General features: G+C 44.2%; 53 protein-coding genes, 1 tRNA gene and 6 pseudogenes (1 of these 60 running past the window's edge). 25 read left to right on the top strand and 35 right to left on the bottom strand.

The window, feature by feature from the left end; all coding sequences use genetic code 11:
* The 5 genes from lon to N5P32_RS11515 all read right to left on the bottom strand — a co-directional run.
* On the bottom strand, window positions 1-700 hold the start of the coding sequence (lon, locus tag N5P32_RS11535; protein ID WP_265729209.1) for an endopeptidase La. Its footprint begins 1,694 nt before the window's first position; the window shows 700 of its 2,394 coding nt (coding positions 1-700); the start codon lies at window positions 698-700; the stop codon falls past the left edge of the window.
* Window positions 701-908: 208 nt separating this feature from the next.
* A complete protein-coding gene (gene clpX / locus N5P32_RS11530) occupies window positions 909-2,189 on the bottom strand; it encodes an ATP-dependent protease ATP-binding subunit ClpX (RefSeq protein ID WP_265729208.1) in 1,281 nt (426 codons plus the stop codon).
* A gap of 14 nt (window positions 2,190-2,203) precedes the next feature.
* Entirely contained in the window at window positions 2,204-2,836 is a 633-nt protein-coding gene (gene clpP, locus N5P32_RS11525; protein ID WP_265729207.1) for an ATP-dependent Clp endopeptidase proteolytic subunit ClpP, read from the bottom strand.
* A gap of 74 nt (window positions 2,837-2,910) precedes the next feature.
* On the bottom strand, window positions 2,911-4,236 hold the full coding sequence (tig, locus tag N5P32_RS11520; protein WP_265729206.1) for a trigger factor: 1,326 nt from the start codon (window positions 4,234-4,236) through the stop codon (window positions 2,911-2,913).
* 118 nt (window positions 4,237-4,354) lie between these two features.
* A tRNA-Arg gene (locus N5P32_RS11515) sits at window positions 4,355-4,431 on the bottom strand.
* A 331-nt stretch (window positions 4,432-4,762) separates the two neighbouring features.
* Between N5P32_RS11515 and N5P32_RS11510 the strand changes: the two genes are divergently transcribed.
* Complete coding sequence (locus N5P32_RS11510) at window positions 4,763-5,623, top strand: YihY family inner membrane protein (RefSeq protein ID WP_265729205.1); 861 nt, start codon at window positions 4,763-4,765, stop codon at window positions 5,621-5,623.
* A 36-nt stretch (window positions 5,624-5,659) separates the two neighbouring features.
* Entirely contained in the window at window positions 5,660-6,211 is a 552-nt protein-coding gene (locus N5P32_RS11505) for a hypoxanthine-guanine phosphoribosyltransferase (RefSeq protein ID WP_265729204.1), read from the top strand.
* A 66-nt stretch (window positions 6,212-6,277) separates the two neighbouring features.
* Here the strand turns inward: N5P32_RS11505 and sthA are convergent, their stop codons facing one another.
* The 9 genes from sthA to N5P32_RS11460 all read right to left on the bottom strand — a co-directional run bounded on the left by sthA (window position 6,278) and on the right by N5P32_RS11460 (window position 14,905).
* A complete protein-coding gene (sthA, locus tag N5P32_RS11500; protein ID WP_265729203.1) occupies window positions 6,278-7,672 on the bottom strand; it encodes a Si-specific NAD(P)(+) transhydrogenase in 1,395 nt (464 codons plus the stop codon).
* A gap of 21 nt (window positions 7,673-7,693) precedes the next feature.
* Window positions 7,694-7,927, bottom strand: coding sequence for a (Na+)-NQR maturation NqrM (nqrM, locus tag N5P32_RS11495; RefSeq protein WP_265729202.1), 234 nt, complete (start codon window positions 7,925-7,927; stop codon window positions 7,694-7,696).
* Between the two features lie 33 nt (window positions 7,928-7,960).
* On the bottom strand, window positions 7,961-8,974 hold the full coding sequence (locus N5P32_RS11490; protein WP_265729201.1) for an FAD:protein FMN transferase: 1,014 nt from the start codon (window positions 8,972-8,974) through the stop codon (window positions 7,961-7,963).
* A gap of 63 nt (window positions 8,975-9,037) precedes the next feature.
* A complete protein-coding gene (gene nqrF / locus N5P32_RS11485) occupies window positions 9,038-10,264 on the bottom strand; it encodes an NADH:ubiquinone reductase (Na(+)-transporting) subunit F (protein ID WP_265729200.1) in 1,227 nt (408 codons plus the stop codon).
* Between the two features lie 42 nt (window positions 10,265-10,306).
* Window positions 10,307-10,915, bottom strand: a complete 609-nt coding sequence (gene nqrE, locus N5P32_RS11480) for an NADH:ubiquinone reductase (Na(+)-transporting) subunit E (protein WP_255825250.1) — start codon at window positions 10,913-10,915, stop codon at window positions 10,307-10,309.
* Window positions 10,916-11,578 (bottom strand): NADH:ubiquinone reductase (Na(+)-transporting) subunit D, encoded by a 663-nt coding sequence (locus tag N5P32_RS11475; RefSeq protein WP_265729199.1) that lies wholly within the window; start codon window positions 11,576-11,578, stop codon window positions 10,916-10,918.
* A complete protein-coding gene (locus N5P32_RS11470) occupies window positions 11,578-12,375 on the bottom strand; it encodes a Na(+)-translocating NADH-quinone reductase subunit C (protein ID WP_265729198.1) in 798 nt (265 codons plus the stop codon). Before N5P32_RS11470 ends, N5P32_RS11475 begins: the two co-directional genes overlap by 1 nt.
* On the bottom strand, window positions 12,368-13,564 hold the full coding sequence (locus N5P32_RS11465) for an NADH:ubiquinone reductase (Na(+)-transporting) subunit B (protein ID WP_265729197.1): 1,197 nt from the start codon (window positions 13,562-13,564) through the stop codon (window positions 12,368-12,370). Before N5P32_RS11465 ends, N5P32_RS11470 begins: the two co-directional genes overlap by 8 nt.
* Before the next feature lie 3 nt (window positions 13,565-13,567).
* Window positions 13,568-14,905, bottom strand: a complete 1,338-nt coding sequence (locus N5P32_RS11460; protein WP_265729196.1) for a Na(+)-translocating NADH-quinone reductase subunit A — start codon at window positions 14,903-14,905, stop codon at window positions 13,568-13,570.
* Window positions 14,906-15,342: 437 nt separating this feature from the next.
* Between N5P32_RS11460 and folX the strand changes: the two genes are divergently transcribed.
* The 5 genes and pseudogenes from folX (at window position 15,343) to N5P32_RS11440 (ending at window position 19,762) form a co-directional block, all read left to right on the top strand.
* Window positions 15,343-15,717 (top strand): dihydroneopterin triphosphate 2'-epimerase, encoded by a 375-nt coding sequence (folX, locus tag N5P32_RS11455; protein ID WP_265729195.1) that lies wholly within the window; start codon window positions 15,343-15,345, stop codon window positions 15,715-15,717.
* A gap of 1 nt (window position 15,718) precedes the next feature.
* Complete coding sequence (locus N5P32_RS11450) at window positions 15,719-16,549, top strand: transcription-repair coupling factor family protein (RefSeq protein ID WP_265729194.1); 831 nt, start codon at window positions 15,719-15,721, stop codon at window positions 16,547-16,549.
* A 215-nt stretch (window positions 16,550-16,764) separates the two neighbouring features.
* Window positions 16,765-16,979, top strand: a pseudogene (locus tag N5P32_RS18250) (hypothetical protein); the annotation flags it as partial.
* A gap of 21 nt (window positions 16,980-17,000) precedes the next feature.
* Window positions 17,001-19,130 carry a transcription-repair coupling factor gene (gene mfd, locus N5P32_RS11445; protein WP_409371101.1) on the top strand — a complete coding sequence of 710 codons (2,130 nt, stop codon included), beginning with the start codon at window positions 17,001-17,003 and terminating at the stop codon, window positions 19,128-19,130.
* Window positions 19,127-19,762 carry a hypothetical protein gene (locus tag N5P32_RS11440; protein ID WP_265729193.1) on the top strand — a complete coding sequence of 212 codons (636 nt, stop codon included), beginning with the start codon at window positions 19,127-19,129 and terminating at the stop codon, window positions 19,760-19,762. The genes mfd and N5P32_RS11440 overlap by 4 nt, the downstream gene beginning before the upstream one ends.
* A gap of 261 nt (window positions 19,763-20,023) precedes the next feature.
* Here the strand turns inward: N5P32_RS11440 and sohB are convergent, their stop codons facing one another.
* On the bottom strand, window positions 20,024-20,857 hold the full coding sequence (gene sohB, locus N5P32_RS11435; RefSeq protein ID WP_265729192.1) for a protease SohB: 834 nt from the start codon (window positions 20,855-20,857) through the stop codon (window positions 20,024-20,026).
* Window positions 20,799-21,062 (bottom strand): hypothetical protein, encoded by a 264-nt coding sequence (locus N5P32_RS11430; protein WP_265729191.1) that lies wholly within the window; start codon window positions 21,060-21,062, stop codon window positions 20,799-20,801. Before N5P32_RS11430 ends, sohB begins: the two co-directional genes overlap by 59 nt.
* 252 nt (window positions 21,063-21,314) lie before the next feature.
* Between N5P32_RS11430 and nhaB the strand changes: the two genes are divergently transcribed.
* A complete protein-coding gene (gene nhaB / locus N5P32_RS11425) occupies window positions 21,315-22,817 on the top strand; it encodes a sodium/proton antiporter NhaB (RefSeq protein WP_265729190.1) in 1,503 nt (500 codons plus the stop codon).
* An 83-nt stretch (window positions 22,818-22,900) separates the two neighbouring features.
* On the opposite strand, the gene dnaQ is transcribed toward nhaB, so the two are convergent.
* From dnaQ to N5P32_RS11410, 3 genes and pseudogenes are all read right to left on the bottom strand, one after another.
* Complete coding sequence (gene dnaQ, locus N5P32_RS11420; protein WP_265729189.1) at window positions 22,901-23,614, bottom strand: DNA polymerase III subunit epsilon; 714 nt, start codon at window positions 23,612-23,614, stop codon at window positions 22,901-22,903.
* Window positions 23,611-24,038 (bottom strand): annotated as a pseudogene (rnhA, locus tag N5P32_RS11415) (ribonuclease HI). The gene dnaQ and the pseudogene rnhA overlap by 4 nt, the downstream one beginning before the upstream one ends.
* 319 nt (window positions 24,039-24,357) lie before the next feature.
* Window positions 24,358-24,789: a class I SAM-dependent methyltransferase gene (locus N5P32_RS11410; protein WP_265729188.1), complete on the bottom strand. Its 432-nt coding sequence runs from the start codon at window positions 24,787-24,789 to the stop codon at window positions 24,358-24,360.
* Between the two features lie 92 nt (window positions 24,790-24,881).
* Here N5P32_RS11410 and gloB point away from each other — a divergent pair, with 92 nt between their 5' ends.
* Both gloB and N5P32_RS11400 read left to right on the top strand, forming a co-directional pair.
* On the top strand, window positions 24,882-25,655 hold the full coding sequence (gene gloB, locus N5P32_RS11405) for a hydroxyacylglutathione hydrolase (protein WP_265729187.1): 774 nt from the start codon (window positions 24,882-24,884) through the stop codon (window positions 25,653-25,655).
* Between the two features lie 54 nt (window positions 25,656-25,709).
* A complete protein-coding gene (locus tag N5P32_RS11400) occupies window positions 25,710-27,356 on the top strand; it encodes a lytic transglycosylase (protein ID WP_265729186.1) in 1,647 nt (548 codons plus the stop codon).
* Window positions 27,357-27,439: 83 nt separating this feature from the next.
* On the opposite strand, the gene ppnP is transcribed toward N5P32_RS11400, so the two are convergent.
* The 4 genes from ppnP to N5P32_RS11380 all read right to left on the bottom strand — a co-directional run bounded on the left by ppnP (window position 27,440) and on the right by N5P32_RS11380 (window position 30,770).
* Window positions 27,440-27,730, bottom strand: a complete 291-nt coding sequence (gene ppnP / locus N5P32_RS11395; RefSeq protein ID WP_265729185.1) for a pyrimidine/purine nucleoside phosphorylase — start codon at window positions 27,728-27,730, stop codon at window positions 27,440-27,442.
* A 69-nt stretch (window positions 27,731-27,799) separates the two neighbouring features.
* Window positions 27,800-28,696, bottom strand: coding sequence for a transcriptional regulator GcvA (gene gcvA / locus N5P32_RS11390; protein WP_265729269.1), 897 nt, complete (start codon window positions 28,694-28,696; stop codon window positions 27,800-27,802).
* A 104-nt stretch (window positions 28,697-28,800) separates the two neighbouring features.
* Window positions 28,801-30,147 carry a DEAD/DEAH box helicase gene (locus N5P32_RS11385; protein ID WP_265729184.1) on the bottom strand — a complete coding sequence of 449 codons (1,347 nt, stop codon included), beginning with the start codon at window positions 30,145-30,147 and terminating at the stop codon, window positions 28,801-28,803.
* Between the two features lie 86 nt (window positions 30,148-30,233).
* Window positions 30,234-30,770, bottom strand: coding sequence for a DUF1285 domain-containing protein (locus N5P32_RS11380; protein ID WP_265729183.1), 537 nt, complete (start codon window positions 30,768-30,770; stop codon window positions 30,234-30,236).
* Window positions 30,771-30,978: 208 nt separating this feature from the next.
* On the opposite strand from N5P32_RS11380, the gene N5P32_RS11375 reads away from it, so the two are divergent.
* Window positions 30,979-31,938 (top strand): methylenetetrahydrofolate reductase, encoded by a 960-nt coding sequence (locus N5P32_RS11375; protein WP_265729182.1) that lies wholly within the window; start codon window positions 30,979-30,981, stop codon window positions 31,936-31,938.
* Here N5P32_RS11375 and N5P32_RS11370 read toward each other — a convergent pair.
* Complete coding sequence (locus N5P32_RS11370; protein WP_265729181.1) at window positions 31,931-32,941, bottom strand: glycosyltransferase family 9 protein; 1,011 nt, start codon at window positions 32,939-32,941, stop codon at window positions 31,931-31,933. The genes N5P32_RS11375 and N5P32_RS11370 overlap by 8 nt on opposite strands.
* A 57-nt stretch (window positions 32,942-32,998) precedes the next feature.
* Here N5P32_RS11370 and N5P32_RS11365 point away from each other — a divergent pair, with 57 nt between their 5' ends.
* Window positions 32,999-33,802 (top strand): 3-deoxy-D-manno-octulosonic acid kinase, encoded by an 804-nt coding sequence (locus N5P32_RS11365; RefSeq protein ID WP_265729180.1) that lies wholly within the window; start codon window positions 32,999-33,001, stop codon window positions 33,800-33,802.
* Window positions 33,795-34,721, top strand: a complete 927-nt coding sequence (locus tag N5P32_RS11360) for a lysophospholipid acyltransferase family protein (protein ID WP_265729179.1) — start codon at window positions 33,795-33,797, stop codon at window positions 34,719-34,721. The genes N5P32_RS11365 and N5P32_RS11360 overlap by 8 nt, the downstream gene beginning before the upstream one ends.
* Before the next feature lie 70 nt (window positions 34,722-34,791).
* Here N5P32_RS11360 and N5P32_RS11355 read toward each other — a convergent pair whose 3' ends face one another.
* The 7 genes from N5P32_RS11355 to N5P32_RS11325 all read right to left on the bottom strand — a co-directional run bounded on the left by N5P32_RS11355 (window position 34,792) and on the right by N5P32_RS11325 (window position 41,389).
* Complete coding sequence (locus N5P32_RS11355; protein ID WP_265729178.1) at window positions 34,792-35,778, bottom strand: LLM class flavin-dependent oxidoreductase; 987 nt, start codon at window positions 35,776-35,778, stop codon at window positions 34,792-34,794.
* A 120-nt stretch (window positions 35,779-35,898) separates the two neighbouring features.
* Window positions 35,899-37,956, bottom strand: a complete 2,058-nt coding sequence (locus N5P32_RS11350; RefSeq protein WP_265729177.1) for a fatty acid cis/trans isomerase — start codon at window positions 37,954-37,956, stop codon at window positions 35,899-35,901.
* A 65-nt stretch (window positions 37,957-38,021) separates the two neighbouring features.
* Window positions 38,022-38,243 carry a hypothetical protein gene (locus N5P32_RS11345; RefSeq protein WP_265729176.1) on the bottom strand — a complete coding sequence of 74 codons (222 nt, stop codon included), beginning with the start codon at window positions 38,241-38,243 and terminating at the stop codon, window positions 38,022-38,024.
* 186 nt (window positions 38,244-38,429) lie between these two features.
* Complete coding sequence (locus N5P32_RS11340) at window positions 38,430-39,029, bottom strand: hypothetical protein (protein WP_265729175.1); 600 nt, start codon at window positions 39,027-39,029, stop codon at window positions 38,430-38,432.
* 68 nt (window positions 39,030-39,097) lie between these two features.
* The gene (locus tag N5P32_RS11335) at window positions 39,098-39,478 is read right to left on the bottom strand and encodes a YacL family protein (protein WP_265729174.1); all 381 of its coding nucleotides are present in this window, start codon (window positions 39,476-39,478) and stop codon (window positions 39,098-39,100) included.
* Between the two features lie 11 nt (window positions 39,479-39,489).
* Window positions 39,490-40,506, bottom strand: coding sequence for a ribosome biogenesis GTPase YlqF (gene ylqF, locus N5P32_RS11330; RefSeq protein WP_265729173.1), 1,017 nt, complete (start codon window positions 40,504-40,506; stop codon window positions 39,490-39,492).
* Between the two features lie 283 nt (window positions 40,507-40,789).
* Window positions 40,790-41,389: an acyl carrier protein phosphodiesterase gene (locus N5P32_RS11325; RefSeq protein WP_265729172.1), complete on the bottom strand. Its 600-nt coding sequence runs from the start codon at window positions 41,387-41,389 to the stop codon at window positions 40,790-40,792.
* Between the two features lie 42 nt (window positions 41,390-41,431).
* On the opposite strand from N5P32_RS11325, the pseudogene N5P32_RS18245 reads away from it, so the two are divergent.
* The 6 genes and pseudogenes from N5P32_RS18245 (at window position 41,432) to N5P32_RS11295 (ending at window position 48,106) form a co-directional block, all read left to right on the top strand.
* A pseudogene (locus tag N5P32_RS18245) lies at window positions 41,432-43,148 on the top strand (ABC transporter substrate-binding protein).
* Window positions 43,149-43,223: 75 nt separating this feature from the next.
* Complete coding sequence (locus N5P32_RS11315; protein WP_265729171.1) at window positions 43,224-44,204, top strand: ABC transporter permease; 981 nt, start codon at window positions 43,224-43,226, stop codon at window positions 44,202-44,204.
* Window positions 44,201-45,139 (top strand): ABC transporter permease, encoded by a 939-nt coding sequence (locus N5P32_RS11310; protein WP_265729170.1) that lies wholly within the window; start codon window positions 44,201-44,203, stop codon window positions 45,137-45,139. The genes N5P32_RS11315 and N5P32_RS11310 overlap by 4 nt, the downstream gene beginning before the upstream one ends.
* A 1-nt stretch (window position 45,140) precedes the next feature.
* Window positions 45,141-46,124, top strand: a complete 984-nt coding sequence (locus tag N5P32_RS11305) for an ABC transporter ATP-binding protein (protein WP_265729169.1) — start codon at window positions 45,141-45,143, stop codon at window positions 46,122-46,124.
* On the top strand, window positions 46,124-47,134 hold the full coding sequence (locus tag N5P32_RS11300) for an ABC transporter ATP-binding protein (protein WP_265729168.1): 1,011 nt from the start codon (window positions 46,124-46,126) through the stop codon (window positions 47,132-47,134). The genes N5P32_RS11305 and N5P32_RS11300 overlap by 1 nt, the downstream gene beginning before the upstream one ends.
* A 36-nt stretch (window positions 47,135-47,170) precedes the next feature.
* Complete coding sequence (locus tag N5P32_RS11295; RefSeq protein WP_265729167.1) at window positions 47,171-48,106, top strand: LysR family transcriptional regulator; 936 nt, start codon at window positions 47,171-47,173, stop codon at window positions 48,104-48,106.
* A gap of 41 nt (window positions 48,107-48,147) precedes the next feature.
* Here N5P32_RS11295 and N5P32_RS11290 read toward each other — a convergent pair.
* Window positions 48,148-50,384 (bottom strand): annotated as a pseudogene (locus tag N5P32_RS11290) (EAL domain-containing protein).
* A 270-nt stretch (window positions 50,385-50,654) separates the two neighbouring features.
* On the opposite strand from N5P32_RS11290, the gene dbpA reads away from it, so the two are divergent.
* From dbpA to N5P32_RS11270, 4 genes are all read left to right on the top strand, one after another.
* A complete protein-coding gene (gene dbpA, locus N5P32_RS11285) occupies window positions 50,655-52,037 on the top strand; it encodes an ATP-dependent RNA helicase DbpA (RefSeq protein ID WP_265729166.1) in 1,383 nt (460 codons plus the stop codon).
* Window positions 52,037-52,435: a VanZ family protein gene (locus N5P32_RS11280; RefSeq protein WP_265729165.1), complete on the top strand. Its 399-nt coding sequence runs from the start codon at window positions 52,037-52,039 to the stop codon at window positions 52,433-52,435. The genes dbpA and N5P32_RS11280 overlap by 1 nt, the downstream gene beginning before the upstream one ends.
* Before the next feature lie 63 nt (window positions 52,436-52,498).
* Window positions 52,499-53,800, top strand: a complete 1,302-nt coding sequence (gene guaD, locus N5P32_RS11275) for a guanine deaminase (protein ID WP_265729164.1) — start codon at window positions 52,499-52,501, stop codon at window positions 53,798-53,800.
* Between the two features lie 110 nt (window positions 53,801-53,910).
* Entirely contained in the window at window positions 53,911-54,090 is a 180-nt protein-coding gene (locus N5P32_RS11270) for a hypothetical protein (RefSeq protein WP_265729163.1), read from the top strand.
* 7 nt (window positions 54,091-54,097) lie between these two features.
* On the opposite strand, the gene N5P32_RS11265 is transcribed toward N5P32_RS11270, so the two are convergent.
* Entirely contained in the window at window positions 54,098-54,601 is a 504-nt protein-coding gene (locus tag N5P32_RS11265) for a hypothetical protein (RefSeq protein ID WP_265729162.1), read from the bottom strand.
* A 215-nt stretch (window positions 54,602-54,816) separates the two neighbouring features.
* Here N5P32_RS11265 and N5P32_RS11260 point away from each other — a divergent pair, with 215 nt between their 5' ends.
* A complete protein-coding gene (locus tag N5P32_RS11260; protein WP_265729161.1) occupies window positions 54,817-56,046 on the top strand; it encodes a multidrug effflux MFS transporter in 1,230 nt (409 codons plus the stop codon).
* A gap of 185 nt (window positions 56,047-56,231) precedes the next feature.
* A pseudogene (locus N5P32_RS18240) lies at window positions 56,232-56,465 on the top strand (TRL domain-containing protein); the annotation flags it as partial.
* Window positions 56,466-56,580: 115 nt separating this feature from the next.
* Here the strand turns inward: N5P32_RS18240 and N5P32_RS11255 are convergent.
* Both N5P32_RS11255 and N5P32_RS11250 read right to left on the bottom strand, forming a co-directional pair.
* Window positions 56,581-57,138 (bottom strand): TetR/AcrR family transcriptional regulator, encoded by a 558-nt coding sequence (locus tag N5P32_RS11255; protein WP_265729160.1) that lies wholly within the window; start codon window positions 57,136-57,138, stop codon window positions 56,581-56,583.
* A gap of 54 nt (window positions 57,139-57,192) precedes the next feature.
* A pseudogene (locus tag N5P32_RS11250) lies at window positions 57,193-57,671 on the bottom strand (hypothetical protein); the annotation flags it as partial.

Raw genomic sequence — 57,671 nt, 5'->3', positions numbered from 1 at the left:
GAATGGCTTTCATTTGCTCATTCAAATAGTACTCACGCTGGCTCTTTTCCATCTGCTTTTTAACGCGGCTGCGAATGCTTTTCTCAAGGTGAGCAATATCTAGCTCTCCATCCATTAAGCCAATTAAATATTCACCACGACCAGTCAAAGAATCAATTTCTAATACCTTTTGCTTATCTTCAAGCTTTAGGCTCATATGACCCGTAATATTGTCTATCAGTTTAGAAAGATCATCGATGGATTTTAGTGAGGACACAACCTCGGCAGGAATACGCTTACTACCGGCAACATATTCATCTAACTGCTTCAAAAGGGCATTTCGAATGACATTATGTTCTGCGTCGTCTTCTTCTTGAATATCAAGTTCGGTAATGCGCCCCAGCACAAAACCATCAGACTCTTCCATCGCTTCCAAACGAGCACGCTTACCACCCTCCACTAAGACCTTCACTGTTCCATCAGGTAGGCGCAACAGCTGCATCACCTTAGCAGTGGTACCGATAGAATATAGGTCACCCAGTACTGGATCGTCTTTTGATGCATCTTGCTGGGCCACAAGAAATACATGCTTATCATTTTCCATTGCAGACTCTAACGCTGAAATGGACTTAGCGCGGCCAACGAATAGTGGCAACACCATATGGGGATAGACCACCACATCACGAAGTGGCAACATTGGAAGTAGCAAAGAATCTGTCATATTTTTTCCAATCCGGGCGCATAGAAAAAAGCGCACTTTTATATTTAAACATTGATTAGGAAAGAGATAGGGGCGAAGCCAGAAATTACAAGCGTCACAAGCATTTGAATTTAGTCTACACAGTGTTTTAAAACGAAACACCATAAAAAAAGCCGAAAATCAGCAACAATGCTTCATTTCGGCTTTATAGCTATCACTTTTTGAAAAATTAAGCGTTTTTAGCAAGCTCTTCTTTTTCAAGCACCATCAGAGGTGCAGAGTCACCACGAATAGATGCCGCATCCATCACCACCTTCGCCACATCGTTTCGCGTTGGAAGCTCATACATACAATCAAGTAATGATGACTCTAAAATGCTGCGCAAACCACGTGCACCCGTTTTACGCTCAAGCGCCAATTTGGCTGCTTCACGCAAAGATTCATGAGTAAACTCTAGTTCAACACCTTCAAGCTCAAACAAGTGCTGATACTGCTTAACCAAAGCATTTTTTGGCTGACTTAAGATAGTCATCAATGCTTCTTCATCCAATTCAGACAACGTTGCCACAACCGGCAATCGACCTACGAACTCTGGAATCAAACCAAATTTAACCAAGTCTTCAGTTTCTACACGGTGAACCGCCTCAGAAAAAGACCTACCCTCTTCTTTGCTTTTTACCGTTGCTGAGAAACCAATACTGCTTTTCTCCGTTCTGTCTGTGATAACACGTTCCAAACCGGCGAAAGCACCACCACAAATAAACAAGATGTTTGACGTATCAACTTGCAAAAATTCTTGCTGAGGATGTTTACGCCCACCCTGAGGTGGAACAGACGCAACAGTACCTTCAATCAATTTTAGCAAAGCCTGCTGAACACCCTCACCAGATACATCACGAGTAATAGATGGGTTATCCGATTTTCTAGAAATTTTATCTATTTCATCAATATAGACGATGCCACGCTGCGCTTTTTCTACGTCATAATCGCAGTTCTGCAGCAGCTTTTGAATGATGTTTTCAACATCTTCACCAACGTACCCAGCCTCTGTCAACGTGGTCGCATCCGCTATAGTAAAAGGCACATCCAAAACACGCGCTAACGTTTGTGCCAATAATGTTTTACCACTGCCTGTTGGACCAATGAGCAAAATATTACTCTTACCAAGTTCAATACTTGTGTCTGTCTTGCCTTGATGACGTAAACGTTTGTAGTGGTTATATACTGCCACCGCCAAAACACGCTTGGCTTTATCTTGACCAATAACATAGTCATCCAGAGCCGCACTTAACTTAGCCGGTGTTGGCAACTCATCGGTTGCCTCACCATCTTCATTAATTTGAGACAGCTCTTGCGTAATAATGTTATTGCACAGATCAACACATTCGTTACAAATATAAACCGAAGGACCAGCAATAAGCTTTTTTACTTCGTCCTGACTCTTTCCACAAAAAGAGCAATACAATAACCGATCGGAGTGGTCGCCACGGCTAAAATTATCATCCGACATTTATTCCACCCTTTTTAAACTTTTCGTTTTTGCAATATTTCATCAATCAAGCCGTACTCTTTTGCCGTCTCAGGATTCATGAAATTATCACGATCTGTATCCTGTGCAACCTGCTCAATTGGCTTGCCTGTATGAAAAGAAATAATTTCATTTAGCTTGTGTTTAATGCTTAAAATTTCACGCGTGTGAATCTCAATATCCGAGGCTTGCCCCTGATAACCACCCAATGGCTGGTGAATCATTACTCGTGAATTAGGCAAGCAATAACGCTTACCTGCGGCACCAGCCGTCAACAACAATGCCCCCATACTAGCAGCCTGCCCAATACACATTGTGCTTACATCTGGCTTAATAAATTGCATAGTATCATAAATAGACATCCCTGCGGTGACCGAGCCACCAGGAGAATTAATATACAAATGAATGTCTTTATCAGGGTTTTCAGACTCTAAAAATAGCAATTGAGCCACAACCAAGTTAGCCATGTGATCTTCAACCTGACCAACTAAAAAAATCACTCGCTCCTTAAGCAAGCGCGAGTAAATATCAAATGATCTTTCACCACGAGCAGTTTGCTCAATGACCATCGGAACAAGACCATTGCTTGTGATTGCTACAGGGCCAGTAGTTGGATTCATCAAATTCATATCGCATTCCTTAAAACAAAAAGGTCGACATAGCAAATGCTATGTCGACCTTATTAAAAAAGATAAGACTTGTCTTATGCTTCTTCCCCAGCCTCTTCAGCTTGGGCATTTGGCTTAATAGCGTCTTCATATCCCAAAGTTACTTCAGTAACTTGAGCAGATTCTAACAGTTTATCAACAACTTGCTCTTCAAGTACAGCAGATTGAACTTGCGCTAATTGTTCTTTGTTCTTTAAGTAAAAATCAATAACCTGTTGTGGCTCTTGGTAGGCTTGAGCCATGTCTTCTAAGAAAGCACGAACGCGGTCATCATCAACTTTCAAATCATCTTTCTTAATAACTTCAGAGATTAACAAACCAAGCTTAGCTCGTTTTTTCGCTTCGTCTTGGAATAACTCTGCAGGCAATTGAGAAGCATCAAAACCTTGACCACCAAACTGCTGAGCTGCTTGCTTACGAAGTGCATCAACTTCTTGATCAACAAGAGCAGAAGGCACTTCTACTTCGTTGATAGAAGACAGTCCTTCAAACAATGCATTCTTAAGCTTAGCTTTTACCGCTTGATTTAACTCACGTTCCATGTTCTTACGCACTTCAGCACGCAAACCTTCAATGGTCGCATTTTCTAAACCGAATTTTTCAACAAAAGCATCGTTCAATTCAGGCAAAATTTGCTCTGCAACGTCAGAAACTGTGATTTTGAAAGTAGCTTCTTTGCCTTTCAAGTTTTCAGCTTGGTAATCTTCTGGGAACGTTACAGTGATAGTGCGTTCTTCGCCAGCGCTAGCGCCTACGATGCCAGATTCAAAACCAGGAATCATTGTGTTAGAACCCAGCACTAACTTATGACCTTCAGCAGCACCGCCTTCGAAGGCTTCGTCACCTAAGTAACCAACAAAATCGATTGTTACTTGGTCGCCATCCGCAGATGCACGCTCAACAGCAGTCCATTCAGCGTTCTGTTTACGCAACGTTTCCAACATTGTGTCAACATCAGCATCTGTTACTTCAGACACTACACGCTCAACTTTAATAGCTGAGTTATCAGCCAAAGTTACTTCTGGGTAAACTTCTACTTTTACTACAAACTCAAGGTCAGCACCTTCAGTAAAGTTCTTAGGTTCGATAGATGGCATTCCAGCAGGTTGAATCGCTTCTTTTTGAATCGCTTCAACATAAGCATCACGCATAATCTGTTCAACAGCGTCAATACGAATACCTTGACCGTAACGTTTTTTAACAACACTTACAGGCACTTTTCCTTTACGGAAACCATCGATGCGAATTGTTTTCGCTGTTTTCGCCACTTCAGAATTTACTTTTTCGTCAACACGAGCAGCTGGAACACTAATAGTAAGAACGCGCTCGATTGGAGACGTTGTCTCTACAGAAACTTGCATAAAACTTCCTCTCGGGAACTTGCTTTAATTTGCTGGCAATTACGTCATTAACAATGACGCGCATTTAATTTAAACCAACAAAACCTAAATAATATTTAATTAAAGTAATGTACTGAAATGGTGCTCCGTACTGGATTCGAACCAGTGACCTACCGCTTAGAAGGCGGTTGCTCTATCCAACTGAGCTAACGGAACTAAGCTCATTACATTTCATGTGGTGGGCTATTATAGGGATGGAATAGCAATCGTCAACCAATAGACATAAAAAAGCCCAGCAAAACTGGGCTAAAATGATTATTTGCAACCAAGGAACCTAGAATAGCTTTGATCTACTACTCCGAAGTACAAATATCACAAAAGGAACGAGGCAAATAATACAATTAGATCCACATAAAAACAAGCTCAATGCGCCAAAACAAACCACGTTGCACTGTGTTTGTGCAATGTGCACAAACAAGAAGTCTCATATTTTTTTTAAAGCTGTGATATCGTAAGCAGACTCAAATCAGCCAGAGCAATAGACGAGATGTCGCAACGAATAAATCAGTTTTACCTCATATTTAAACGTTATAGTCACCTCACAATCAGCCGTTTCAAAAACAGCAATCTGTCTCAAAAAGCCGCACAACTCACGTTATCTAGTCTCCTTGCTGCTGTCCCAATTTTAACCATCATTGCTGGCATTCTGAGCTTCACCCCTGCGCTTGAAGCAATGCAATCTCAACTATTCGGACTTATCGAGCAACACTTAGCGCCCGGCTCTAGTGAGGTCATGCTCCCTTATCTCATTAAATTTGCAGCGCAGACCAAAAACCTCCCCATAGCAGGTTTAATTGCCTTATTTCTAACTGCATTACTACTGTTAAACAGTTTTGAAAGCAGCGTTCAATCCATTTGGGAGATTAAGAAGCCACGCAAGCTAAGAGAACGCCTTCTCACCTATTGGGCCATATTGACACTAGGACCCATTATTTTTGCAGCATCATTAAGCTTATACGGCACACTAATTTCCATGCAAATACACGACAGTCCAGTCAATGCATGGATAAACCACTTGCTAGAGCTTGCGACAATCGTGTTGTATTTTTTTATGCTATTAACGCTCAACTTCTTAACGCCAAACGCTGACGTATCGATAAAATGGGCGGCTATTTCCGCACTGGTTGGTAGCATTGGTCTATATTTGCTTAATACTATTTTTGGCTCGTTCGCGCAGTTCTTTACAAGCTACCAGGTTGTTTATGGTGCATTTGCTGCCATTCCTATTTTTCTGGTGTGGTTACAAAGCTCATGGCTGATCGTATTAACTTCCATTTGCTTGTGCGCCACCCTGCACAACATTAAAAGCACCTCTCAACAGAAAAACTTAGCATCTGGTCAGGATTAATGTAAAATCCCGAAAATTTTTAAGATAGGGCTCACCATGACGAATACAATCAACGAACTAAACAAAATTTTAGAAGAGGCGGATTGCTTAGTCGACGAAGCACAACTTAATGACGCTCTAGACAAAATGGCTGCACAAATAACAACCGATTTATCAGATAAGCTCCCTCTTGTTCTGTGCGTCATGAACGGTGGATTGATACCAACCGCTGCCCTAATAGAACGACTAAACTTCCCACTTGAAGTCGATTACATTCATGCCACTCGCTATGGAATGGAAACAGAAGGCGCAACACTTAACTGGTTAAGCTACCCGCAAACCAACCTAAAAAACAGACACGTACTTGTAGTCGATGATATTTTTGACCAAGGGCACACACTTCAAGCAATTACTAAATGGCTGGAAGCTCAAGAAACAACCGCTGTATACACAGCAACGGTCATAAACAAGCTACACGACAGAAAAACAGACATGACACCCGATTATGTAGGTGAAGATGTAGCCGACAGATTTTTATTCGGTTACGGCATGGACTACAAAGGCTTCTTTAGAAATCTAAAAGGAATTTACGCAATTAAAGGCAGCTAAACACCGAGCACTTACAAAAAAGCCCCATTACAAAATGGGGCTTTTTTTATGCGCTATTCAAAAGGACTAAAATACCCGATTGAAACCGTTCAAGGCAGCAACACGATAAGCTTCCGCCATCGTCGGATAGTTAAATGTCGTATTCAGGAAATACTTTAACGTGTTCTGCTCACCAGGTTGCTTCATGATCGCCTGCCCGATATGGACAATTTCAGAGGCTTGGTCACCAAAACAGTGAATACCCAACAGCTCCAAAGATTCACGATGGAACAAAATTTTCAACATTCCAACCGCTTCACCTGTAATTTGAGCTCGAGCTGTATTCTTAAAGAATGCACGCCCAACTTCGTAAGGCACTTTCTCAGCCGTCAATTCCGCTTCTGTTTTACCTACTGAGCTAATTTCAGGAATCGTGTAAATCCCTGTTGGCACTTCGCTGATGAATTCACCGCCAACAGCACCAAACATATTCGCTGCCGCTGCGCGCCCTTGATCGTAGGCGGCACTTGCCAAACTTGGCCAACCAATCACATCTCCCGCTGCGTAGACATTTTCAACTTGCGTTTGGTAAGTATCGTTTACCGCCAGTTGACCACGTCCGTTCGCTTCAAGATTGATGGACTCTAATCCCAAATTATCAGTATTACCGGAACGCCCATTACAGAATAGCAATGCATCCGCGCGTAACTTCTTACCTGACGCCATGTGCATAACAACACCACGCTCGGTCGTTTCGACAGATTCATATGTCTCATTATGGCGAATCAAAACACCGCCATCGCGTAGGTGATAACTTAAAGCATCGGTGATTTCATCATCCAAGAAGCTCAATAGTTTTTTAGCGGGGTTGATTAGCTCAACGCGCACACCCAAACCACAAAAGATAGATGCGTATTCACAACCGATAACACCAGCACCATAAATAATCAAAGAGCGAGGCGTATGACTCAAACTCAGAATTGTATCTGAACAATAAATTCGTGGATGAGAAAAATCGATATTTGCAGGTCTATATGGGCGTGAGCCCGTCGCGATTACCACTTTTTTGGCAACCAACAACTCTGGACCCTTTTCATAAGTATTCACTTCGATTGTGTTCGCATCTTTGAACTTGCCGCGACCAAAATAAATGTCAATACGGTTGCGTGCGTAATACTCAGTACGACCCATTACTTGCTTATCAATAACACGATTAGCACGATCCAACACTTTAGGAAATGAAAACCAGCGTGGCTCACCGATATCACGAAACATTGGGTTTGTATTAAAGGCAATAATCTCTTTAACAGCGTGACGCAACGCTTTTGATGGAATGGTTCCTAAATGCGTACAACTTCCGCCCACTTGCGAACTCGCTTCAATAACAGCCACTCGTTTACCTGCTTTTGCTGCACTCATTGCAGCACCTTCTCCAGCAGGTCCTGTGCCTAACACCACAACATCATAATGTCTCGTCGTCATAATACCCTCTTCTTTGTTCAATTATTTGGATGCGTCGTAGAACGTGTCATCAGAAACCGTAGCCGCCATACCTTTCTTTGTTTCTTTTTCACACTTGCCTTTATCGCCACCACAAATATCACAAGCCACCTCCATTCCTAGGGCACTCATGCCACCACAAGAACCAGAAATAGGCTTTCTCCCCATTAACACACCAACAGACATTGCTGTAACCAACAACAGCATTAAAACAAACGCCATAACTATCGTTAACATAAGGTCACCCCCAAAATAAATGAATAGCCTTCTTTAGTTTAAATAAGGCTTAAAAGCGTCCGAGGAACGCTCCTCAAAACCAAAATCCGTTTTCACTAATAAATAAGCTGCAATGCCATTTTTTTGCGCAAACTCAAGCCCTTTATCAGGCCCTAATACGGTAATTGCTGTCGCAAGGCCATCTGCCATAGTAGTGGTCTTTTCGACAACCGTTACAGAAACCAATTTATGTGTAATCGGCTTCCCAGTTACAGGGCTAATCGTATGAGAATATCTCACACCATTTTTTTCAAAATAATTGCGATAATCCCCTGACGTTGCAACCGCTACGTTTGTTATCGCAATAACACGCTCAGCAATATCGTGGCCGCCTGCAGGACTTTCGATCGCGATCCTCCAAGGAGAACCATCCGCTTTCATGCCTTTTGAAACGATCTCACCGCCGACCTCTACCAAATAGCTGTCAACACCTTGTGCTTCTAATACTTTTGCGACGACATCGACGCCATACCCTTTCGCAATAGACGACAAGTCCACGTATATGTCTTTATCTTTTGACAAACGACGACCGTCAAGAGACAAAAGTCGGTAACCAACAAGAGACTTAGCCTCATCAATTTGAGCTTGGCTAGGCACTTTATCTTCCCGCTTACCTGGCCCAAATCCCCACAAATTCACCAGCGGGCCTATAGTAACATCGTACTCACCACCACTCATTTCACTTATTAATAACGCCTTATCAATAACGTACGCCATATCTTCACTAATCGTAGCAGATTGGCCCGCAGGCAATTTATTAAACAAAGACAGCTCAGAGTTCGGATCGTAGGTAGACATCAATTTATTCACCTTAACCAAGGCAGCATCAACATCATCTTTTAGACCGGAAGAACCGTCTACCTCTTCCGTCGAAAAAAACTTCACTGTGTAGGTAGTACCCATGGTCGGGCCAGAAAAACTCACCAGTTCAGGGCTGAACACAGACATGCGGTAAACAACCGCAACCATTACAAATAGAACAGCAAAAAATAGTATTTTTTTACGCATACATCGTCTTTTTAGTTGCCAATAAAACAAAGACCCACCAATTGGTGGGCCTTTATTTGGGTGCTAGCCACCGAAATCATCAAGTAAGATGTTTTCTTTTTCAACACCAAGATCTTCCAACATTTTGATCACAGAAGCGTTCATCATTGGAGGTCCACACATGTAGAACTCACAATCTTCTGGAGCTGGGTGATCTTTCAGGTAGCTTTCATACAACACATTGTGAATGAAGCCAGTCTTCCCTTCCCAATTATCTTCAGGCTGAGGATCAGACAGTGCTAAATGCCATTCAAAGTTTTCGTTTTCTTCCTGAAGCTTATCGTACTCTTCAGTATAGAATGCTTCTCGCACACTACGAGCACCGTACCAGAAAGAAATCTTACGTTTCGAATTCAGGCGTTTCAATTGGTCAAAGATGTGCGAGCGCATTGGAGCCATACCAGCACCACCACCAACGAATACCATCTCGGCATCAGTATCTTTGGCAAAGAACTCACCAAATGGACCGTACACTTTGATTTTATCGCCTGGCTTCAAGCTAAACACATAAGACGACATTTGACCCGGCGGTAAATCGTCTTTCCCTGGAGGCGGAGAAGCAATACGAATATTAAACTTCACAATACCTTTTTCTTCTGGGTAGTTAGCCATTGAATAAGCACGGATAACGGTTTCATCTACCTTAGAAACAAACTTCCAAAGGTTAAATTTATCCCAATCACCACGGTACTCTTCTTCGATATCAAAATCTTTGTAATGTACAGTGTGGGCAGGCGCTTCAAGCTGCACATAACCACCAGCACGGAAATCTACGTTTTCACCTTCTGGCAATTTTAACGTTAATTCCTTGATGAAAGTGGCCAAGTTAGGGTTGGACTGAACGGTACACTCCCAAGCTTTAACACCGAACACCTCTTCAGGCACCTCTACATCCATGTCTTGCTTCACAGAAACCTGACAGGATAAGCGATAACCTTCTTTTTCATCACGGCGAGTAAAGTGCGACTGCTCTGTAGATAGCATAGAGCCACCACCACTAGTCACTTTACATTTACACTGAGCACAAGTACCACCACCACCACAAGCTGATGACAGGAAAATGCCGCTGTTCGCCAAAGTTTGAAGCAACTTACCACCAGCTGGAGCCGTTACTTCTTTTTCACCATTGATGCGGATTGTTACGTCCCCAGTACTTACCAAGCGCGCACGAGCAGCAAGGATAATTGCCACTAATGCAAGCACGATAGCTGTGAACATCACCACACCTAGAATAATCTCTAAGTTGACCATGTTAGTTAAACCTTATTCTTGGTTGCCTGTATGCGCAGCCAATTAAAGCTGCACACCAGAAAATGACATAAAACCTAAACTCATTAGACCAACAGTGATGAACGTGATACCAAGACCACGTAGACCTGCAGGAACATCTGAATATTTAAGTTTCTCCCGAATACCAGCTAGCGCAGCAATTGCCAACGCCCAACCAACACCAGCACCCACACCGTAAACAACACTTTCACCGAAGTTGTAATCACGCTCAACCATGAACAGTGACGCACCCATGATGGCGCAGTTTACTGTGATAAGTGGTAAAAACACACCAAGCGCGTTGTACAGCGCTGGCATGTATTTATCCAAAGTCATTTCCAAAATTTGAACCACAGCGGCAATAACACCAATGTAGCTCAATAGACCTAGAAAACTAAGATCAACACCTGGTAAACCAGCCCACTCAAGCGCGCCATCTACCAATAGATTTTGGTACAACAAGTTGTTCAGAGGAACCGTGATTGCCAAAACAACAACAACCGCTATGCCCAAACCTATCGCCGTTTCTACTTTTTTGGACAATGCCAAAAAGGTACACATACCAAGGAAGAAAGCTAACGCCATGTTTTCAACAAAAACAGCCTTAACAAATAGACTTATTAAATGTTCCATTTATAGCGCCTCCTGAGAACGAGAATTCGCTGCAATCTTGAATTCAGGCTCTTCAACTTGCTCTTTCTTGTAAGAACGCAAAGCCCAAATAACCAAACCAATAACGAAGAATGCGCTAGGTGGAAGCAACATCAAACCGTTTGGCTGATACCAACCACCATTCTGAACAGTAGCAAATATTTCCACGCCAAAAAGTTTGCCAGCACCCAACAATTCACGGAAGAAAGCAACTATGATCAACATAGCGCTATAACCCAAACCATTACCAATGCCATCAACAAAACTCATGACAGGACCATTCTTCATCGCAAACGCTTCTGCGCGCCCCATTACGATACAGTTCGTAATGATAAGACCAACGAATACAGAAAGCTGTTTACTGATTTCGTAAGCAAATGCTTTCAAAACCTGATCTACCACAATTACCAAAGAAGCAATGATGATCATCTGAACAATGATACGAATACTGTTTGGAATATGGCTACGAATAATCGCAATAAAAAAGCTTGAGAAAGCCGTTACCAGAGTTAAGGCGATTGCCATAACCAAACTGACACTCAAACTACTTGTCACCGCCAATGCAGAACAAATACCTAATATTTGCAATGCAATAGGATTATTGGCAAGAATCGGCCCAAAAAGGACTTTTTTCACATCAGACATTATTGAACTCCTTCGCTACGCAGCTGAGACAAGAAAGGTCCAAAACCTTCTTGACCTAACCAGTACTGAACAAGATGAGTCACCCCACGGCTTGTCAATGTCGCACCTGATAGACCATCTACTTTGTACATGGCTTTAGGATCAGAGCTATCTACACCACCTTTGGCAAGCTGAATAACAGCCTCACCTTGGTCATCATAGACTTTCTTGCCTTTCCACAGGGCTTTCCAGTTAGGATTATCAACCTCACCACCCAATCCAGGTGTTTCGGCTTGGTCATAAAAACCAAAACCTATCACGGTATTGAAGTCATTCTTTAACGCCATAAAGCCATACATAGTGGACCATAAGCCGTAGCCATGCACTGGCAGAATGATGCGATCAATATTATCGCCAGACTTCACAAGGTAAACCGCAGAAAAGTTTGAACGGCGCTTAATACCTGCCGGATCATTACCTTTCAATGAAACCGATAAACTTGGATCTTTGGCCGCTGCTTGCTGATCAAATGTTGCTACATTGATCCCTGCAGTCTGAAGCTCTTCTTGTGTCGCAAACTGACCTGTTTGCAAGTTCACAATACGAGTTTCAACCGATTTGAAAATCTCATCAACTGACTTGCCTGGTTCAAGCATGCTAGCAGCCGATAAAATATTGCGTTTACGGTCTAAATCTTTATTGGTGTTCTGAATAGGCTTAAGACCTACTGCTGCAGCAGCAACAAAAATAGAACAAACCAAACACAAAGATAAAGCAACTATAATGGTCTTTTTAATACTATCGTTACTGCTAGCCATTGCGTGCAATCCTCCGTTTAATGTTTGCCTGAACAACAAAGTGGTCAATAAATGGCGCAAACAAATTCGCGAAAAGAATTGCCAACATCATACCTTCTGGGTATGCAGGGTTAACAACACGAATCAGCACAACCATCAAACCAATCAACGCACCATAGAACCACTTACCACGGTTCGTCATTGACGCAGATACTGGATCCGTAGCCATGTACATCATACCAAAGGCAAAACCACCCAAAACAAGGTGCCAATACCAAGGCGTTGCAAACATTGGGTTGCTGTCAGAACCAATAACATTAAACAATGCAGAGGTCAGAATCATGCCCAACATAACACCAGCAACAATACGCCATGCAGCGATTCTCATCACAAGCAATGCGCCGCCACCGATCAAGATAGCCAAAGTCGATGTTTCACCCATTGAGCCCTGAATAAAGCCAAAGAATGCATCAGACCAAGCAACGGTAAGACCTGCCACACCATCGGCAGCAAGTTGACTTAGCGCTGTCGCACCAGAGAACCCGTCTACAGCTGTCCAAACCGCATCACCAGACATAGATGCTGGGTACGCAAAGAATAGGAAAGCACGACCCGCTAGTGCTGGGTTAAGGAAGTTTTTACCTGTTCCACCAAACACCTCTTTCGCCAAGACAACACCAAAGGTGATACCAAGAGCGACCTGCCATAAAGGCACAGTTGCAGGCAAAGAAAGAGAGAATAAGATAGAGGTTACAAAGAAACCTTCGTTAACTTCATGCTTACGCACAGAAGCAAACAACACTTCCCAGAAGCCACCAACCACAAAAGTAACAAGATACACAGGCAAGAAGTACATTGCGCCGTAAATCATGTTGTCCCAAATACTTGACGCACTGTAGCTGGTCAAGCCACCGATAATGGCATGACGCCAAGAGTCGGCAGGTGCCACTCCCATCGCTTCCATTGCAGTATTCGCTTGGAAGCCAATGTTATACATACCAAAGAACATCGCAGGGAAGGTACACATCCACACCAAAATCATAATGCGCTTCATATCAACCGCATCACGAACATGTGAACCATTTTTAGTAACAGAACTTGGACGATAAAAAATCGTATCTACTGCTTCGAACAGTGCATACCATTTTTCATATTTACCACCTGAGTGAAACTCAGGTTCTATTTTATCGAGTACTTTTCTAAGCCCCATGAATTAACCCTCTTTCTCTATTAGAGTTAGGCAATCACGAAGGATCGGACCATATTCGAACTTACCTGAGCAACTGTAAGTACACAAAGCCAAATCTTCATCGTCCAACTCAAGCGCACCAAGCTTTTGAGCCTGCTCTGTATCATTCACAACCAACGCTCGTAGCAGTTGAGTTGGCAGAATATCAAGCGGCATAACGCGCTCAAAATTACCCAACGGCAACATAGTACGATCACTACCATTGGTAGTGGTTGTCATATCGAATGATTTTTTACCAGTGAGTTTTGACAAGAACACATTCATAATAGAATGTTTTTCTACACCGGCACGAAGGTAATGCATCATTTGACGCTCACGACCTTCTAGCAATACAGACACCTGGCTATGGTAACGACCCAAGAAAGCGTAAGGCCCTTTAGCGTTACGACCAGAAAGCACAGACCCAGAAATAACTCGGTTATCTCCCTCTGCTAACTCGCCAGCCAAAAGACCGTCTAAATTGGCACCAACTTGAGTACGAAGCAAACGCGGCTTTTTAACTTGAGGACCAGCAACAGCCACAACACGCTCGACACTCAATTCACCCGTAACAAACAGTTTGCCGATCGCTACAACATCTTGGTAGTTAATTGACCATACTGTTTTTTTATCGCTTACTGGATCAAGGAAATGAATGTGTGTACCAGCAAGACCCGCTGGGTGAACACCCGCAAATTCTTCTACCGTCACATCTGACGTAGTGGGAATTTTTGCTCCAGGTGCTTTACATAGAAACACCTTACCTTCCGTCAAACGCGTCAATACAGTCAGGCCGTCAGCAAATGCTTCGGCTTGATCTGCAAGCACAACTTCAGGGGAAGCAGCAAGAGGGTTAGTGTCAATAGCGGTAACAAAAATAGAACGTGGCGCGGACGCTATTTCAGGCACTTTAGAGAATGGGCGAGTGCGAAATGCGGTCCATAATCCAGAGTCAACCAGATTATCTACGACTTTGCTGCGCTCTAGAGATTTCAACTCTGAACCAGAATAAGAAGCGAAGGTTTCAGACTCGTTGCCTTCTACATTAATGACAATCGATTGAAAAACACGTCTTTCGCCACGGTTGATCGCCGTTATCGTACCAGAAGCAGGAGCCGTGTATTTCACGCCTTCCGTTTTCTTATCTGTAAAGATAACTTGACCTTTTTTAACCTTATCCCCTTCCTTAACTAACATGGTGGGTTTCATTCCATGATAGTCAGGACCGATAACAGCAACCGTTTTAGCAACAGCAGCCGCCTCAATCACTTGATTGGGAGCACCTGAGATCGGTAGATCTAGGCCTTTTGTAATTTTATACATATGTTCTGCCCAACAATAAATTGAACACAAAAAGCGTAATGCGAATTGCTCACACCCCCTCCGGGAAATCATGCATGAACGAACAACGACATTAAAGACATTGTAAAACGCAAACTCACTTCACCAAAAAACCGACGTATTATAAAGATCATTCCTGCCATTGACCAGCTCATGACGCCGTCTTTAAGCACCAACTTTTATTTAAAAGTACTACTTTGTCCTTATTACCGTACTTGCAGGCCCAAAAAAAACCATTTGTTTGTTGTTTTATTACGAAAAACACCCCGAAAATAGATTTAGATCGAGCATGAATACATAAAATTCAAGCAAATCAATCCAAACAACGCTTCACCTCGTACTATAGTGAGTTGCCATCCCCAATCTAAAACGACACAATATCGCCTCAATACTTGTAGGCCAGAACACGGAAGAAAGTGATGATCAAACCTGAAGCTCAAATCCACATTAAAAACTTACGTTTACGAACCTATATAGGATTCAATGAATCAGAAAAAGAGAATAAACAAGACGTCATCATCAATGCATGGATTCATTACCCTGCAACCCAAGCGTACGACACCGACAACGTGGAAAAAGCCGTAAACTATCGAACCATCTGCAAAGAAATGATAGCGCACACTGAAAACAACCGCTTTCTTTTACTCGAAAAGCTAACCGCCGACCTACTCGCACTTTGTATGTCTGCCGATCACGTCACTTTTGCAAAGGTCGAAGTAGCTAAGCCACACGCTTTGCGCTTTGCTGACTCTGTATCCTTAACCTTGTCCGCCACAAGAGAACCACAAGCCTAACATGTCAGAATCTGTCTCAATCACTCAAAAGCCCGGCTTCAAAAATCTAATCCATGGCATAGATGGCAGTCGTTCAGCGCTGCAAATATTAGCCATTGCGGCGCAGCACAAACAACCTATTCTATTCATGGCAAACACCGTTGCTGAACTCAACGAGCTTGAAGACGAAATACAGTTTTTAAATCAAAAAAACAGCGAGATTTTACGATTTAGTGATTGGGAAACACTCCCCTATGATGCTTTCTCCCCTCATCAAGACATCATTTCGCAGCGCCTCGAAACACTGGCAAAACTGACAGAAACGAAAAACCCGATTGTATTAACCACTGTTGCGTCATGTCTGACTCGCCTTTGCCCAAAGCAACACCTTGACGCCCAACGTTTTCACTTAAGTGAAGGACAAGAATTACCCTTAGAGCAACTTTCCAGAAAGCTCACCAACGCAGGCTACTTAAATGTAGACAACGTACACGAACATGGCGAATATGCGATCCGCGGCGCACTGATGGACGTTTTCCCAATGGGAGCAGAAAGCCCCATACGAATTGACTGGTTTGACAACGAAATAGAGTCCATTCGCTGGTTCGATCCTGAAACCCAACGCAGCATCAGCAAAGTCACTGAAATAAAAATGCTGCCAGCCAAAGAGTTTCCGACCACACCTCAGGGCATCCAACACTTTAGACAGGCTTTCCGAGAACGCTTTGACGCAGACCCACTGTCTAGCCCCCTTTACCAAGACATCTCCAGCGGGATAATCCCGGCAGGCATTGAATATTACCTGCCTCTTTCTTTGAAAAACCGCCAGTGTCTTCGACTATCTGCCAGATAACACCCTGATTATTCGATCCAATAATTTCAACGATCAATTTGCCAGCATTCAGCTAGATTACCGCAGTCGACACGAATCGTTGAACTACAACATTGAGCGCCCCATTCTCAAACCGGACGAAATCTGCCTAAAAGAAGACGAGCTTTTCGGGCTGCTAAATCAATATACCTAATGCCATTTTCTCAAACGAAGGCGAGCACACGATTTATAAGGCTTTGGAAAACGTCAAAATAGACTCCAAAGCCGCTCAACCACTCAGCAAACTTCAAACCTTCTTAGCACAAACCACGGCCAGAGTATTGATTGTTGCCGAATCAGCCGGTCGCCGAGAAGCACTATTAGAATTGCTAAAAAGCACAACATCAAACCCAAACACGTTGAAAACTGGGCCGCATTTACAAAGTCAACCAAAGGCCTCGCTATTACTGAAGGCAACATAGGTCGTGGGTTTGTGATCGGTGACGAGGTCGTTCTCATTCCGGAAAGTGAGATATTGGGCGAGCGTGTTTCTCAGCATCGCCGACGGAATAAACACAACAACATCAGCGAGGACGCGATTATTCGCAACCTCACCGAACTGAGACTTAACGCCCCGGTTGTGCACATTGATCATGGCGTAGGTCGCTATTTAGGGCTCACCAACCTCGAAATAGACGGACAAGAAACCGAATTACTGACTCTCGGTTACGCGAATGACGCAAAACTGTATGTGCCCGTTTCGTCTTTGCAGCTTATTTCTCGCTACACAGGCGCAGATGAAGACACCGCTCCACTACACAAACTGGGTACCGACAAGTGGAGTGTCGCAAAACAAAAAGCCGCTGAAAAAGCCCGTGATACCGCCGCGGAACTATTAGAAATTTACGCTCAGCGAGAAGCCCGTGTGGGTTACGCTTTCGCCAAACCCGATGACCAATACGAATTGTTTGCTGCGGGCTTTCCATTTGAAGAAACCCCAGACCAGCAAATGGCCATTGATGCCGTAATGAAAGACATGTCTTCGAAAAAACCAATGGACCGCTTGGTGTGTGGTGACGTGGGGTTTGGTAAAACGGAAGTCGCCATGCGCGCCGCCTTCCTCGCCGTACAAGATGGCAAGCAAGTGGCAGTATTAGTGCCAACCACACTGCTGGCTCAGCAACATTATGAAAATTTTTGCGACAGATTTGCTGATTGGCCAGTTGAAGTCGAACTCTTGTCACGCTTTCGCTCCGGCAAACAATCTAACGCAGCAATTGACCGACTAGAATCTGGCAAAGCAGACATTGTTGTTGGCACTCACAAACTCATCCAAAGTGACGTCAAGTTCGCTAATTTAGGGCTGGTCATCATCGACGAAGAGCATCGCTTTGGCGTCAAACAAAAAGAGCAATTTAAAGCACTGAGAGCAGAAGTAGACATTCTCACCTTGACCGCCACCCCCATCCCAAGAACACTTAACATGTCACTGTCTGGCATTCGGGATTTGTCGATTATTGCCACACCGCCAGCGAAACGCCTGTCTGTAAAAACGTTCGTTAAGCAAAAAGACGAACACCAAATAAAAGAAGCCATTTTGCGGGAGCTGCATCGTGGAGGACAGGTTTACTACTTACACAATGAAGTTCAAACCATCCAAAAAGCGGCTGAAGAACTAGAAGAGTTGATCCCCGAAGCACGGGTCATTGTTGGCCATGGTCAGATGCGTGAGCGAGAGCTAGAGCAAGTCATGTCCGACTTTTACCACAAAAGAGCCAACGTGCTGGTCTGCTCTACTATTATAGAAACAGGCATCGACATACCAAATGCCAACACCATCATTATCGAACGTGCTGATAAGTTTGGCTTAGCCCAGCTGCATCAATTGCGGGGTCGAGTCGGCCGATCTCATCATCAAGCATACGCTTATCTGCTCACCCCAAACGACCGCAAAGTCACGGGAGATGCTGAGAAACGCCTAGAGGCCATTACATTAGCAGATACACTGGGCGCTGGTTTCACACTGGCCACTCACGATTTGGAGATTCGGGGAACAGGTGAGTTACTCGGTGACGGCCAAAGTGGGCACATTGAACACGTAGGCTTTTCACTGTTTATGGACATGTTAGACAGAGCCGTTAAATCGCTTAAAAATGGTGAGTCGCCCGACATCGACATCACTTCTCCAGCACAAACAGACATCAACCTGCGTGTCCCAGCATTGATCCCTGAAGACTACCTAGGCGATGTGCATTCACGATTGATCCTGTATAAACGCATAGCCAGCGCAAAGAGCAGCGAAGAATTAAAAGATCTTCAAGTCGAAATGATCGACCGCTTTGGCCTATTGCCTGATGCGACGAAAAACCTTTTCCGACAAACCGAGCTCAAGTTGAAAGCCGAAAGCTTAGGTATTAACAAAATTGAAGCCAACTCAAAAGAAGGTAAAATATTCTTTAGCGCGAAAACACCCGTTGATCCAATGAAACTCATAAAACTGATCCAAACCAAACCGGATCGTTATAAGTTAGTCGGATCAGACACATTGAAATTCCTAACACCAATGAACAGTGCCGAAGAGCGCTTCCAACAAACCACCATGACATTGGAACTATTACATTGAAATCTTTACTCACGATCGCCTTATCACTCTCCCTGATAAGTACCACACTTTTCGCAGAAGAAGAGCAAATAAACCCAGACACAGCCAGAGCCTACCAAGCTTATCTTGTGACATTCACCTGGCCTGAAAACCAATCGACTGAACAGGTCGATTACAAAAACGTCTTATCAACGAAGCAGTTGCTCAGACTGACAGACGAAGACGTGGCGGCAAACGACGCTTCTCAAGAGACTGACAACGCGGCACCATTTGGCAACATAGAGGAAAAGATTGGCAGACATGTGAACATCTTAGTAAACAAAAGCTGGACGTTGATTTTCAAATACCCCGGCGATCGAATTGAAAAAGAATTTTACAGCCAACAAACAAAAGACAACTACCCAGAGCTAACAGGCCATATCGCCATCAAATTGGGCCGTTATTTGGAATCAGACATACATTATCAACATTATTTATTTGATAGCTTCACCATTCCAGATTATGTACAAGCAGACTCACACAACACACTGTCAGAAATGAGTGCCTCACCATTTCAAGTAGCCAACACAAACACAGCACCTGAATTTAAAGAGTTTGAACCAGCGTTGGTACTAACCCTGAACCAAAGCAACAAAACCGCCAGCAAAAAGTAAATTATCTTGATCATCCAACCATTGGCACATTGCTGTATTTTGAGCCGATCGAACTGGAAGACGCGATCGAAAAAATCGCCCTACAAACAGTCGCCCCCGAAACGGGTGCAAGCTTGAATTACACAGAGTTAGAAAGCACCAACGAGCTATCTAACTAAACAGCCGTAGAGCTGGCCAGCTAAGAAATAAAAAATGGGAGATGCAAAGTACCTCCCATTTTTGTTGTATTCGACACTCTCATCTCATGGGAACTCGGATGAATTAATAGCCTCGAGTCTGAGTCAATCGACCAATCCACGACACGGCTTTTTGCTCCAATGCTGAGAAAAATGACAAGCCCAATCGCTCAGCCACTCCTTTCGGCTGCTGATAAACCACCTGTATGACTTCCGCAGCATCGTAATGCGAAACCAAATACGCATCACTTGTCATAACTTGATCTATCAGTTTATTTTCTAACGCTTCAGAGCCATACCATGTATCACCTGTTGCAATACCTTCAATATCAAGTTGCGGGCGCTGAGTGGACACAAAACGCTTAAACAACCCATGAGTGTCTTCCAAATCCTGCTTGAACTTCTCACGCCCTTCATCGGTATTCTCACCCAGCATCGTTAAGGTTCGCTTGTATTTACCTGCCGTATGCAACTCAACATCAATCAAACTTTTATCAAGCAATCGATGCACATTGGGGATTTGAGCAACCACACCAATAGAACCAAGAATTGCAAAAGGGGCTGCAATGATTTTATCGGCAACACTGGCCATCATATAACCACCACTGGCCGCCACTTTATCGACACAAATCGTCAACGGGATATTGGCCTCACGAATACGTTGCAACTGAGAAGCCGCCAAACCGTAACCATGCACTACACCGCCACCACTTTCTAATCGCACCACCACTTCATCTTGCGGCTTAGCAACACTCAAAACAGCGGTAATTTCTTCTCGCATTGACTCAACCGCAGAGGCTTTGATATCACCGTCAAAATCCAGAACATACAGTCGCTTCTTTGACTCTTCTTCAGGGTTGTTAGACGACTTTTCTGCGATTTTTTTCTGCTTTTTCCTTTTTCTTCTTTTCTTTCTCAATATTTTTAAGCGTCTTTTTGTCCAGTAACTGGCGATCAAGCTCCTCTTTCATGGCGTCATAACGCTCATTTAACTTAACCACCGACAAACTTCCTGGCTGGGATTTACGCTTCCCACTGGATAACATCACCAAAAGAAAACCAATCACCAAAGCCACACTCAAAAGCTTTAATAAAAAACCCGCGTAATCCGCTAAAAATTCCAATTTTTATTTCCCCTAAATAGTCATAAGCTCTAGGTATACTGGGGGTATTTTTGTAAATAACAATCTCTTTCAATGATATAACGCTATAGATACTGTTTTGTATTTGCCTTATTATCTGCACACTTTGAAAAGCCTTCCTAGTAAAAATAATTATAAGAAAGCTAACAAGATTTTTTTGATTGCCTCAATAAAGTAGAAAAATCCTGTTAATTTTTTTGCACATTTAAGTGCCTTTCTATAAAGGAGCAATCAATGACGCCGTCACTGTCCCAATCATTTGGAAGAAACTTCCTCGGTGCTTCGCCACTTTGGTACAAACAAATAATCCTAGCTTTTTTGATCATCAATCCTATCGTTTTGGTCGTATTAGGGCCATTCGTCGCAGGATGGCTATTAATTATTGAGTTTATTTTCACGCTGGCCATGGCTCTAAAGTGCTACCCCTTACAACCTGGCGGCTTGTTAGCTATTGAAGCCGTTGTACTTGGGCTTACCTCTCCAGAAGGGGTGTACAATGAAGTTTCTCATAACATTGAAGTTATTTTGCTTTTGATGTTCATGGTGGCCGGCATCTACTTTATGAAAGACATGCTGCTATTTATCTTTAATAAACTGCTTGTAAAAATTAAATCGAAAATCGTTATTTCGTTGATATTTAGCTTTTCTGCCGCCCTGCTCTCTGCCTTTCTAGACGCATTAACCGTCACAGCCGTACTTATTAGTGTTGGCGTCGGCTTTTATTCGGTGTATCACAAGGCCGCTTCCGGCCAAAGCTCCAATAAAAACCACGACCACGGAAAAGACGACTCCATCTTGCCGGTGAACACTGAGGACTTAAATGAGTTTCGTTCTTTTTTACGTGATCTTCTTATGCACGGAGCCGTTGGCACAGCACTTGGCGGTGTCGCAACCTTAGTTGGCGAACCACAAAACTTGCTCATTGCTAAAGTCGCAGGCTGGAACTTCGGTGAATTTTTTCTTCATGTAGCGCCTGTTTCGATACCGGTCCTAATTTGTGGACTACTAACCGTTATCGTTTTAGAGAAAACAGCTTGGTTTGACTACGGTGCACAGTTACCAGATACCGTTCGAGACATTCTAAATAATTTTGAAAAAGAGGAAAGCCAAAAACACACCAACAAAACAAAAGCACAGCTTATTGTTCAAGGTGTTGTCGCTATCGTCTTGATACTGTCCCTTGCTTTCCATGTTGCTGAAGTTGGTTTAGTCGGTTTGATGGTTATCGTCCTATTAACCTCATTCAATGGCATCATTGAAGAACATCGTATCGGTCACGCATTTGAAGAATCACTGCCTTTCACAGCGCTATTAGTGGTATTTTTCACTGTTGTATCCGTCATTCATTCTCAACATTTATTTCAACCAGTCATTGATGTTGTGCTGAATATGCCAACAGATAGCCAACCCCTTATGCTGTTTATCGCAAACGGACTGCTCTCTGCGATCAGTGATAATGTCTTCGTTGCAACGGTCTATATTAATGAAATCAAAGCCGCACTGGATTCAGGCGCCATAACTCGCGAGCATTTTGATACCTTAGCGGTCGCAGTGAATACCGGCACCAATCTACCAAGCGTAGCCACACCGAATGGACAGGCCGCGTTCCTATTTTTACTGACATCTGCCATCGCACCTTTATTGCGATTGTCTTATGGCAAAATGGTATGGATGGCTCTGCCTTACACAATAGTACTCAGTATTGTTGGTGGCCTTTGTGTGACGTACTTACTGTAGCCTCTTCCATAGGCACAAAAAAAGCCTTCATGTTATTTGAAGGCTTTTTAAATTTGGGTTACTCAACTTGTAAAATTGAGTACCTAATGTTTTATCCGCCACAACGATTGACCAGACTTTTTATCAATCAAATCCAAGCGTTCTTCATGGACTTTTAACTCTTCTTCGCTGGCTCTAATTACCTTTAAAGCAGGTCTGCTTGCAGCAAGACGACGTATTTTTTCCACATCACCTTCTTCTTTTGACTCAGACTCAGAACTGCTGGCCAAACCCAAGCTGGTTTGACCGCCCGTCATCAGCAAATACACATCCGCAAGGATTTCAGAGTCCAATAAAGCGCCGTGCAGCTCGCGGTGGGAGTTATCAATACCATAACGCTTACAAAGAATATCTAGGTTATTCTTTTGACCGGGGTGTTTTTTACGTGCGTACACCAAACTATCAAAGACCCCACAAACCTCGGCGGTTTTTGGGAAGCCACCAATACGAGCAAACTCGTGATCCATAAAGCCAATATCAAACGGGGCGTTATGAATGATCAGTTCAGCCCCTTTGATAAAATCAAAGAACTCTTGCGCAATTTCATGAAAACGCGGTTTATCCGCCAAAAATTCATTACTGATTCCGTGTACTCGGAATGCTTCTTCTTCGACTTCTCGGTCTGGGTTGATGTAAACATGAAAGTGACGCTTCGTTAATTTACGTCCGATCATCTCCACACAACCTATCTCGATTATACGATGACCTTGCTTCGGATCGATGCCCGTTGTTTCCGTATCAAGAACAACCTGTCTCATGATGCCGCCCTTAATTGATCAATGCCTTGGTTTGCCAATTGGTCGGCAATTTCATTGCCCTCTATCCCAGCATGACCTTTTACCCACTTCCAAGTAACGTCATGATATTGGCATTGCTCATCCAAGGCTTGCCAAAGGTCTTTATTCTTAACCGGCTGCTTAGAAGCCGTCATCCAGCCCTTTCGCTTCCAACCCGCCAGCCATTCGGTAATGCCTTTTTGAACATAGGAGGAGTCCGTGTAAAGTGTGACGGAGCACTTTTCTTTCAATGCACGCAACCCTTCAATGGCCCCCATCAACTCCATACGATTATTGGTTGTGTCTTGCTCACCACCACACAATCGTTTCTCATGCTCACCAAAGGTCAGCCAAGCGCCCCAACCACCAATGCCAGGGTTTCCTTGCACGCACCGTCTGTGTACATTACAACCTTTTTCACTCTTTCATCTCTTTTACTGTTGGCTTCGATAATGGCGGCACTCGAACTCGAGCCCCAGACCAACGAGGTTTCAATGGAATAAAACGCCTTACCTGTTTAGTCGCGGTCATTACATATACCCCACTAAATGGCAGCTTCAACGGCCTTAGCATTTTATCAATCCAATTAAATCGAGACCGCCACTTACCACTTTGCAATGGCGGCTCGTAATAAATAAAGCGTTTTGTATCTAACGTCAGTCCGGCTACTTTTAACCAGTCCTCAAGTCGTTGATGCGCAATAAACTGACCGCACCAAGGCGCTTTTACTTTTTTCTAAACAGGCGGCACAGCCCCCACAAACTCCAAGGGTTAAAACCAATAATAATGAGTTTACCGCTTGGCAATAACGTTCTTGTTGCTTCTCTCAAGTCATCATGAGGTGTAGCAGAAATATCAAGGGTGTGATGAAAAATATGCACATCCACGCCATCCGCTTCGAAAGGCAGCTCACTCGCCCTAGCAACCACAGTATGGCTAGGCGCACCAAATTCCAGTACTGGCGCAATGATAATACTTTCTCTAAGGCGATGATTTTGTAATGGAAGATCCTTGAGTGGCGACTGTGTGACTAAGTAATATCCCACGGCTGAGTCAAGCTCAGCAACAAGCTCTTTTCGCTCCTGCTCTAAGACACTCTCACCCAAGTCTGTTTTATACCAATTTTGAAAAAATTGTCTTGATTGATCATCCAACATACAATGAATTCTCTATTTATAACGGCATGACGATGTATTTATTTTTAAGCACGCCATACGAAATATAACAACCTATACAAAGTTGACAACCTATGACCATCTTTCCGCTTCCTGCTTTTCAAGACAATTATATCTGGATAGTCCAAGATAAAGATAGTTCAGACATCTGGGCAGTAGACCCAGGCGATGCCAATGTCGTTTTGGATTTTTGCACCCAGCACAGCGCAACACTAACAGGCATTTTGATTACACATCACCACAAAGATCATACTGGTGGCGTTGCGGTATTAAAACACCATACAAACTGCCCAGTTTACGGCCCCAGCCACCTGAAAGAGCTGGTGACACATCCCGTGATAGATGGAGACAAAATCACCGTATTTTCAAATGACTTTCAAGTCATCGCAACCCCCGGGCACACGCTAGACCATTTATGTTATTTTTCAGAAGGCGATCAGCCTGTATTATTTAGTGGTGATACCTTATTCAAAGGGGGTTGCGGAAGGATAATGGAAGGCACGCCAGAGCAGATGCTCAACGCCATGCAAAAGATAGCTAATCTTCCCGATCACACCTACATTTACGCAACTCACGAGTACACTTTAGCCAATTATCGTTTTGCCCTTTCTCTAGAACCAGAAAACAAACCTTTAATTCAAAGTAACCTGACTAGCCATACACAGCGCACGAATAACGAACCAACACTGCCTACCACACTGCATCTCGAGAAAAAAACCAACCCGTTTTTAAGAACCCACATCGAGTCACTTAAAAACCATGCAGCACAACAACTTAACGAGATTCCAGCCAATGATTACGTCGCGGCATTCAGTCAGGTAAGGCGTGCCAAAGATAGTTTTAGTTGACCTCTCTCGTCACACCTTTAAAATGTCCAAACTTTACTCAAATTTGTGGCCTACATGATATATAAAATTTTCTGGATTTGTCTTGCCAGCCTAGCCCTAAGCGCATGTCAAACCACCTCAAAATTAGAAAAAAACGACGCTCCTATTGAATCTATAGAATCGGCTGACGACACAGACATCGTTGAGGCTGACACAGAACAACTTGGCTTTATTGATACCGTTCCTCCTGTAAACAGCGCAGAAGAAGAAATACTTCCAGAAGAAGAACCTGTCGTTGCTGTCACCAAGCCTAAAGCGCCAGCAGACATTTGGGAAAGAATTCGTGCCGGATATCAACTTAACCTAGATATTGACCGTCCACGTCTGTCATCACAACTTCGCTGGTTCAGCTCCCATCCATCGTATTTGGATCGAGTGTCTAAACGAGGGGAACGTTACCTTTACTATATTGTAGATGAACTAGAAAAAGCCGGTATTCCTACCGAAATAGCCTTGTTACCTATCGTAGAAAGTGGTTTTGATCCATTTGGCTACAGTCACGGGCGCGCTTCGGGTCCGTGGCAGTTCATTCCGTCAACCGGTCAAATGTATGGCCTCGACCAAACATGGTGGTATGACGGACGCAGAGACATCATTGGCTCAACTCAAGCGGCTATTGCCTACTTAACGCGACTTAATAAAATGTTTGATGGTAACTGGCTGCACGCCCTTGCCTCGTACAATTCCGGCGAAGGCACCGTTTTAAGAGCCATCAGAAAGAATAAAAAAGCAGGTAAACCAACCGATTTCTGGTCATTGGATCTACCAAAAGAAACGCGTGCTTATGTACCCAAGCTGATTGCGTTAGCTAAAATCATCAAGAACCCAGAGAAGTACAACTATTCGACCTATTTCATTCCTAATAAGCCGTATTTTGATGTCGTCAATATTGGCGGGCAGCTCGATTTAGCGCAAGCAGCAGACATGGCTGAAATAAGCATCGATGAAGTGTACTTGTTGAACCCTGGGTTTAACCAATGGGCGACATCACCAGATGGCCCTCATCGCTTATTAATGCCAATTTCTAAAGCCAAGCAATTTAGAACAAAATTGGCTGAGATTCCAAGTAATGAGCGCGTCACCTGGGTTCGATACACCGTTAAAGCCGGCGACAACTTATTGCTAGTGGCAAAGCAGCACAATACAACCGTCAACGTTCTTCAGGATGTAAATAAGATTTCCTCCACCATGATACGAGTTGGCCAAGAACTTATGATTCCTGTGGCGGGCAATAAAATTGAAAGCTACACGCTAAGCTCGCATCAACGATTGCTCGCGAAACAGTCTCGCGCACCAAATCGCAATCGAATAAAAATCAACTACACCGTGAATGCGGGAGACAGTTTATGGTTGATCTCCAATAAATACGGCACGGACAGCAAAACGCTGGCTCGCTGGAACAATATGGGATTAGCCGACCCATTGATGCCAGGCAAAAAATTAGTTGTGTGGTTAGAGCCAAAACCTTCTGAAAGCAGCACTCGCAGCGTCATGAAAAAAGTGGTCTATACCATTCGTTCAGGCGAATCCCTTGCGGTGGTGGCCAATAAATTCAAAGTATCCATCAATGACATTAAAGATTGGAACCCTAAAGTTGGCAGTCAAAAATATGTTCAACCAGGCGATAAAGTCACACTCTTAGTCAACGTGGTTGGTGGTTAACAATCACCTTCACAGACACAATCGCACACAAAAAAGGGCTGATCAATCAGCCCTTTTTTTACAATTATATTTGACCTAATCAATCATTCGTATCGGCAAAGATACGCCGTGGTTTCTTCCACTTTTAACTGAAAAGATTGATTGGCTTCCACAATAAACGTATCGCCTTTCACAAATGTCTTCCATTCACTTTGATCTGGCAGTTTAACCGTCAGCGCACCCGACACGACCGTCATGTACTCTCTCTGACTTGTGCCAAACTCATAGTCGCCAATAGACATGACACCAACAGTCGATGTGCCTTCAGCATTGTCTAGCGCAATGGATTTTACTTTTTCATCAAAATAGCTGTTTACGGTTAACGCTGCACTCATATATAAACTCTCATTTTCGTTATAAATTTCGGTACAATATCAAGTTTGATCAATCCGTTATTACGTATTCTACTGAGTCTTATTACCTGCCATTTGTTCGATGATCCACTCTTTAAAAGCCAACATGGCGGAGGTCACAGAGCGGCGTTTTTCGTAAACAAGGTAAAAAGATCGGTTGGTGATTAAATGCTGATCAAAAAGCACTTTTAACGTTCCGGCTTCAATTTCCGGCATAATCAATTCTGGGTCGGTAAGCGATATGCCCAAGCCTTGGGCCGCAGCTCCTGCCGTTAACGAGCCGCTTGAAAACATCAGTCCTCGACGAAACAGTTTCGGATCAAGATCATGCTGCTGAAGCCAATCATGCCACTCATCCTTTCGTTTGGTGACATGAAGCAATGGATAAAAGCGCATGTCTTCTGGCTTAACAATAGGCTGTTCAGGCTTAATCAATCTAGGATTACAAACAGGAGCAAGACGTGCAGGTCGTAAATAATGCGCCTCAACATCCTCCCAATCGCCACTACCAAAGTAAACGGCCATATCAATATCATTGGCCGAAAAGTCGATCAAACCAGTAGACGAGCTAATCTCAATTTGAATGTCAGGATAGCGATCTTGGAAACTCTCCATTCTCGGCATCAACCAACGCGTTAGGAATGCAGGCGCCACAGCCAATCGCAAAGAACCGCTTTTTTGTTTGCTCTTTAACTCCGATGTGGCGCTTTCTAATTGCTCGAAAATGCTTTTAATTGGCTTTAAGTATGACTCCCCTGCGTCCGTTAATATCACTTTTCGCTTAGTGCGTCGAAACAACTCAAGGCCAAGAAAACTTTCCAAGCCTTTGATTTGATGACTGATTGCGGAAGGTGTTACAGACAATTCTTTGGCTGCTTTGTTGAAACTGCCATGTCGAGCAGCAGATTCGAAACACTTCAATGAATTTAACGGGGGCAAACGATTAATAAGCTCATCTCCAATAGATAAGAAAGATTAACCAATAACGTGAATATGACTTATCTGTCAATTAATAAATCATATCTTCTAAAAAATCGTCCAATATTAACCTGCTACTCGTCTTCATCGCCCAAGTCGACGGCAGATGTATTACGCTTAGCAGGCAACTTGAAGGCGTCAAAACCGTCTTGCTGATTATCATGGAAACGTGCTTTAGCAGCCGATTTTTTCGGTGATTTCTTCTGTGACTTCGGCGCTGTTTTTGCCTTAGGTTTATTGTTAATGGCGCGAGCAGGCTTTGGCGGCACCAGCCCTTTAAATTTCGCCTCAAAACCGTCTATCACCTCAATCGAAAACGTTTTTTGCAAGTACGCTTCAATGGCTTTAAAGTTTACCCAGTCCTTTGGACCAACCAATGAATAAGCATCACCTTTAAACCCGGCACGACCAGTTCGCCCAGTTCTATGGACAAACTCTTCCGCTTGCTTAGGCAGATCGAAGTTAAACACATGCGAAACACTAGCAATGTCCAAACCGCGTGATGCCACATCGGTACTGACCAAAACATCAAACTGACCTTTTGCAAAACTCTCCATCGTTTTATTACGCGCGCTTTGCGATAGATTACCGTTTAATGCCTGAGTACTCAGCCCCCAGCTTGCAATGATTTCAGACAAACGTACCGTGTCACTTTTCGTTGCAGTAAACACAATCGCCTGCTTGATCGTTTGCCCTACTAACAAATGCTTCAAAAGCGCTTCTTTATGATCTAAATGGTCACATAAAAACACATGTTGGGAAATATCAGTGTGCTCGTCAAAGCCTTGACCAACCGCCACACGAGAAGGCTCTCTTAGCAGTTCATTGGCAATCGCGCTCACATCGGTATTGTCTAATGTCGCAGAAAAGAACAGCGTCTGACGTTGGCGGTGATTAGCGGCATCATTGATGGCTCGCATCGCATCCGCAAAGCCTAGATCCAACATGCGATCAGCTTCGTCCAAAATAAGCAACTCAAGCCCCTCTAAGAACACATGACGTTGCTTTAGATGGTCAACTAAACGTCCTGGTGTCGCGACGATAAAATGAGGGTCTTTTTGCAGCGACTTATGTTGGTCGTTAAAATTTTCCCCACCCTGAATAAGGATGGAAGTAAAACGACTGGACGCCAGCAAAAGTCGCAACTGACCATAGACTTGTTTTGCCAACTCGCGAGTTGGTACTAAAATCACCACACGAGGATCACGTTTAGACAACGCTTTTTTCTTGTAAACGCGGTGCAGAGCAGGCAAAAGATAAGCGAGTGTTTTTCCAGATCCAGTTTTTGACGACGCCAATAAATCACGCCCGGCCATCGCTTCAGGAATAGCGCGAGCTTGAATTTCCGTCGCCACATCAAACCCTAAATGACCGATAGACGTTAAAATACGATTATCAAAACCAAATTCTTTGAATAACAAACAAATACCCCTTTAAAACAAAAATACGGCACAAACAAAACGTTGCGTTTAATCTACTTATTATAACCTAGGAGCGTGAAAATTCGTTATTCATCTTTCATTAAAAGGTAGCTTTTACCGGCACTAATAAGGCCAATACCCTCGCCCTCTGATGTTTTTACCGGTTCAAGATACTCAGCAAGATCATAAAAGACATTTCTACCCACCAACGCCTTCATTCCGTAACGCATTGAGACATAGGGACGCTCTTCATTCTGAAAAAACGCCATCCACAAATCACAACCAACACCCAACACCAGGCGGTCGTCTGTATGAGTAACAAATTCAATAGCCTTACCCAGCTCACTGTCGACCCACTGCCAACCAACCACCAAAAAAGGCGCATCTTCAACCTGAACTCGAACCTTTTCAACCGGCGTTACTAAAAAGTACTCGCCCTTTTCAAACCACAAAATACGGCTAAACATAGTTACCATCGCCGGGCGTTTTATTTTGCCACCTTCATGAATCCATTCACCATTTGCCTTTATGACAAGATCCATGTCACCACAAAATGGCGGCGTCCATGTATGCACAGGAGGCAAACTGGCCGTCGTTTCTGGTAAACCTTTTAAATCCATCATGATTATTTCCTCCTCTTTATGATGAGTCCGAGCTCGCAGGCCACCGCGTTGATACCTAACAGAATTAACTTACCTCACACCAACTACAATATTATTCAATTTGAGGGCAAAGCCTTGAATGCATTTCACTGTTAGAATAGCCACAACAAACAATGTGACAGAGCCAACAATTCTCTGTCCTCTTTACCTTATTCAGAAGTGTGACATTATGAAATCGGAATTAGCAACTAAGTTTCAAGACCCAAGCCGTGGCGTCTACTTCATCGGCACAACACCGCCAAAATCTTCTTTAGAAGAAGAACAATTAAGCCTAGTAAGCCAGAAGCTGATTGAACGTCTTAATAACATCGAAGTAGACGGTTTAATTGTCTACGACATACAAGACGAAACAAGCCGTATTGACAAGCCTCGCCCGTTTCCATTCATGGAAACTCACGACCCACGCGCATGGTCAAAACGCCTTCATCAGCAATCAGATAAGCCGGTCATTACATACAAATCCGTCTCATCACGCAGCTCTGAGGAGTTTTCTGGCTGGTTAACCGAAGCGTGGGAACAGTATGGCATTCGTGATTTGGTGTTGGTTGGCTCACCCTCTTCAAATGGTGATATTAAACTGCCGTTACCACAAGCTTATGAAACGCTAAAAGCATCACCGCACGACTTCAACCTTGGTGGCGTTACCATTGCTGAGCGTCATGCCAAAAAAGGCGACGAACATGTACGCCTATTGAAAAAATCTGAGTCAGGATGCGAATTTTTTATTTCTCAGGCTGTTTACAACCATCAAGCCACGGCGGATCTAATCAGCCGCTACGCAAGAACATGCAAAGAAAAAGGCGAAGCACCAAAACGTATTATTTTGACGTTCACCCCATGTGGAAGTGCAAAAACACTTGAATTCATGGAATGGTTAGGAATTTCAGTACCAGACGCAACCAAACACCGTATTTTAGATGCTTCTGCACCATTGGAAGAATCTATTAAAATCTGTCGAAACGCGCTAGAACAAATTATCGAAACAGCGTTACCACTTGGCGTTCCTCTTGGCTTGAATATCGAAAGCTTAACCAATAGAAAAGAAGAAATTGACGCCTCAATTCAGCTATACAAACTGCTCAAGGCGACATTAGACCTTAAATTAGCAGAACAATCCCTGGCTAAATAAGCTCATCTAACTTTGATAACACTGAATCAATCTGAATGTGTTGCATGGCCTTAGGGTCATGCACTCTGGTTGACCAAGGCAATTCTGAGACTGGCTTTTGGTATTCCTCTTCTGCCAATACTCCGTAAACACTGACCACCTTATCCAAGTCTCGGTACGGACCTGTGCGCTGCGGATTTGAATGTGCATACAAACCAACCACAGGCGTTCCAACCAAAGTGGCCATATGCGCCGGCCCTGTATCTGGCGAAACCACTAATTCCGCCCCTTTTAGCACCGATAGCATACTGTTTAACGGCGTTTTGCCAACCAAATTAATCACTTCGTCGCCTCTATCGCCGATAACCACCTCAGCAAAGTGTTGCTCGTCGCGCGATGGCCCTCCTGTTATGACAGGACAAATCTCTTTGTTTAAAAACCAGTCTAATACGGCCTGATAACCTTCAACCGTCCAATTTCGCTCCGCTTTAGAAGCCGACGGGTTGATCACCACATAACGGTTGGGTAGACCCAAATCTTGTTTAGGAAGCACCAACTCACAGGGTAAAGACGGCTCATGGACATCAAGCACACTTCCGATAGACAAAAAGGAGTCCAATACATGATCACCTTTTGGCTCTGGAGCAAATTCATTCACAAACCAATGCTGCTTTTCACGCGAATGCGACAGCGCAAAGCCTACTCGCCTCTTCGCCCGGATCATACGGGTTACTAGACTTGCCCTAATAGACCATTGCATGTGCAACAACACATCAAATACGCGTCCTTTTAGCTGAGAACGCAACGCCAACAAACCTGTAAAACCGGTTTTTTTATCGTATTCAACAACCTCAACACCATCAAGCAGACGGACTAGGTTCGCCTCCAAAGGCGATGTTACCCAAGTAACACACATGGCAGGGTGCCGTTTCATTATAGATTGAACCACAGCCATGGCATGACACACATCCCCCAGCGCAGATAAGCGAACGACGGCCAAATGTTGAATATTCTCTTGCTGCATATCTTCCTCTAGGGCTGCTTAAACTCGGCAAGTATTATAGAATAGTCGCTCTAGAATGTGTCCAAATTTATAGGCACACCCCAAATTGGCATTAGAGAGCAAACACGTCGCAAACTATGCCGAATTAAAGACTACGACAAAGCGAGCAACATGCCACAAACCATCAACATATCGCCAAGCACCGTATTACTAACAAGCGATCCCGCCTTACAGATCTCAGAAAGTTGGTTTGATCCTACATTTTGGCAGTCTAAGAATGCGCTTGCAGGCACCGGAAATGGACGTGGTGAAGTATGGTTCATCAACAGTGAATTTGGTCGCTTTGTGCTCCGTCGATACCGAAGAGGCGGACTGATCGCCAAATTCAATAAAAGTCGCTTTTTATTTACTGGGAAAAGCAACTCCCGCCCGTGGTTAGAGCTCAGCTTATTAGAAAAGATGAATGCGCTGAACCTGCCTGTGCCTCGGCCAATTGGAGGGCTATACTCTGTATCAACCGGTTTCTATCAGGCTCAGCTTTTAACAGAAACCATCGACGATGCAAAAGATCTCTTCGACATAATAAAGAGCGATCAACAAGAACACGTTAATTGGCAAGCCATTGGAAGCGTCATCAAACGCTTTCATGAGAATGGCATTTACCATTCCGACCTAAACTGCCATAACATCATGATAGACAAACAAAATAAAATTTGGGTAATCGATTTTGACAAATGTGAGCAGAGAACCCAGCAAGATGAATGGATGCAATCCAATATAGACCGTTTAAAACGCTCACTCGACAAAGAATCCAATAAACATTCAAATTTTCGCGTATCAGAAAAGCAATGGCTGGCTTTTTTGGAGGGATACCATGGCTAAACAAAGCACTCTCGATAAAAATATTTCTCACTTTTTGGGCCCAAAGCATTGGCCTACATGGATCGGCATAGGTATCGCCTATTTACTCAGCTTCCTTCCTTGGTTTGGTCAAAAATGGCTTGGCAACCTTTTAGGCAGCGTGCACTACGCACTCAGTTCAAACCGCAAAAATATCTGCCATGTAAATTTAAAGATTTGCTTTCCAGACATGACCGATAAAGAAAGAACCAAACTGGCTAAGGCGCATTTCAAAAGCATGGGCATTGGCGTATTTGAAATGTTTGCAACTTGGTTTCAAGACAGAAACAACACCGCCTCAAAAGTCGCGTTTAACGACCAAGATGTCATTGAAAAAGCCCTCAGCAAAGGAAAAGGCTGCATCATTATTGGCGCGCACTTTTCTTCAATAGATCTTTGCGGTACACACATGGCGCAATACATTGACGTCCACCCTATTTATAAGCTCCAACGAAACCCTGTTATAAACTGGGTCATGGAGCGCCAGCGCCAAGCTATTTTTTCGAAAACGATTGAACGCAGCAACGTTCGAGAAGTCATGAAATCACTAAAACAAAATAAAGCTGTGTGGTACGCCGTTGACCAAGATTACGGCCGCAAAAACTCAGTTTTCGCCCCATTTTATGGGCGTGACTGCGCAACTATTTCACACATCAGCCGGTTAGCCAAAACAACCCAAGCGGCAATATTGCTGTATGACTATGGTCGAACTGAAAAAGGCTATTTTCTTTCTCTAACTGAATTAGAAGATTATCCATCCGGCGACGAAGTCACTGACGCTACCACTATTAATGCACTGATTGAGTCTCAAATTAATAGCAAAAAAGAGCAATATTTTTGGTCTCACCGACGCTTCAAAACCCAAGTGGTCCCCGGCACACCAAGCCCTTATTCAAAATAAAGAAAAGCCACTGAAAGACAAACTTTCAGTGGCTTAATCTCCGCCATCCTAGCCTATACTAAGTCATCCCCTAAGAGACACTGTCTCGAACTTCAGCCATCAATCGCAATGATGTCAGCCGAGCATCCGCATTATGAACCGGCATAGAAATGATTAGCTCATCGACTTTTGTTGATTCAATGAAGCTAGACAACTGAAACGCCACAGACTCTTTAGATCCAACCATAGCGTATTGCAGCATGTGTTCAACCATGTGCTTTTCACTGGGCGTCCAAATGCCGTCCATCGTATCCACGGGTTTGGCAAATGGGCGGTTTCGATTACGTCGCAAATTCACAAACTGCTGTTGAGCGGAAGTAAATAAATAACGTGCTTCCTCATCCGTATCCGCCACAACGGCCATTACGCCAGCCATGGTGTGAGGCTGAGGACATTGATCAGAAGGCTTGAAGTTTCGACGATACAGGGTAAGCGCTTGAATCAATTGATCTGGCGCAAAATGGGAAGCAAATGAATAAGGCAAACCAAATTCAGCCGCGACTTGGGCGCTGTATAAGCTAGAGCCCAACATCCATAGCGGAACGTGCGTGCCTCGACCAGGAACAGCCAAGACACCTCGCTCCTCATCGCCCAATAAGCGCTGAAGCTCTAAAACATCATCAGGATAACTGTCAACGGAGGCATCCATATTGCGACGCAACGCTCTTGCCGTTTGCATATCCGTACCGGGCGCTCGACCCAACCCTAAATCAATACGATTTGGGTATAATTCGGCCAAAGTGCCAAACTGCTCAGCAATGACCAAAGGCGAATGATTTGGCAGCATAACACCACCCGAACCAATACGTATCTTTGATGTTGCGGCACCAAGATGAGACAACACAACGGACGTGGCAGAACTTGCCACACCGGCCATACCATGATGTTCAGCAAGCCAAAAACGAGCGTAATTATGCTCTTCTGCAGCCATCACCATTCTACGGCTCATTGCCAAAGATTCAGCAACCGAATGACCATCAGCCACCGGCGCTAAATCGAGAATCGAAAGTGGGATCATAAATTTACCTATCTATAAATACTATGCCTACTATTTGGGACTTCTCTCTATCACTGCAAGCCCGCAATCATGCAGAAAATGCAGAAGCGCTCACCCGCCTTTAAAAGACGAGAGTAGTTTTTATCTGTTTTCCAAACGGTTGTAGTCCAAAATCCCACTTTCTCTTGGCCGATCTAGTTTATTCAGGTTAGCAATAGCATCACTGACAAACCAAAAATTAGGATGCGTTCTGCGAATCCCAAAGCTATCAAGTAACGCTGAATAATCGGCTCGTGTTTTAAGAGCCGCCACTTGGTTTGCCCAATCCGACAATTCAGACACTTCCACCTGCATTAAGACATTCGGATAGTCTCCAAGCACGCCTTTAGCCAAGGTCACCCCATCTTCGTTCGGCAACCCTGCCGCTTCTTCATCCAGTAAACTGGAGATATTCGCATGTGCTTTATTGTGTATCAGACTAATCACTTCCAAGGGATTGCCTTGCTGTGTTACCAATATCGTAGCCACATCAGGCAAATACACCAATCCACCACCACGCACCGTTTGCAAATGATGCAAAGCGTTTATTTGTTCAGCAGGTAGCTTACTCTGATCCAAATCATAACCATGATTCAACACGGCCGTCAGCTTACTTCTAAGCTTTTCATATAACTCTGATTGGTGATCACCCGTTGTGTATGTCACTTCTGACTGTCGATCGACCTTAATGTAATCACTGAATATGTAATCTTTAATGGTCTGATTGGCGTCTCGATACCAATACTTGCGTATAGCCTCTCGGTCTTCTTTTGGCAAGAAAAGAAGAAAGTTCATCTCACCTTCCATTCTCAGAAAATCCATGTACAAACGCGTGACCAACTGATGCCCAACATTTCCATACACATCGAAGCCAGCCACCAACAAATAATGAATTCTCTCCAATAACGGATAATCGATCACCCACGCGGTTTTCGGCTGCTGCCCAACCATCCCTTGAACCACGGACGCGTTGTCAAAATGGCGAAAAATAGTCAACGCGGCATTATCATTTTCCCCATCCCCATCCCAAATCAATTTTAGATTGAGCGGTGTCTTACCCGAATCGGCCTCTATTAACGCCGCCTTAGCAGACAAATAGGATTTTTGTTGCTCTGAGAAAATAACCCATGACGCCAGCGGCAAGGTATTACTAGATCCAACCGCAGGCAAGTCCAAATTCTGCACCTGAGTCTCTAAATAGTCAGTTGACCCTTTACCATACAGCGCTTCAGGGTCAATAAAGTAAACCCAAAACTGCTCATTAATCACATTCACTGCCACTTGACCACGACACACTGGCCCTTTAATAAACGCCATGATGGTCTTCTGAGAATGGTCTAATAAAAAGCGATATCGCGCATGGGCGGGTATTTCCCGAAACGCTTTAAATGGATTCGTGGCCACTTCTGGTTCATAGCCTGGGTCTCTGGTTACGTCATACTGTTCATCGTAAAAATACGATGTCCAGCGAGCGTATCTCGCTTCATCCAGTTGCAAAGGAATATGGTTTTTTTGAACCTTCACTTCAGGGTCTAACCACAAACGATAGTAAACGTGATCCACTCCCGGAGCGTCATACGGACGTCGTGTTGCGATCCGGTCAATGGGTTCCCCCGGCGGAGTTTTAGAACGCACCAACTGAAAACGATACTGTTCACCCCCATCTAAATACAGACTGTATAAATAAAGGTGTTCATAAATATAACGGGAGACAAGTTGCGTTTTTAAGTCGTCACCATTTAAACGCGACTCCCATAACGCCACCTTGTCTTGCATTGCACTAGGCATCTGTGCCATTGCTGGCATTTTTCCACCTTTTGCCAGCCAGCGGGTCAGCACATCGTACTCTTCCGTATTCAAAGCAGGAAGACCGTATGGCATCCCCCATTTTGGGTAATCTTGTTCAAATTGCTTGTATTCTTCGATACTGACGCACTGCTGATCACGAGCCAAAGAAAAGTCATAATCCTCAGACAAAACAGGCTGATCAAAAGCGCCTTGCTTGGCTCGCAATGCTATCGCTCGATACAACAAACTGCCTTGCAAATTGGCAGCGGGAGATTGCTCTCTTTCATTCAATACCGGGTGGAAGCCCTTAGATCGCCACTCTTCAGTGCTTTTGGCATCGATAAACAATCGTGTCGGGGACGAAGCCAACAAACGAGTTCCATCATAAACCAGTTCTTTGGAGCCCCCTCTTTCTATTCCACCCGCTGCGGTAAACTTCAGCTGACAGGGGGCGTCATAACAGCATGACAAGAAACACAACGGCTGTCCAAAATGGGTTTAACTTGGTCATTATAAAACGCGGCGTCTTCATTGCTGACAGCAACAACACGATTGGTTGTATTTTGTTCGCCGAATACCGAATCAAACTGATGTGTGGCATAAGCCGCACAGCCAGAAACCAAAGTAAGCAGACAAACAAACGTCAGCCATCGAGACATAAAAAAGATCCTCTTTTTTTATTTCATCTTTCTGTTAGAACGCAACATCGCAAAAGCAAGACAGAACGCAATACGGCATTATTAAAATATTCATTTATTTCATCAGCAGCAGGCACAAAATAAAAAACGCCTTAACGGCGCTTTTTATTTCAGCATTTTACACACAAACCAACACGCTATGGCTTTTTACTCGTCGTCTACAATGCCGTCATCAGGATACTCATCCGACAATTCATAAGCATCATCACCCATATCGTCATTGGCCATTAATAGAGCTTCTTCATAAGCCCCACCAAATTCAATGCGAGTGATATCATAAAGATCGTATTCAAAGGTTTCATCAAACCAGCGCGCATCCGAACCAATTTCTTCTAATTCGTATGTCACTGCGTCAGCACGAATGACGCGTCCGATTTCACAGCTGTCTGGCTCAATCTCTTCGCGATGAAGGGTAACAAGACCAAATTCTTCACTAATATCGATCAGCAGAACTGCCAAGTCATCGAGTTCTACTTCAGGATCAACAACTTCTTCGCCACGAAGTGACAACACTTTTTTCTGGAAATCATTAAAGGGAGCAGGATGAGCAAAGTCGCTGATGTCTTCCAAAAACAGGATCTGATAACCATTCAGACGAACACTGTCATCCACCAATTGGAGCAAAACCATTTCTTCATTGGCATCCACAACAAAACCGTCGGTCCAGCTATCTGGTCCGTCCAACTCTTCACGAAAAATGCGAACGACATTGTTTCGAGTGCGGGCTTTTTCCAATTCGATGAGCATATCGGCTCCCTAAAAAACGTAAAAAAATAAACAATCGCTAGTGTAAACCTAGCCAGCGCAAGGAACAACTACTGCAGCACGTCGTGCCAGTTTTCAATCATGTTAATCAGGTCATCCAAGCCACATTCGGCTTGAATTCCATCCGTCGACGTTTGATAAAAGCTGTCCTGGGTATCAAACATGGCTTTGATTTCTTCTTCTGCCGACGCCAGATCAATTTGTCGAGAAACCGATACACCCTCTTCACTGAATATTACATTAAAAGGACCATGTTTGAATTCAGTGGTCTCTTTTTCTGTCTCTGCCAGTCGAGCAGCAACCAACACTCGTTGAATACTTTCTTTATCACGAACGTACTCTGACACCCATTCGCCGATGGCGGCAAACTCATACCCTGTATGGATGCGATACACATTCTCGTCCTGATCAAAGGCAATTTCATAATCCATGACCGTGAACCTCACTGCTTGTCATCTATGTTCTCATCTTGCTTAGTAACACCAGCTTGATCTGTCTGTTGTGTTTGGTTGTCGCGATAAGCTCGGTTGCTTGCTTGCTGTCGCTGTGGAATCGCTGCGGCTAATCTGGCTTGGCGCTCCGCTTCTTTTTTGGCTTTCGCCTCTTCAACCATACGTTCTTCCAACGCAATCATCTCAGGCGTTTCCATTACATAAGGACCAATTGCCCCCGTTCGGACGTCGTTTAAAAAAACCTCCGCCGCTTTGTGCATGTCAACTTTACCACCTGAGCGCAACGCACCGCGCTTAGAACCAATTACTTTCAATACTTCATATGGGTCTGTAGATACATCTTTTAACTTGTAACGTGTCACCAACGCATCCAAATAATCCGCAATAAAAAACTTCAACCCGGCCAACGCCACGTCTTCGTAATCAATCGCCGTGTCTCGCACCGCGCCCGTTACCGCCAAACGATAACTGGCATCGGGGTTTTCAATTTTGGGCCATAAAATCCCCGGTGTATCGAGGATTTGAAAACCGTTCGTCACTTTAAGCTTCTGCTGGGATTTGGTCACTGCGGGCTCATCCCCCACTTTTGCGACCCGTCGCCCTAACAAAGCGTTCATCAGGCTGGATTTGCCCACATTGGGAATTCCCGCAATCATGGCTCTGATTGGTTTTTCAGCACTTCCTCTATGAGGCACCATTTGACCAACCCACTGACTGATTTTCGCCACATCGGCTTTATCTAACGTCGAAAAGGGGTGCGCTAAAACGGTCTCACTACCGCGCCAATGCTCTAACCATAAGTCTAGTCGAGCTTTGTCTGCCAAGTCTTTTTTATTCAAAAGACGAAGCACAGGTACATCACCCCGCAATGTATTAAGCATAGGATTTTGGCTGGAGTCAGGAATACGGGAATCCAACACTTCAATCACGATATCAACTTGCGTCATAACTTCTTCGATTTCACGACGCGCTTTATTCATGTGTCCTGGATACCACTGAACGCTCACCCTAACTCTCCCCTTTTAACCAAGCTTTTTTCGGTGGCGGATTCTACCACAACTTCATACAAGATAGAGAAAATACTCTGCTTATAAAGAAACGAACCTTCGCCTTTGAATTTGACCTTCTGAAAGAGACAACTCTGACGCAAGTCAAGGCAAGCTATAGCAAACACTCTATACTCATCCATTCCAGATTAAGCAAAGCAAGGAATCTGCACCGAGCTTACTCCGCTTAGTCTGGTTGTTCTCTCGATTGGACTGACTATAGATTCAATAGTCGAACGGTCCGTTAGCCGAGGCTGTGTGTGGCCTCGGCTTTTTTCATTTCTTCGTTAACGAACGCCAGCAAATCAGGATATAAGCTCAAAAATGGCAATCTAGCTTGCTCAATCACTGGCTCCAAATCGTCTACAAACGCCTTTAAATGCTCACCGTGCCGCCAACGTCGCATAATCGAAAATAACGCTTTTTCCACCCCATCAACAGTGCCTAAATTGGACAGCCAATTCTCCTTTTCTAAAGAACTGATCATATTTTTCAAGCGCTCTGGGCTACGTTCTTTATCGCGAACCAACCCAGTCAACGCCTGCTGGCAAAAAACATCCAAAGGCGTTTGGCTAAAGCGTTCCCAATACTGGATAAGCCAGTAATCCATCGCGATATCTTGAACTATTCCTGCAAAACGTCGACGCCCTTTTCTTGGCATGGAACGAAACTGCACACTGGCATCATGTTGATCCACCATCACGTCCACCTTTTGGTGCAAACGCCACCCCATTAGTAGATCCGCATCCAGCTGTGCTGCATCGACCGGAAAATCCCCCAACAAATTGCCTACCCACGAGGTGTGAGTAAGTGAAGCAATGTGAAGGTGTGCAAAATAATTCATAGACGCCTTTATCGTTAAAACTCAGTTAAAAGAGAAAAGACAATGTTATCCAATTGCGTCAACGCACAGCGGACTGGCTGTCTTTTTAGTCTATTTTTTGTAAAAATGCTCAATTGTCATCTTAATGGTCAAGATTCACGCCCCTTGAGATACTCTCACTATAAAAATCATCGGCGTATGGATGACATTCATGACATCGACAAAGCCAAACCCAACGCGAGACCAACGAAAATGAGAATAAAGGTCATTATAGCCTGCTGCTTGGCATTCGCTTTAGGCAACCAAGCCATGGCAACCACACTTAAGATTGCTTTCGATACCGACCCCGTTTCATTAGACCCACATGAACAGCTATCTGAAAGCACATTGCAATTTTCGCATCTTGTTTTCGACCCTTTATTACGATGGGATCAAAATGGTCAATTTGAACCCCGACTCGCCACAAAATGGGAAAGAATTGACAACCATACAATGCGTTTTTTTCTGCGTAAAAACGTGACCTTTCGTACCGGAAACCCATTTTCAGCCAAAGACGTCATTTACACGATACAGCGTTTAAAAAAGTCTCCCGATTTTAGAGCCATGTTCGACACGATAGACACGGTTTCAATGGTAGACAATTACACCATTGACGTGCACACCACCTATACCAATCCTTTGCTGCTCAACATCATGACCTACGTTTTCCCGTTGGATAAAACGTTTTACCAAGACCAAGATCAAATTATTAAGTACGGTGAGACCTTCGCCTCTCAGCACGTTTCTGGAACGGGGCCATTTATTCTTGTAAACCGAGAGCTTGGAAGCCGCATGGAGCTAGACCGCAACCCGCATTATTGGGACAAAGACTCCGCTGGTAACGTCGACAAGGTCATTTTAACCCCCATTCGCACTGACTCGACCCGACTGGCAGCGTTGCTGTCAGGGGACGTAGACTTTATTTTCCCTGTTTCTCCCATTGATATCGAACGCACAAAAGGTGCCCAATATCCAGCTAGTAACACTGCCGAGCACCCGTATTTTACTGTTGCACATGAACCAAAAGCGCCGCAAAGAATTTCAAGACATTCGTGTCAGAAAAGCCATTAACCTTGCCATTAACCAATCCCTTATTGTCGACAAAATACTAAAAGGTTACGCAACGCCTGCAGGCCAGTTAAGCCCAGACCGCTTTTTAGGCCACATCAACAACTTAGAGCCTGAATATAACATCACTGAAGCTTTGGCATTAATGAAAGAAGCCGGATACGAAGACGGCTTTAGAATCAGCATGATGGCCCCTAACAACCGCTATATGAGTGACGAAAAAGTCGCACAAGCAATCAGCGCCATGCTGTCTAAAATCCACATTGTTGTCGACCTTAAAACCCTACCGAAAGCTCAATACTTCAAAGAGTTTGATAACCGCAGTGCCGACATGATGATGCTCGGCTGGCAGTCAGACACCATGGATTCCAACAATTTATTTGAATTTATTATTGCCTGCACAGATGCCAAAACCGGCATGGGCGCTTATAATGCCAGCGAATATTGTAGGTTTAACATTGACGATGACATTCGCCAAGCAAACCGAGAGATGAACCCCGAACGGCGCCTTAGACTTTTGCAGCAAATAGAACGCACCTTATACAAGGATGCCGCCATCGTGCCGCTGTATTGGCAGTCATTGACATGGGCAGCAAAAGACAAAGTCAAAATCAAAGACATCGTGAACGATCAAAACTACCCTCATATAGGAGACTTATTCATTGAAGAATAATCAACACCGTCAACTTGTGAGCGTGTTTAGTCGGATAGAAAACCCGTTATTGACCAGTGGAAGCACCCTCACCTTATGCTGATTTTTTTACTGCGTCGCCTCATGCAAGCCTGCTTTGTTATGGTCATTATCAGTGTGATCAGTTTTTCTATCCAAGACAAATTAGGTGACCCCGTTCAGCAAATGGTGGCCATGACTGTCTCGCCAGAAGAACGCAATCAACTGCGCAATGAACTGGGGCTAAATGACGGCTTCTTTGTTCAGTATTGGCGGTTTGCGAAGGGCGCTGTTCAAGGCGATCTTGGCACTTCCTATTACTATAAAGAACCCACCCTTGATGTGATTTTAGAAAAGCTTCCTGCCACATTAGAACTGGCACTTTGCGCCATTATTATTGTCATTCTTGTGGCCACTCCATGCGGCGTTCTTGCTGCTATAAAGCCCAAACACATTCTATCTCGATTGCTGATGGTCATCAGTTCTATAGGGCTTTCCGTGCCTATTTTTATCATCGCCATTCTAATGGTCTACATATTTTCGATAGAATTAAACATGGTGCCCAGCTTTGGTCGGGGCCAAACCACCGAAGTATTCGGCCTATGGGAAAGTGGGCTCGTCACCAAAGACGGTTTAAAACATTTACTGTTACCAAGTTTATCCCTTGCCATTGCCCTAATGCCTATTTTTGTTCGCCTAATCCGTGCCGAAATGATGGAAGTGTTGCAGTCTGAATACATTCGGTTTGCATGGTCAAAGGGGCTGTCAGCGCCACGAATTTATTTTGTCCACGCCTTAAAAAACACCATGCTGCCTGTCATTACGGTCGGTGGCATTCAAGCTGGAACACTGGTTGCGTATACCATTTTGACAGAAACAATTTTTCAATGGCCAGGGATGGGATTCTTATTCATGGACGCTGTAAGTCGGGTAGACACGCCACTGGTTTCGGCCTATTTGATCGTTGTTGGTGGAATTTTTGTAATTACCAACACGTTAGTGGATTTGATCTACGGCTTAGTAAACCCCACCGTACGTTTAGCGAGCCATGGACTATGAAGTACTCGAAAAAAGACCTCATTCATCCGGTTTCTGGCAGCCGCTGGAGCCATATTTTATCGGGTTTTGTTGGCGACAAACTGGCCATGTTGGCGCTGATTATCTTTCTCTTCTATTGCCTTGTTGCCCTACTGGCTCCCTTGGTTGCCCCCTTTGATATTGTCGACCCTGCGTTTATGGATTTGATGAATTCCGAGATTGCCCCTAGCTGGATCAGTGGAGACAGCCGATTCCTATTAGGCACAGACGCCCAAGGTCGCGACCTACTGTCGGTTATTTTATATGGCACGCGACTTTCACTCACCATCGGCATTTGCGCTGTTTTGATTCAGGCCACCTTAGGCATCTGCATTGGTCTGGTGGCGGGGTATTTAGGTGGCCGTATCGACAATTTTTTAATGCGCTGTGCAGACATTCAACTGTCTTTTTCCAATATGATGGTGGCCATTGTGTTTTTAGCCATCTTCCAATCCTTGTTTGGTATGGCGCGTTACCAACAACTGGCCATGGTCATCTTGATTCTTGTTATTGGTTTAACCGAGTGGCCGCTTTTTGCCCGTACTATTCGAGCCTCTGTGTTAGCGGAGAAGCAGCAAGAGTATGTCGATGCGGCGCGAGTGATGGGAATCAGCTCAAAACGCATTATGTTTCGACACATTTTGCCCAACACCTTATCGCCCATTCTGGTTATCTTCACTGTCCAAATTGCTAACGCTATTGTCGCCGAAGCCGCACTGTCGTTTTTAGGCTTGGGAATGCCCGCGACTGAGCCGTCATTAGGGTCACTTATTTCCGAAGGCTTCGCCTACATGTTTGCAGGCTCATGGTGGATTTGTGTGATTCCTAGCGTCACTTTGATTATTTTAATTTTGGCCATGAATTTACTGGGCGATTGGTTGCGCGACCATCTAAATCCAAGGACGTATAAAGACTAATATGAATTTATTAAGCGTCAGCCATCTACACGTCAACTTTCACATGAAAAAGCAGGAACTGGCTGCTCTGATTGACGTCAGCTTTACCCTTAATCGCGGTGAGCGAATTGCGATCGTGGGTGAATCGGGGGCAGGAAAATCCATTCTTGGCTTTTCTATAGTCAACTTGATTGGTAAACCAGGTTACATCGAATCAGGTTCAATTAAATTAGAAAACAAAGAACTGACAACCATGAACCTTCGCCAGCTTCAGGAAGTGCGAGGCAAACGCATTGCTATGATTTTCCAAGATCCAATGATGACGTTAAACCCCGTCTTGACCATTGGCGATCAACTGGTGGAAACCATCCGCAGCCACACAAAAATTTCGTACAAAGATGCGCGTAACATTGCCATTGAAAAACTGCACAACGTGCAAATTGCATCTCCCGAAAAGCGCTTTGATCAATACCCTCACGAATTATCTGGCGGGATGAGACAACGGGTTATCATAGCGTCTGTGCTTTTATTGAACCCAGATATTATTATTGCAGATGAGCCCACTACCGCCTTGGATGTGACTATTCAAGCCGAAATTCTCCAGCTGTTATTGGCCATTTGCCGAGATAACGGCGTGGCGCTTATTTTGATCAGCCATGATCTTGGCGTGGTCTCTAAAGTGGCTGAACGAACCCTAGTCATGTATGCCGGTCATATAGTAGAAGAAGGCCCGACATTGGAAATCATCAATGATCCTCAGCATCCTTATACCCAAGGATTGCTAAACGCCTTGCCTCAGATGACGTTACCTGGCCAACGCCTCAACCAAATACAAGGCAGCATGCCCTCTTTGACCGAGCGCCCATCCGGCTGTGCATTTCATCCTCGATGCCCTTACGCCACACAAAAACCGCAGTTTATTTACAACGGTGTGTCCACTGTGGCCTGCTTTATTATAGAAGACATGCTGAATGAATTTTCAGAGAATGAAAAGGAGGCATTGTAATGGCAACGCCTCTTATTCAAATTAGCGGCCTCGAAAAAGCCTTTACCACCAAGGAAAGCTGGCTGGGACAATGGCGCCTGCATCAAGGCAAACTCACCCGACACAAAGACAGCGTTCATGCACTGAATGGCGTAAACCTTACAGTCAACCAAGGAGAAACACTGTGTGTGGTCGGGGAGACGGGGTGCGGAAAATCAACGTTAGCACGGGTCATTATGGGGTTAACCAAACCCAGCGCCGGTGAAATCCACTATCTTGACCAACGCATCGATCAACTTAACGATCGTCAACGTATGTTTTTCCGTCGTCGTATGCAAATGGTGTTTCAAAACCCATACGCGTCGCTCAACCCCAGAATGACGGTGTATCAAACGCTGAGCGAGCCAATTTCCTTCCATAATCCACAACTGTCTCAATCTCATGTGGATGAAAAAATTGACGAACTTCTAGAGTCTGTGGGCATCTCGGCGTCCAGTTCCGACCGTTACCCTCATGAATTCTCGGGCGGTCAACGCCAACGTATTAGCTTGGCTCGCGCTTTGTCCGTAGAGCCGGATTTTATTGTCGCGGACGAGCCGCTGTCGGCTTTGGACGTGTCCGTGCAAGCTCAAGTTCTCAATCTTATGATGGACAAACAAGAAGAGCGAAATCTGAGCTACTTGTTCATTACGCATGATTTGGCGGTTGTAGAGCACTTTGCCACTCGTGTGGCCGTCATGTATTTAGGGCGAGTCTGTGAACTGGCACCCACAGCCACTTTGTTCAGCTCACCAAAACACCCATATACACAAGCCTTGTTATCGGCGATTCCTCGATTAGACAGCAACACAGCGCAACCCATTCGACTCATTGGCGAAGTACCAACCCCAACGGAAAAGCCCATCGGATGTGTTTTTCAAGCGCGATGCCCTTATGCCAATCAGCGGTGTTACGAATCCTCACCCGCTATGACGTTACAAAGTGATGGCAGCAGTGTGGCATGTCACGCTATTGAGGAGGGTCGTCTATGATGCTCGCCTTTTCTCTTCTGCTCGTCAGGAGGCCTCATGGAAATAAGATGGCTTGAGGACTTTATCGCCCTAGCGAAAACGCGCCATTTTTCGCGTGCCGCGGACGAACAAAACGTGACACAGCCTACGTTTAGTCGACGCATTAAGTTACTGGAAGAAGAAATGCGCGTCACGCTTATTGACCGCAACACATTGCCTCTGTCATTAACACCTGCAGGCGAAGTGTTTCTGCAAAGCGCCGAGCTGATTACAAGACAATTAAGGGATACGAAAGAGCGTTGCCAAGAGATCCGCAAACAGGAAGAATCCCAAGTACGCTTTGTCACAACGCAAACTCTATTCCTGAGTTTTTACAAAGAAGTGATCGAACCCTTTTGCCAAAGTATCGACATGGATCTCGACATCAATATGAAGTCGAGTTCTTGGTTGGGCATTGATTTTGTGAACTCATTAATGGATCAACAATGCGACATCATGCTGTGTTATTGGCATCCGGCGATTAACTTCATTCGTGCGCTTGATGATGAACAGTATGAACATTTGGTGATTGCCGAAGAAACACTCATTCCTTGTAGCGCGACCGACGCAACGGGTGAGCCTAAGTTCACGCTGCCAGGCGCCAAACGTAAGCCATTACCCTATATTGGCTATTATGAAAATTCATTCCTGCAACCGGTGATTCACCACCACCTACAAAGACAACGAGACATTCCTCAGCTACAAACACTGTCAGAGAATTATCACTCTGTCAGCATCAAAGCCATGGTAAAAGAAGGTTACGGTGTGGGTTGGATCCCAAAACGCCTCATGTTAGACACCCTAAATTACGGGAAAGTGGCGTTGGCGGGCGAAGAAAACTGGCACATCCCCTTAGAAATACGGTTGTACCGTTCAAAGTTCAATCAGAACCCCAATCTAACGCAATTTTGGGAAGCGCTAAAACACAAAATAGCTCGCAGTGGATCACTTTAAACCACCGCGAGCGACTGACTTTAACCCATCATTATCTCGGTTTACAGATGCTGTTCTTGCTCGTTCAGCGCCACCATAATTGGATCACTTCCCATTGAACGAGCGCCCAACGCTTTGCTAAAAAGATAACCCTGTCCGATGTCGCAACCGTATTCCCGCAACAACGCTAACTGTTCGTTGCTATCAATACCTTCTGCAATCACTTTCAAACCCAAACTGTGACTCAGACTGATAATCGCTTTTGTTAATGCGGCGTTATTGTCATCTTCAATAATATCTCGAATAAATACCTGATCTATTTTGACATAATGAAAGGGAAGTTTTTCAAATAGCTCAAGCTGGAATATCCCGTTCCAAAATCGTCAATCGCCAGTTTCATACCAAGACGACTGATCTGTCGTAACAGTTCGGCACAACTTTCAGCATCTTCAATCAAAATAGACTCGGTGACTTCTATTTCCAACAAACTGGGATCCACCTTATATTTATCTAACAAGGCCATTAATTTAGGTAAGAAATCCACGCGTTTGAGCTGCGCCGCTGAACAATTAATCGCAATGGGTGGCACAGTAATACCTTGCTCTTGCCACTCTATAATATGGCGGAAGGCTTGTTCAAATACCCAATCCCCCAAAGGCAAAATAATCCCACTTCGCTCCGCGATAGGAACAAATTCAGCCGGAGAAACAACACCTAATTCTTCGTCTTCCCAGCGTAACAAGGCTTCCATACCCACACATCGCTCGCTCATCAAATCGACTTTGGGTTGAAAGTGAAGTTCAAGCTTTTCATTTAGCAACCCTTGTCGCAAACGTGTTTCTATCCGCACATTGCGAGCAAACCGCTGCCCCATTTCACCGTCGTAAAAATGATACGTTGCACGCCCTGCTGTTTTGGCTTGATATACCGCCATGTCTGCATTTTTAATCAAGGTCACTGCATCTAAACCAAAGTCAGGAAACAAAGCCACACCGATAGAGCAACCGATGTCCAATGTCAGGCCATCGACAAAATAACTCTGACTGATCTTATGAATAATGTCTTTTGAGAGCGTATTTAGTTGCGGCATTTCTTGATGGTCACTTTGCACCAAAATCACCAAAAATGCGTCACCGCCTAGGTAGCCCACTTCGGCATTTTCAGGCAAGACCGACGTTAACCGTTCAGACACTTTGACGAGAAGCTTATCTCCTACACCATGCCCGAATGCGTCATTAATGGTTTTAAAATGATCTAAATCTAAGATCATAGCGGCTAATTTTTTGTCGGTCTTTTTACAACCAACAATAAGCTCACTCAACCTATGTTGTATCTGATAACGACTGAAAAGCCCGGTTAGTTCATCAATTTCAATACGCTTATTTACGGTGTCCAACATGGCAAAATACGTTAGGGACAGCTTTCTTGTATAAAATGCTAAACACAACCCTAATACGGTAAACAGCAATACGGGCATTAAAATCAGCCACCAATGCAACTGACTCTGAATGCTTTCAATGTAACGTGTATCGACTCGCCACTTACGCCCAGCAATTGCAATCGTTGACGAATTGTACTCTCCTTCTTTCCATGCGTTGTTTGATGAATCAGCAAACCAAATTGGTGGGCCCTCTGTGATATCGCCCATTCGGTAAAAGAGGGTTTTGTTCACCAATGGCGCAATCTGATTGAGTAAATCGTCCACGTTAAAATAGGCGCCTACCATACCGTGAAAACCAATACTGTCGGTTATTTTAGAAGGGCGAACATCAACAGAAAGATAAATGGGGGCTCTAAAAATAAAGGTATCCAGAAAAGAATTTTCCGCATCCTCTGCAAAAGGTGATAACGAGGGTTGCGATAGAGCCACATCCGACGCATTACGAACCGCTTGAATAGACGCTACATATTTATAATCTGGGTATAAAAGGTCATAGCCATAAACAAGCTTATCTGGGTACCCCAGTGTCAGGGGTAAATATTCGGCTCTGTCACCTTCTGGGTGAATCGTAAAATCGCTGTTACCCAGCAAAATTCTTTGCTTAATTTCATACTCATTTTTTTTGCTCAGCGGAACATATTGAGCAGAGTACAAGCTCATCTCATGAGTACTTACTAAATTACGAGCAAAACGGGCAAAATGTTCCGATGTCACCTCTCCTTTACTCGACTCGATTAAAGCCACGACGGCCGAAAACTCAGATTTGTATTGCGTTAAGGTATTGTTTAGCTTTTCTGTGAAATGGGTTCCAAGCGCTTTTTGGTCGATGTAGGCATGCTCAGACTCTTCCCAATACATCGCAAAACTGATGATCACACCACATAAAAAAACAACACTAAAAACACTGGCAGGCGCCTTTTTACTCTTCACGTGGTTTCTTAATGAAATCATTGTTTACCTATGGATGTTTACCAGTTTCAAATGAAGCCGTCGGTTCCTCTATGAACCTTACCTAGTCACTTTACCTAAAAACCATAAAACCAACACGGAATAATTATCGAAGAAAAGTATTTACCGCTGTTTTCTGGTATTCTTCGCGTATTATTTATTCTAATAGACAGGCCTTTTGTGACCCAATTCAATCACACCTTAAATACACTACTTCCAACTAAATTAACCGCCTTGCTTTCTGACATGGGGTTCACTACGTTCACGCCTATTCAAGAGCAAAGTTTACCGCCGATGATTGAGGGTAAAGACATCCTAGCTCAAGCTCAAACGGGCAGCGGTAAAACCTTAGCCTTTGCAATTGGCCTGTTGCTTAAGATCAACCCTCGTTTCTTTGGCGTACAAGCACTGGTTATGTGTCCAACTCGCGAGCTTGCTGACCAAGTCTCTAAAGAAATTCGTAAAGTGGCTCGTTTTCAAGACAACATCAAAGTACTTAGCTTATGTGGTGGTATGCCGTTTGGACCACAAATTGGGTCTTTAGAACACGGTGCGCACATTGTGGTTGGGACACCTGGGCGTTTGATGGAGCATTTACGCAAAGGCACTCTCAAGCTAAACGCGTTAAATACTCTGGTATTGGACGAAGCCGACCGAATGCTAGACATGGGATTCGTCGATAGTATTCGTGAAGTGGTTGAGCTCACACCAAATAACCGCCAAACCCTGCTTTTTTCGGCTACCTACGGCGATGGCATCGAAGCCATTAGTACAGAGTTTCAAAATGCCCCTGTTAGTATCAAAGTGGAAGTTCAAGAAGACCTTAAACCAAATATAGAACAATTTTTCGTTCGCAGCGAAAACAAAGACAAATGCGAGACGCTTTTGGCAGCGTTACAACACTTTGAACCTCGCCAAGCGATCGTATTCTGTAACACAAAAGCAGAGTCTCAAGTCGTTGCAGATTGGTTAGCGGAACACAAAGTTGCTGCGCAAGCCATTCACGGTGATCTTGAACAAAGGCAACGCGATCAAGTATTGGTTCGTTTCAGTAATCAGAGCAGCTGTGTATTAGTGGCCACTGACGTAGCCGCTCGCGGTATCGACGTAAAAGAAATCGACCTTGTCGTGAACTATGACACCACTCGTGATACCGACGTGCACACACACCGTATCGGTCGAACTGGCCGTGCAGGCGCAGCAGGTATTGCCGTCAATCTTGTAACATCAAAAGACGACTACAAAGTGCGAGATATTGAAACTCGGTTTGGCATCACCGCCAACTTTATTGAATTGGAATCGCTCGATCCGCACTATCGTTTGATACCACAGAAAACCACCATTTCATTTGACGCAGGCAGAAAAAACAAGCTTCGCCCAGGCGATATTCTTGGTGCATTAACCGCGGGTCTAGGATTGGACAAATCTCAAGTCGGCAAAATCGATATTTTCGATTTTCATGCTTATGTGTCCATCGATAACGCCGTTGCCAAAAGCGTTGTTAAAGAATTTGAAAACAAAAAAATCAAAGGCAAAAACATTCGCGCTCGAATCCTTCGCTAATGTTTACGCGCTTACCCACATCGTTCTGGTTTACTCCGACAGCGCAAGCTGTCGGTTTTATCATCGGTGCAGTGATTATACTTGTTGCCACTCTAACCCCTGCCGCTCAACTCCCTCCTGTGCCTGGTACAGACAAACTTCACCACATCATCGGGTTTGGTGGATGGGCCTTATTGTGTGCCTTTGGGCCTTTAAAACGCTTTTTAAGCCTCGCCATGCTGATCATTCTTTTGGGCGGTGTTGTCGAAATAATTCAGCCTTATGTGAACAGACATGGTGAATGGCTGGACTTTTACGCCGACGCTTTTGGCGTGTTCATAGTAGTAATCATCAAGCTAGGCGCATGGATTTTTTCGAAACGGACGCAAAGGATGGATGAAAGCCTGAAAAAGACCTGATAAAGTATAACCACTCGGTCAAATATCTTTTTCAAAACACACGACAACCGCTAAGAGAGACATATGAGCCATTTAAAAGCGTGGCGCTCCGCCATTGTTCACTGCATTGCCGACCCAAAAGATGTGGGCATCAGTGCAGCGTATGAATACTTTGAAGATGGCTTACTGGTCATTGAAGACGATAAAATCTATGCGTTAGGTCACGCCAAAGACCTACTTTCTTCACTTCCTCAAGGCACCGTCGTAGAACATCATCCTGATGCCATCATCACCCCTGGATTCATAGACACTCACATTCATTACCCGCAGACAGACATGATTGGCTCCTACGGTGAGCAGCTGTTAACTTGGTTGAATACCTATACTTTTCCAGAAGAAAGTAAATTCAGTGACAAAGCTCATGCCAAAGAGGTGGCGGAACGTTTCCTTAGCGAACTACTTCGCAATGGCACCACCACAGCACTTGTATTTGGCACCGTGCATAAAGTGTCCGTAGACGCCTTTTTCGAAGCGTGCGAAGTACACAACTTACGCATGATTTGCGGCAAAGTCATGATGGACAGAAACGCGCCAGATTACCTGACCGACACACCAGAAAGCAGTTACCAAGAAAGCAAAGAACTGATCGATACATGGCACAATAAAGGCCGACTGCATTACGCCATCACCCCTCGTTTCGCACCAACAAGCTCCGACGAGCAGTTACAATTGGCGGGTAAACTGTTAGGCGAATACAAGGATGTGTACATGCATACACACTTATCCGAAAACAAAGACGAATGCGCTTGGGTACAAGACCTATTCCCACAAAGCACAAACTATCTGGATGTTTATGATCAACATAAACTCCTGAGCGAACGATCTGTGTTCGCTCATGGCATCCATTTGTGTGACAGCGAATACCATAGATTGCATGAAACAGGATCAGCGATTTCATTTTGCCCAACGTCCAATTTATTTATTGGTAGCGGCTTATTCAAATTAAGCAAAGCAGAAGAGCATAAAGTGAACGTGGGTCTTGGCACCGATGTCGGTGGCGGCACCAGCTTCTCTATGCTACAAACCCTGAATGAAGCCTATAAGGTGATTCAGCTGCAAAACGAAAACCTCAACCCAATCAAATCTTTGTATTTATCGACCCTAGGCGGTGCGAGAGCGCTTCGCTTAGAAGATAAAATTGGCAACTTGGCGGTGGGCAGTGAAGCTGACTTTATCCTCCTTGATAAAAAAGCCACGCCATTATTAAAATCACGCTTAGCTCTTTCTAAAAACATAGAAGAAAGCCTATTTGTTTTCATGACCATAGGCGACGACCGAGCAATCCAAGCGACGTATTCTGCAGGAAAGTGCGTACATCAACGCTAGAGCCATCCAAAGTAAACTTAGCAAATACAAAAATGACCAGGTTACATCTCTGTGAACGTGGTCATTTTTTTATATAATCACTGCTATTATTTTTCAATTTAGCACAAATAGTGAGCACTCATATTATGCATTCTCTTGCTACCGTCGCCCTTGGCGCTTTCGCCATTATCTTCTTTTGTGCTGCACTCATCGTCGGGTTAATCGTTCTTAAAAAATACAAAGCCGAACAAATACGACTCAATGAACGTGCAAAAAAACGCGCCTATGCCAATCAGAATCAGCCTAAATAATTGATGACTACGGGTACAAGCGAACAATGCCGCTTTTTCCTTCAATGTCGCCTAAAATCCACACTTTTTCGAACGCATGTGGGATCGGCATGGTTATACAGTGCTCCAGCGCTTTAATGTCAGATTGAGTCCACGCCGGGTGAGTATTACGAATCACCAACCAAACACGATGGGTTTCATAACGTTTACTGGCTTTGTTTTCCAAAATTTTATTGAGCGCTCGCAGTAGGCGTTCGTCCGCAGGTTCGTTCTTTAGCGTTCGAAGCACTTCGCGTGTTGCCGGGCTTAAGTCACGTCCCAACAACTCCATAGCCTCTTCTTCAGAACCATACAAATGCGCAATTTCCAGATCTAGGCGTTCCCCTTCTAACATACAAGACACATCAGGACGTATTGGATCATTGTGCCAAATATGACGAATATGCTTGCCGGTATTATTTTCATAACAACGCATAAAAAGCTTAGCCGCTTGATGTTCAAGCTCTATTTTTTCTTGCTCACTGTTATGCATAAAACTGTCTCCTTCTCCCTAAGACGACTCACGAAATAAGCCATCTTATAAATTACGCAAACGAATCACAAAGATTAAACATTATCCAATCACTTCCTTATTTCATGCACACATTCGTAAACGTAGCAATATAAAGCCTGAGTATAATACTCAGCTATTATTAGGGACCGACCTAGTTCTTCCCTTTAAACATCCTATTTTCTTGGAAACGCTATATGGAAAATGCACACAACAGCACCGCTGCCTCCGGCATGGGGTCAAAAGAGTTCACGCTTTTAGTCGCCTTGTTAATGTCTATCACCGCGATTTCTATTGATGCTTTATTGCCAGCCCTTGGCATTATCGGCAACGAATTGGGTGCGGTGACGGCAAACCAACCACAACTTCTTATCAGCATGTTGTTTTTGGGATTGGCATTAGGCCAATTGGTTTGTGGCCCGTTGTCGGACTCTTTGGGCCGTCGCCCCATTCTGTTTGGTGGTTTTGCCCTGTATTTGGTTGGCACTATTGTGTGCTACCAAGCCGATAGTTTGGAATTACTCATGTTGGGACGCTTTATTCAAGGCTTAGGTGTGGCCGGCCCTTATATTTCGGCTATTTCGTTGGTTAGAGACTTGTACCATGGCGCTCAAATGGCACGCATCATGTCTTTGGTAATGATGATCTTCGTCTTAGTTCCAGCGATTGCCCCAACACTAGGCCAAGCCATTATGTTTGTATCAGACTGGCGTGGCATTTTTGAAATGTACCTCGTCTACGCAGCTTGCTTGATTGTTTGGATTGGCTGGCGCTTAAAGGAAACCTTACCAAAATCTAATCGTATTCCTTTTACACAAAAAGGCTTTTATGAAGGCTTTAAAGAAGTCGTAACGAATAGAATCACAGCAAGTTACACCATTTGCATGGGGCTATTTTTTGGCAGTTTTATTGGTTACTTAAACTCATCACAACAAATTTTTCAGGTGCAGTTTAAAACCGGTAACCTGTTTGCACTTTACTTTGGGCTATTGGCGCTGGTGCTGGGATTTTCGTCTTTAATCAACTCCCGCATTGTCGAAAAACATGGCGCAAAATACATCGCTTTTAGAGCCATCTGCGTGGTCGTGATTACGTCCATCGCCTTCTTTGCCTTGCATGCGGTTGTTACCATTAGCTTATGGATGTTCTTAATCTACGCTGCCATTTTATTCTTCTGCTTTGGCTTGCTGTTTGGCAACGTAAACTCTCTAGCTATGGAGCCCATGGGACATGTCGCCGGCATTGCTTCTGCGGTAATCGGTTCCGTCTCATCCATTATGTCCATGAGCATCGGCACGGTAATAGGCCAGATGTACAACAACACGTTAATGCCTATTTCTGGGGGTTTTGTCATCATGGGAACGCTGGCCTTATGCCTTATGTACTGGGCAGAGAAAGGCAGAGTAGAAGAAGTCAATGAAATATAAAATTTGAGGGTAAATAGCGGAAGTTGTGAAGTTAGTTTTTTTGAGTATAATCCAAGCGCTCAAAAAACTAACCTCTATTTTAATGGACTTAAAATGAAAAAATCCCTAGGTATTGCTCTATCATCTTTGGTTTTACTGCTATCAGGCTGTTCAACTAACTCCCAGTTTCCGGTGGCTTATACACGGGAGTCACTCATTCAGGTGTGTCCACAGGTGGCATTAAAAATAGCAGTGTTACCGATTTGAAGAAAGGCACCTCTTCTTGTATTTCAGTACTTGGTTTAATCGCAACGGGTGATTGTTCAGAAGACACTGCACGCAAAAATGGAGGTATAACAAAGGTACATTCTGTGTATCATGAGTCTACAAGCGTTTATATATTCTTCAATAAATACGAAACGATCGTAACAGGCGAATAATACGCACCTGCCATGTGACGGGTTTTCGTGATATAGCAGATATCTCACTTTTTTGTTAGGAGACACCGCAACCTGTGTCTCCTAAACTGTTAAAAAACCACACTATTTGAATACATTAATAACTAAGTGTTTCAAGTTGTGCCCTCAACTCATCTTTACCTGTAATAGTCTGATTCATCAGTGCGGGCGTCAAAAGAGCCTCTTTACTCACGGCTTTTAAAATAAAAAAGCGTTCATTAGGGACTGAGAAAACGGTCATCCAAGCCAATAAAGTGGATTCAAGCACGGCTTCAAACTCCGCAAATAAAGCAAAGGTCGATGGCGCCATTTTATGTTGCTCGCCCAACAAAATACGGTAACTTGCTAACCGTTCTGGCTTTACGATCCATTCGGACCATAGAGCTATCCACCCAGCAATAAAGTCTGAGTCTGCGGTCGTATTCTGAGAAGACAACGCTTGCTCCATTTCCTCCTGTGCTCTTTCAGTCAAAGCCGACAACGCCGTTTCCCACAGCACCAATTTAGTCGGAAAATTACTGTATACCGTTGGCTTGGATACCGCTGCCGTCAACACCACCTGATCAATACTGGTACTTTGATAGCCTTGCTTGGTAAACAGTTCACACGCCGCTTCGACAATATGCGATTTTTTACTGGGTCTTCCTCTTGCCATAAACGCCTCAACTTATCGTGTGGTCTTGCTTACTTCGTAGTGCATTTTTACTTCTTAATGAGTAGTTTGGGACTGACGCTGTGCTTCTCTGTACGCTCGGTAAATACCGCCATTTTGCTTCTCATCTTGCTCGACCCACGCTTTTGTCATTCGTTGATTAATTCGTTCAAGCTCTCTCAAAAGTGAAGATGACGGTTGGTTATACACAATGCCACCGTCTTTTAATGAAGCTAGATCTGTCTCAACACGCTCTTTCGTTTCTATCCAACCATTACGCTCGGCTTTTATAGACGCTTTGTCTATCGCGGCTTTGGTCTTTTCGTCCAGCTGATCATAAGCACGCTTATTCATGACAACGATTTCTTTAGGTATCCAAATTCGTAAGTCGTTCAAATACGGCGCATAATCCCAAATCTGACTGTCCTCACCAACAGACAGTGATGCAAAACGCCCTTCTAGTTTACCCTGTTCAAATGCAGACTTTACGTCTTTTAACGGTATTTTCACCGGCGAAGCCCCAAGACTTTGAATCA

It is taken from the genome of Marinomonas pontica (genome assembly GCF_026191375.1).
In the GTDB taxonomy this organism is placed as follows: domain Bacteria; phylum Pseudomonadota; class Gammaproteobacteria; order Pseudomonadales; family Marinomonadaceae; genus Marinomonas; species Marinomonas pontica.
Note: the sequence above shows the minus strand (reverse complement) of the source record. Positions and strands in the feature narration are given on the sequence as shown.

Coding starts and splice junctions, on each gene's coding strand:
- nqrE (WP_255825250.1), bottom strand. CDS start 10,915: ATGGAACATTTAATAAGTCTATTTGTTAAGGCTGTTTTTGTTGAAAAC.
- N5P32_RS11325 (WP_265729172.1), bottom strand. CDS start 41,389: ATGAATTATTTTGCACACCTTCACATTGCTTCACTTACTCACACCTCG.
- sthA (WP_265729203.1), bottom strand. CDS start 7,672: ATGACGACGAGACATTATGATGTTGTGGTGTTAGGCACAGGACCTGCT.
- guaD (WP_265729164.1), top strand. CDS start 52,499: ATGAGCCATTTAAAAGCGTGGCGCTCCGCCATTGTTCACTGCATTGCC.
- N5P32_RS11510 (WP_265729205.1), top strand. CDS start 4,763: ATGTCGCAACGAATAAATCAGTTTTACCTCATATTTAAACGTTATAGT.
- N5P32_RS11355 (WP_265729178.1), bottom strand. CDS start 35,778: ATGATCCCACTTTCGATTCTCGATTTAGCGCCGGTGGCTGATGGTCAT.
- ppnP (WP_265729185.1), bottom strand. CDS start 27,730: ATGAGTGCAGCGTTAACCGTAAACAGCTATTTTGATGAAAAAGTAAAA.
- nqrM (WP_265729202.1), bottom strand. CDS start 7,927: ATGTTAACGATAGTTATGGCGTTTGTTTTAATGCTGTTGTTGGTTACA.
- N5P32_RS11370 (WP_265729181.1), bottom strand. CDS start 32,941: ATGCAGCAAGAGAATATTCAACATTTGGCCGTCGTTCGCTTATCTGCG.
- N5P32_RS11490 (WP_265729201.1), bottom strand. CDS start 8,974: ATGCGTAAAAAAATACTATTTTTTGCTGTTCTATTTGTAATGGTTGCG.
- N5P32_RS11450 (WP_265729194.1), top strand. CDS start 15,719: ATGTCAGAATCTGTCTCAATCACTCAAAAGCCCGGCTTCAAAAATCTA.
- N5P32_RS11505 (WP_265729204.1), top strand. CDS start 5,660: ATGACGAATACAATCAACGAACTAAACAAAATTTTAGAAGAGGCGGAT.
- N5P32_RS11315 (WP_265729171.1), top strand. CDS start 43,224: ATGCTGATTTTTTTACTGCGTCGCCTCATGCAAGCCTGCTTTGTTATG.
- N5P32_RS11340 (WP_265729175.1), bottom strand. CDS start 39,029: ATGCTCATCGAATTGGAAAAAGCCCGCACTCGAAACAATGTCGTTCGC.
- N5P32_RS11465 (WP_265729197.1), bottom strand. CDS start 13,564: ATGGGGCTTAGAAAAGTACTCGATAAAATAGAACCTGAGTTTCACTCA.
- N5P32_RS11255 (WP_265729160.1), bottom strand. CDS start 57,138: ATGGCAAGAGGAAGACCCAGTAAAAAATCGCATATTGTCGAAGCGGCG.
- N5P32_RS11280 (WP_265729165.1), top strand. CDS start 52,037: ATGTTTACGCGCTTACCCACATCGTTCTGGTTTACTCCGACAGCGCAA.
- N5P32_RS11345 (WP_265729176.1), bottom strand. CDS start 38,243: ATGTCTCGATGGCTGACGTTTGTTTGTCTGCTTACTTTGGTTTCTGGC.
- N5P32_RS11375 (WP_265729182.1), top strand. CDS start 30,979: ATGAAATCGGAATTAGCAACTAAGTTTCAAGACCCAAGCCGTGGCGTC.
- N5P32_RS11300 (WP_265729168.1), top strand. CDS start 46,124: ATGGCAACGCCTCTTATTCAAATTAGCGGCCTCGAAAAAGCCTTTACC.
- nqrF (WP_265729200.1), bottom strand. CDS start 10,264: ATGGTCAACTTAGAGATTATTCTAGGTGTGGTGATGTTCACAGCTATC.
- N5P32_RS11305 (WP_265729169.1), top strand. CDS start 45,141: ATGAATTTATTAAGCGTCAGCCATCTACACGTCAACTTTCACATGAAA.
- N5P32_RS11400 (WP_265729186.1), top strand. CDS start 25,710: ATGATATATAAAATTTTCTGGATTTGTCTTGCCAGCCTAGCCCTAAGC.
- N5P32_RS11260 (WP_265729161.1), top strand. CDS start 54,817: ATGGAAAATGCACACAACAGCACCGCTGCCTCCGGCATGGGGTCAAAA.
- N5P32_RS11380 (WP_265729183.1), bottom strand. CDS start 30,770: ATGATGGATTTAAAAGGTTTACCAGAAACGACGGCCAGTTTGCCTCCT.
- N5P32_RS11335 (WP_265729174.1), bottom strand. CDS start 39,478: ATGGATTATGAAATTGCCTTTGATCAGGACGAGAATGTGTATCGCATC.
- folX (WP_265729195.1), top strand. CDS start 15,343: ATGATCAAACCTGAAGCTCAAATCCACATTAAAAACTTACGTTTACGA.
- N5P32_RS11475 (WP_265729199.1), bottom strand. CDS start 11,578: ATGTCTGATGTGAAAAAAGTCCTTTTTGGGCCGATTCTTGCCAATAAT.
- clpX (WP_265729208.1), bottom strand. CDS start 2,189: ATGTCGGATGATAATTTTAGCCGTGGCGACCACTCCGATCGGTTATTG.
- N5P32_RS11460 (WP_265729196.1), bottom strand. CDS start 14,905: ATGTATAAAATTACAAAAGGCCTAGATCTACCGATCTCAGGTGCTCCC.
- N5P32_RS11310 (WP_265729170.1), top strand. CDS start 44,201: ATGAAGTACTCGAAAAAAGACCTCATTCATCCGGTTTCTGGCAGCCGC.
- gloB (WP_265729187.1), top strand. CDS start 24,882: ATGACCATCTTTCCGCTTCCTGCTTTTCAAGACAATTATATCTGGATA.
- N5P32_RS11410 (WP_265729188.1), bottom strand. CDS start 24,789: ATGTTGGATGATCAATCAAGACAATTTTTTCAAAATTGGTATAAAACA.
- clpP (WP_265729207.1), bottom strand. CDS start 2,836: ATGAATTTGATGAATCCAACTACTGGCCCTGTAGCAATCACAAGCAAT.
- N5P32_RS11295 (WP_265729167.1), top strand. CDS start 47,171: ATGGAAATAAGATGGCTTGAGGACTTTATCGCCCTAGCGAAAACGCGC.
- tig (WP_265729206.1), bottom strand. CDS start 4,236: ATGCAAGTTTCTGTAGAGACAACGTCTCCAATCGAGCGCGTTCTTACT.
- N5P32_RS11360 (WP_265729179.1), top strand. CDS start 33,795: ATGGCTAAACAAAGCACTCTCGATAAAAATATTTCTCACTTTTTGGGC.
- N5P32_RS11265 (WP_265729162.1), bottom strand. CDS start 54,601: ATGCATAACAGTGAGCAAGAAAAAATAGAGCTTGAACATCAAGCGGCT.
- N5P32_RS11470 (WP_265729198.1), bottom strand. CDS start 12,375: ATGGCTAGCAGTAACGATAGTATTAAAAAGACCATTATAGTTGCTTTA.
- dnaQ (WP_265729189.1), bottom strand. CDS start 23,614: ATGAGACAGGTTGTTCTTGATACGGAAACAACGGGCATCGATCCGAAG.
- nhaB (WP_265729190.1), top strand. CDS start 21,315: ATGACGCCGTCACTGTCCCAATCATTTGGAAGAAACTTCCTCGGTGCT.